The sequence below is a fragment of the Brachybacterium equifaecis genome, from assembly GCF_023509525.1.
Taxonomy (GTDB): domain Bacteria; phylum Actinomycetota; class Actinomycetes; order Actinomycetales; family Dermabacteraceae; genus Brachybacterium; species Brachybacterium equifaecis.
Map to the genome: position 1 here is coordinate 340,498 of NZ_JAKNCJ010000001.1, position 55,171 is coordinate 395,668.

The window sequence follows — 55,171 nt, forward strand, 5'->3', positions numbered from 1 at the left end:
GGCGAGGCGCTGGGCCGCGTCGAGGTCGATGCTCTCGCCGTCGGCGGAGAACGGCGTGACCATCGCGGTGCCGACGGCCCCGAAGGGTCGGGCGGGGGCGGTGCGCTCGGTGCTCATGGGGTTCTCCTGGTGCGTGGCGGGGACGATCGCGGGCGATTCTCGGCGTGGCCCTCAGGGGGCGACGCGACCGCCCTGCTCGAAGGCGTCGTAGGTGAACGGCATGGCCTCGCGGAAGAAGGCCTCCATCTGCTCGGCCACCATCTCGATCTCGCGCTGCGGGAAGGACGGGAAGGCTGACCCCTCTCGCGCGGTGCGCAGGGACAGGAAGTTCATCAGCGCCCGCGCGTTCATCGTGACGTACATCGAGGAGTACAGGTTCAGCGGGAGCACGGTGCGCGCGACCTCGCGGGCCACCCCTGCCTCGAGCATCTCGAGGTAGGAGGCGTACGCCGCCTCGGACTGCGCGCGCACGGAGCGCTCCACGAGCGCGTGCTGCTCAGGCGAGCCCGGCTCGAAGGTGTAGGCGCCGGGCTTGCCGACCTGCACCAGGCGGCGCTCGGGGCCGGGCACGTAGAAGACAGGGCGCATCTTCCGGTAGCGGCCCGACTCCTCGTTGTACGAGGCGACGCGGTGCCGCATGAACTCGCGGAACACGAAGATCGGCGCCTCCACGAAGAACGTGAACGAGGTGTGCTCGAAGGGGCTGCCGTGGCGATCGCGCATGAGGTAGCGGATCAGGCCGCGATCGCGGTCGGACGCCTCGCTCCCCGCGGTCTCGAGGGTCTTCTCGCCCTGGGTCGAGACCCGCGCGGCGAAGACGACATCGCCGTCCTGCGCGGCGGATCGGACCAGTTCGACGGTCATATCAGACCGGAAGACGATGTCGCTCATGGTTCCCCAGGGTAGTCCAGGCTTCTCAGCGGGGTCGGCTCATCGCGACCCGGCGGGCCTCGCGGGTGATGGACTCGTCGATCTCGGGGGCGCGGTAGCGGTCCTCCCCCGTGCGGTGGAGCACGGCCTTGCCGAGCAGCCAGTCCGCGAGCACCGGGTTCTTCGGCAGGAGCGCCCCGTGCAGATAGGTGCCGATCACGTTGCGGGAGATCGCGCCCTCGGTGCCGTCGGCGCCGTTGTTGCCGCCGGCGGTCGAGTCCTCCTCGCCGAAGGGCGCGACACGGCCGAGCGCCGTCGCGTCGGGACCGAGGGAGGTGAGCCCGGAGTGGTTCTCGTAGCCGACGACCTCCCCGAACTGCTCGGTGCGCACGGTGAGGTTGCCGATGAGGCGCTGCGCGCTGCCGCGCGTCTCGACGTCGAGGATCGAGATGCCCTGGAGGGGCTCGCTGCCGGCATCCTGGGCGGCGGGCACGAAGACGTGCCCGAAGAGCTGGTAGGAGCCGCAGATCATCAGCATCGGGACGTCGGCCTCGGCCCACTCGCGCAGCTGCGCGCCGTGGCGCCGGAGATCCGGGGCGATCGCGACCTGCCCGGAGTCCTGGCCGCCGCCGCCGACCACGAGGTCGACGTCGCTCGGCATCTGCCCGCCGATCTCGTGCTCTAGCAGCTCGACCTCGAAGCCGGCCCACTGGGCGCGGCGCTGCAGGGTGAGGGTGTTGCCCCAGTCGCCGTAGATGTTCATCTGCTCCGGGTACAGCTGCAGGATGCGCAGCGCCGGCCCCCGGGCCTGGCCGTTCTCGGTGCTCACAGGACTGCCTCCACGTCGGCGAACTGGGCGAGCTCGGCGCGCAGGGCGAGCATCGCGGTGTAGGTGCAGTAGATGCGCATCGGCTCGCGGTCCGCGCGGCCGCGCTCGAGGAGCAGGCGCAGCGCGGCGCCGAGATCGGGCTCGACGCTCTCGACGGGCACCTCCTCGTAGCGCAGCCGCAGCGCCATGTCGTAGGCGCGCACGCCCGTCACCGCGAGCACTCCGCTCTCGCGCAGGGCGGTGAAGTCCACGTCCCACAGCCACGACATGTCGCGGCCGTCGGCGTACTGGTCGTTGATCGCGATCACGGTGGTCGCCCTCTGCGCGGCGCTCGAGAGCAGCGCCATGCGGAACCCGGCGGGGTTCTTCACCAGGGCGAGCTCGAGGGGCACGCCGCCCACGTCGATGAGCTCGCCGCGGCCGAAGGCGGCGCGCACCTGCGAGAGCGCCGGAGCGAGCTGCGCCAGGGCGGCCCGCTCCCCCAGCACGGCGCGCACCAGGGCCAGGGCGCCTGCGGCGTTCAGCATGTTGTGGATGCCGGGCAGGGCCATCTCGACCTCGGCCTGCTCGCCCTGCAGGGTGAAGCGCGCGGTGCGGCCCTCGATCGACTCCAGCCGCGTCGAGGGCGCCCTGCCCTCGACGCCGCTGCCGGAGAGATCCATCGGGGCCTCGCGGCGCAGGTCGTCGTCCGAGAGGAACGTGCGGCGCAGGCTCTCCCCGATCCCGAAGCCCTCGACGCGGGCGCTGAGCCCCTCGGTGAAGCGCGGGGCCGACAGCCGCGGATCGTCGGCGTTCAGCACGACGACCTCGGTGGTCGCGGCGGCTACGGCGCGCAGCAGGGAGGCGGTGTGGTCGATCTCCCCGAAGCGGTCGAGCTGGTCGCGCATCACGTTCAGCAGCAGGCTCGCCCGGGGCTTCACCAGCCGCACGAAGTGGACCGCGTGCGCCTCATCGAGCTCGAGCACGGCGATGTCGGCATCGAGCCGGCCGCGCGCATCGACCTCGGTCAGCAGCGCCGCGGAGACGCCGCGCACGAAGTTCGAGCCCGTGGGATTGGTGAACACCTTCAGGCCCTGAGCGCGCAGCAGCTCGACCACGATCTTCGTGGTGGTCGTCTTGCCGTTGGTGCCGGAGACGACGACCACCCCGTGCGGAAGCGCATCGAGGGTGCGGGCGAGGAACCCGGGATCGATCCTCTCGACCACGAGGCCGGGGAAGGCGCTGCCCCCGCGGCCGCGGCCGCGGAGCCTGGCGAGCCGGCGGGCAGTGCGGCCGACGGCGACGGTGAGGGCGGAGTGCATGGGAAGCATCGTATCGGCGCGGAGATGCGCGCCGGGCGGGCGCGGACGCGGCGCGGGCTCAGGCGCCGCGGCGCGCGATCCGCACCCTGCCGTCCTGCACGCTCGCCTCGAGGTCATCCAGCGAGGTCACCAGCGCCCCGGCGAGCGGTGCGAGCTCGCCTGCAGGGGTGGTGGTGGTCACGGCGATCGCCGGGCAGCCTGCAGCGCGCGCCGACTGCAGCCCGCCGACCGCATCCTCGAGCACGAGCGCGGCCGACGGATCGACACCGAGGCGCTGCGCCCCCAGGAGATAGGGCTCCGGGTCGGGCTTGCCGCTGCTGACCTGGTCGGCCGTGACGAGGGAGTCCGGGGCGGGCAGGCCGGTGCTGGCCCAGCGCGCATCGAACAGAGGTCGGGTGCAGGAGGTCACGATCGTCCAGACGGGCCGGCCGAGCTCGGCGGAGATCGCGTCGAGCTCCTCGAGCAGCCGCGCGGTGCCGGGCAGCACGGTCACCGCGCCGGCGTCCTCGATCTCCAGCCCCTCGACGCGCGCGAAGGCGGTGTCGCGCTCGGCCTGGCTCATGGCGGGGAACTCCTCGGCGAGGATCTGCCCGGCGGGGCGGCCGTGCATGTGGCTCTCGTAGGAGCGATCCGAGCCGAGCTCGGTGAACAGCTGCTTCCAGGCCATGTGCACGGAGGAGCTGGAGTCCACGAGCGTGCCGTCCATGTCCAGCAGGAGCGCATCGACCAGGATCGGCAGCAGCTCCTCCTGCGGGGCGGAGGAGGCCTGGCCGTCGGCTGGGCGGGAGATCTGAGAGGCGGAATCCATGGCTTCACGCTCTCACGGCGGCGCTGCCGCGCGCGCGAAGGGGCCCGGCACCGATACCGTGTCGGTGCGATGACTCCCTCTCCCCGAGCCTCCTCCCCCGCTCTCGATCCCGACGCCGGTGCGGCCGACGACGTCGCCGCCGTCCGCGACGCGAAGCGCAAGGGCCTGTCCGTCGGCGCCGCGACCGGCCTCTACGGCATCTCCTACGGCGCACTCGCCACCGCCTCCGGGCTCGATCTGTGGCAGGCGATGGTGCTCTCCGCAATCCTGTTCAGCGGCGGCTCGCAGTTCGCCTTCGTGGGCGTGATCGGAGGGGGCGGCTCCGCCGTCGGCGCAGCGCTGGCCTCCATCCTGCTGGGAATCCGCAACACCCTCTACGGCCTCGCCCTCGCCCCGGTCCTCCCGCGCGGCGGCCTGAAGGGGGCGGCGCGGGCGCTGCTGACGATCGACGAGTCCGCGGCGGTCTCCGCGAGCGGCACCACCCTCGCGGCCAAGCGCGCCGGCTTCTGGGCGGCGGGCGTGTGGGTGTGGGTGTTCTGGAACCTGTTCTCGCTGGTCGGGGCGCTGGTCGGCCAGCGAGTGGGCGATCCGGGCAGCTGGGGCCTGGATGCCGCGGCGGCTGCCGCGTTCCTCGGCCTGCTGCGGCCGCGACTGGTGAAGGGCGATGTCGTCGCCGTCGCGGTGTGCGCCGCGTTCGTCGCCCTGCTCACCACGCCCGTGCTGCCCGCCGGACTGCCCGTCCTCGCCGCGGCCCTCGTCGCCGTCATCGCGGGACTGCGCACGGGAGGTGCCCGATGAGCTACCTGTGGATCGGCGTGATCGTCGCGGCGCTCGCCTCCTTCGCCCAGAAGTGGCTCGGCTACCAGGTGCCGCCGGCGGTGCTCGAGCGCCCGCGGATCGCCCGCATGACCGCGCTGCTGCCCGTCGCTCTGCTGGGCGCGCTGGTCGCCACGCAGACCCTCACGAACGGCCCTTCGCTCGCGTTCGATGCGCGCGTGCCCGCGCTGCTCGTCGCCGCGGTGCTGCTGTGGCGGCGGGCGCCGTTCATCGTGGTGGTGATCGCCGCGGCGCTGGTCGCCGCGGGCGTGCGCGCACTCGGCTGGGGCTGAGACCCGCTCGCAGGGCAGATCACCGCAGTGCGAGTGCCGGGCTCGAGCCCTGCGGCGCGCACGCCCTCAGCGGCCGGAGCGCTCGAGACTGATCGCTCTGCGCAGCGCGGCGCGGGCCTGCGCGCGGTCGCGCATGCCGTCATAGGCGAGGGCGAGCCGGTACCAGGCGCGCCAGTCCTCGCCCGCCCCCGTCTCGAGGGCGGCGCGCGCCGCCTCGAACTCCCTGCGGGCCTGCGCGGCGCGCGCATCCCGGTCCTGCGGCTGCGCGTCCTGCAGCGCAGGTTCGCCGTCCGCTGCTGGGCCGTACATCCGGGCGAGCCGCCCGGACTGCATCCCGAAGCGCACCTCGCGCCAGGTCACCCAGATCGTGAGCACCACCAGGAGCACGACCGCGACGGCGAGCCCCCACCCGACGGCGCTACCGGCGCGCGCGAAACCGGCGGCCATCCAGGCCATGCCCCAGACGAACACCCCGGTGAGCAGCACCAGGACGGCCACGCCGATCTTCGCGCGCATCTCAGCCCAGGTCCATGTAGCCGTCGAGACCGATCGTCAGCCCTGGATGGGAGGCGACCTCCCGCACGCCCAGCAGCACGCCGGGCATGAAGCTCACGCGGTCGAAGGAGTCGTGGCGCAGGATGAGCTGCTCCCCCGTGCCGCCGAACTGGACGACCTCGTGGGCGAGGAGCCCGCGCTGGCGCACGGCGTGCACGCGAACACCCTCGACCAGCGCGCCGCGGGCGCCGTCCGGGTCCTTCTCGGTGGCATCGGGGATGGGGCCGAGGCCGGCGTCGGCACGGCCGCGCGCGATGGCCGCGGCGGTGTGCTGCGCGGTGCCGGAGGGGGCGTCGAGCTTGTCGGGGTGATGCATCTCGATGATCTCGGCGCTCTCGTAGTAGCGCGCGGCGATCTCCGCGAACCGCATCGTGAGCACGGCGCCAATCGCGAAGTTCGGGGCGATCAGCACGCCGATCCCCGGGTTCTTCTCGAGCGCGCTGCGCACGGCGCCCCGGGACTCATCGTCCCAGCCCGTCGTGCCGACGACGGCATGGATGCCGTGCTCGATCGCCCACAGCACGTTGCCCTGCGTGGCAGAGGGCACGGTGAGGTCGACGATCACCTGGGCGCCTGCATCTGCGACCTGGTCCAGGGAGTCGGAGCTGCCGATGCGGGCGACGAGCTCGAGGTCGTCGGCGTCATCGACGGCGGCGCACGCGGCGCGGCCCATGCGGCCGCTGGCGCCGAGGACTGCTACGCGCAGGGGGCTGGTCATGGGGGTTCCTTTCGACGGGAGGGAGGGTTCAGGCCACCGGGCCGGAGACAGCGGGGGTTTCGGACTGCGCGGCTTCTGACTGCGGGGCTTCAGAGTGCGGAGCTTCAGACTGCCGGGCCGACGTCCACCCGGGCGGTGAACGAGGCGGCGAGGCGGGCGGCGAGCTCCTGGACCTGCTGCGGGGTGACGGCCGCGATCCGGGCGACGGTCTCGTCCACGCTCGCGTAGCGGCCCTGGACGAGCTCCTGGCTGCCGAGGCGCCCCATGCGCGAGGACGTGTCCTCCAGTCCCAGGGCGAGGCCGCCGGTGATCTGCCCGAGCGCGCGGCGCATCTCCTCGTCGGTGACGCCGTGATCGCGCATGTCCTCGACCTCGGCGCCGAGCAGCTCGACGACCTGCTCGGTGCGCGAGGGGCGGCACGCCGCGTACAGGCCGAACAGGCCGGCGTCCCGATAGGCGGAGCTGAAGGAGTACACCGAGTACACGAGCCCGCGCTCCTCGCGGATGTGCTGGAACAGGCGGGAGGACATCCCTCCCCCGAGGATCGCCATCAGCACGTTCATCGCGTGGCGGTCCTCGCTGGTGGCGCTGATCGAGGGCCCGCCGAGGTAGATGTGGGTCTGCTCGAGAGTGCGCTCGAGGAGCTGGGCGGGCACCTGCGTCGGCGCGGATCCCGCGACCCCGGCGAGGGAGCCCTCGGGGCGGCGCGGGCTCGGGAGCGCGGCCGGATCGAGGTCCCAGCCGCCGGCGGCGAGCCGCTCCTCGAGCATCCGGGCGAGCTCGTCGTGGTCGAGGTCGCCGACGGCCGTGACCACGAGGTTCTGGGGCCGGTAGTGCTCTGCATAGTGCGCGCGCACGTCGGCGGCGCTGAGGGCGCTCACAGTCTCCACCGTTCCGCCGACGGGCCTGCCGAGCGCTGTGTCCGCGCCGAGGACCGCCGCGAGGAACTCCTCGTAGCCGCAGTCGGTGGGGTCGTCCAGCGCCATCGCGAGCTCCTCGAGGATCACCTCGCGCTCGGTCTCGAGCGACTCCTCGGCGAGAGCGGAGGAGGTGAGCATGTCGGTGAGGACGTCGACTGCGAGCGGCAGGTCCGCGCTGCGCACGCGCCCGTGGTACACCGTGTGCTCCTTCGCGGTGACGGCGTTGGACTCCCCGCCGATCTCGTCGAAAGCGGTGGCGATGTCGAGCGCCGAGCGGCGCAGCGTGCCCTTGAACAGAAGGTGCTCGAGCGCGTGGGTCGACCCCGCGTGCTGCGGCTTCTCATCGCGCGAACCGACCGGCAGCCACAGCCCGATGCTGGCGCTGCGCACCGAGCGGTCGGTCTCCGTCAGCAGCCGCACCCCGCCTGGAAGGATCGAGCGCCGCACCAGGGGACCGCTGGTCCCGTCGGAGAGGAGCTGCTGGCGGGAGGACTCGTCGAGCGTCAGGTCGATAGGCACCGCTCGAGTCTGCCACAGGCGCCCTGGCACCCGATCCGCGCGGTGCCGCCGGGGCGATGTGCTCCCGGACGCACCGCAGGGCGGCCTCCCCGTCTCCGGGAAGACCGCCCTGCGGCGAATCTGCGCGAGTGCTCCGGCGATCACCGTGAGGCGATCGCCGAGGCGGTCACTCGGCGGTCGGCGCCTCGTCCGCGACCGACTCCGCGGCGGCGAGAGGAGCCTCGGCGGGCTCGTCGTCCTGCGCGACGGCGAGGCTGATCTTGCCGCGCGCGTCGATCTCGCGGATCTCGACCTCGATCTTCTGGCCGACCTTCACGAGGGACTCCACGCTCTCCACGCGCTTGCCGTCGTTCAGCGTGCGCAGCTGGGTGACGTGCAGCAGACCGTCCTTGCCCGGGGTGAGCGAGACGAAGGCGCCGAAGTCCACCACGCGCACGACGGTGCCGAGGTAGCGCTCGCCGACCTCGGGGACCATCGGGTTCGCGATGGCGTTGATCGCGGTGCGGGCCGCCTCGGCCGAGGGGCCGTCGGTCGCGCCGATGTAGATCGTGCCGTCGTCCTCGATCGAGATCTGGGCGCCCGTGTCGTCCTGGATCTGGTTGATCATGGCGCCCTTCGGGCCGATGACCGCGCCGATCTTGTCCACGGGGATCGTCACCGCGATGACGCGCGGAGCGTTGGGGCTCATCTCGTCGGGCTGGTCGATGGCCTCCTCCAGCACCGAGAGGATGTGCAGGCGCGCCTCGCGGGCCTGCGACAGCGCCGACTTCAGCACCGAGGCGGGGATGCCGTCGAGCTTGGTGTCGAGCTGGATCGCGGTGATGAACTCGGAGGTGCCTGCGACCTTGAAGTCCATATCGCCGAAGGCATCCTCGGCGCCGAGGATGTCGGTGAGGGCCGCATAGCGGGTCTCGCCGTCGACCTCGGCCGAGACCAGGCCCATCGCGATGCCGGCGACGGGGGCGCGCAGGGGCACGCCGGCGTTCAGCAGGGCCAGGGTGGAGGCGCAGACCGAGCCCATGGAGGTCGAGCCGTTGGAGCCGAGAGCCTCGGACACCTGGCGGATCGCGTAGGGGAACTCCTCGCGCGAGGGCAGCACCGGCGTGATGGCGCGCTCGGCGAGCATGCCGTGGCCGATCTCGCGGCGCTTCGGGGAGCCGACGCGACCGGTCTCGCCGGTGGAGAACGGCGGGAAGTTGTAGTGGTGCACGTAGCGCTTGTGCGTCACCGGGGAGAGCGAGTCGATCTGCTGCTCCATCTTCAGCATGTTCAGCGTGGTGACGCCCAGGATCTGGGTCTCGCCGCGCTCGAAGATCGCCGAGCCATGCACGCGCGGGAGCACGTCGACCTCGGCGGAGAGCTGACGGATGTCCTTCAGGCCGCGGCCGTCGATGCGAACCTCGTCCTGCAGGATCTTCTGGCGCACGAGCTGCTTGGTCAGCGAGCGGTACGCGCCGGTGATCTCCTTGTCGCGGCCCTCGAGAGCGGCGCCCTCGGCGCCGAGCTCGGCGACGACCTCGGCGAGCAGCTGCTCGGTGCGCTCCTCGCGCTCCTGCTTGCCCGCGATGCTCATGACCTCGGCGAGGCGGCCCGAGGCCGTCTCGGAGACGATGTCGTAGGCGTCGTCCTGGTAGTCCAGGAACAGCGGGAAGTCGCGCACCGGCTTCGCAGCCTTCTCGGCGAGCTCCTGCTGCGCCACGCACAGCGAGCGGATGAAGACCTTGGCGGCCTCGAGGCCCTCGGCCACGACCTCCTCGGTGGGGGCGATCGCGCCCTGGTTCTTCACCAGGTCCCAGGCGTTGTCGGTGGCCTCGGCCTCGACCATCATGATCGCGACGTCGGAGGCGCCGGAGATGTCCTCGACGATGCGGCCGGCGACGACCATGGAGAACACGGCCTCGTCGAGCTGCGAGAAGGTCGGGAAGGCGATCCACTGGCCGCCCTGAGCGTTCGGCATGAGCGCGATGCGGACGCCGCCGATCGGGCCCGAGAAGGGGAGGCCGGAGATGGAGGTCGACGCGGAGGCGCCGTTGATGCCGACGACGTCGTAGGCGTCATCGGGATCGATCGCCATGACGGTCAGGACGACCTGGACCTCGTTGCGCAGGCCCTTCACGAAGGCGGGGCGCAGCGGGCGGTCGGTGAGGCGGCACGCGAGGATCGCGTCGGTGCCCGGGCGGCCCTCGCGGCGGAAGAACGAGCCGGGGATGCGGCCCGCGGCGTACATGCGCTCCTCGACGTCGACCGTCAGGGGGAAGAAGTCGAACTGGTCCTTGGGCTTGTTCGAGACGGCGGTCGCGGACAGGATCATGGTGTCGTCGTCGAGGTAGACGGCGACGGCGCCGGCGGCCTGTTGCGCGAGGCGGCCGGTCTCGAAGCGCACCGTGCGGGTGCCGTAGGAGCCGTTGTCGATGACGGCGGTGGTGGCAGTGATCTCGGGGCCTTCCATGGCCATGAGGATCTCCATTCGTTCGGGTTCAGGTGGTGGTTCCCGGTCCGGACGCGGCCTTCGTCAGGAGCTGTCGGGGGGCGCTGGGCACTGGGCATTGAGCACTGGGCCTCAGCGATCCCGCCGGCCTCTGCCGAGGACCGAGTCCGCGGATCCGGGGGTGTCGGGGCGGCTGGGGCCTGGGAGGATGCTCCTCCCGGGCCTGCCGGGCGATGGGCCGCGCGCTGTCCGCGGGCCCGACGGGAACCGCCGCCCGCCCCTGAGGGGCGAGCGGCGGGGTTCGTCAGCGGCGCAGGCCGAGGCGCTGGATCAGCGAGCGGTAGCGCTCGATGTCCACTGCCTGGAGGTACTTGAGCAGTCGACGGCGCTGACCGACCAGGAGCATCAGACCACGACGCGTGTGGTGGTCGTGCTTGTGCTCCTTGAGGTGAGCGGTCAGGTAGGTGATGCGGTGCGTGAGCAGCGCGACCTGGACCTCGGGCGAGCCGGTGTCGCCCTCGGCGGTCTGGTACTCGGAAATGATCGCCTGCTTGGTGGCGGTGTCGAAGGCCATGCGGCTTCTCCCTGGTCGTTGCGCGGCGCTCCGGGGCCTGATGCTCCGGGCTCTTCGTGCGAGCCTCTCGGCGCGAGCCGGGGCAACCCCAGTGCGCGCAGCCGATTCGGGCTCTCCGCGGCCGATATGACGGCTCTTCGAGGTTATCAGAGCGGGTTGGAGGCGTCCCGGGCCAGGGCGGACAGAGTGCGGCGGGTCACGTCCTTGTCGAACTCCATCTGGGCCACGAGCTCGGCAGCGGAGTCGAAGCGGAGAGTGGGCCGCTGGCGCTCCACGAACTCGAGCCGCACGGTGTCGCCGTAGAGGTCGAGATCGTGGTCGCCGTGCACGTACGCCTCGACCATGCGGGGCGGCTCCTCCCCCGCGGCGGCGCTGCCGTCGTGGAACGTCGGGTTGGTGCCGATCGAGATCGTGGCAGGAGCGCCCAGCAGCGGCGCGGTGCCGACGTGGGCGGGGTCCTGGGCGACCACCGTCAGGAAGCCTGCGTAGACGCCGTCGGCCGGCACGAGCCCTTCCGGGCGCGGACCGAGGTTGGCGGTGGGGAAGCCGAGCTCCCGGCCGCGCTTGAAGCCGTGGCGCACGGTGTCCGTGACGGTGTGGAGCCGGCCGAGCATGGCGGTCGCCGCGGGGATGTCTCCGCGCAGGAGAGCCTCGCGCACGGCGGAGGAGGAGATCCGCCCGCTGCCCGGGCCGGCGGGGCCGAGGTCCGGCAGGACGATCACCTCGAACCCGTACCGCTCCCCCAGTGCGCGCATCTCCTCCGCGCCGCCGGTGTTGCCGCGGCCGAAGCGGGAGTCCGCGCCCATGACGATGCAGCGCATGCCGAGCCCCTCGACGAGGAAGCGGCGCACGAACTCCTCGGCGGTGTGCTGCGCGAACTCCCAGGTGAAGGGGAGGTCCAGGACCCCGGCGACGCCGTCGAGGAGCAGCAGACGGTCGCGGTCCTCACGCGCGGTGAGCAGGGGCGGCTCGCCCGGGGTGTGCATGACGTGGCGCGGGTGCGGCCAGAACGTCAGCGCCACGGGGGCCAGGGAGCGCGCGGCGGCCGCCTCGCGCAGCGTCTCCAGGACGAACCGGTGGCCCGCGTGCACCCCGTCGAAGTTCCCGATGGTGACGGCGCTGGGTCCCAGATCCGCGGGCACATCGTCCAGGCTGTGCCAGATCTGCGCACGGGTCACGGGGGCGGGTTCCTTCCGGGTGGGGACGGCGGACTCGGCAGGGCCCGGCCACGGGGAGCCACTCTAGCCCTCGCGCCCGCCGCGTGCGGCGCATCGCCGGCACTCACGGACCCTTACTCTGCGCGCGTTCTGCGCGCGCAGGGGCGGGCACGCGCGCGGAAGGGAGCGCATCAGGGCGCGAATGTGACGAGTCTGTGGCAGCCTGTCCCATTCTCGTCGGCGCCTCCTCCCTGTAGTGTGCTGAGGACGACGGTGCACCCGGGGAGAGCCCCCCTCCTGTCGCCTCCGCTCGCGGAGCGCCGACGACTGCCGGAAAGACGAGGACACATGTCACAGCTCACCGCCCCCGCCGGGCCCTCCGGGCGCGCGGACACCAGCAGCCCCGCTCGACGACGGGCTCTGCTGATCCTGATCGCCGCTCTCGCGGTCGTGGCCGTCGTCCTCACCGGCGGCGCCTTCGCCTACGCGAAGAGCTTCGAGGGCAAGGCGCTTCCCGGCACCACGGTGCTCGGGCAGGACGTCTCCGGAATGACCCCCGAGCAGGTCGCAGCACTGGTCCAGGAGCGCGCCGACGCCACCGAGGTGACTGTCGATGCCGACGGCACCGCGCATACGGCCACACTCGCCGATCTCGGCGTGAGCGTCGACGCCGCCGCCACCGCAGAGGCCGCCGCCTCCCACGACGGCAGCGTCACCGAGGTGCTCTCCTCGACCTGGTCGGGCTCTCGCGAGGTCGCGCCGGTCGTCTCGGTCGACGAGAACGCCGTCCACGAGTTCGCCAAGGGCCTGGTCCCCGCCGATCGCACCGCGCCCGTCGACGCGCAGCTGACCTACGACAAGGATGCGGGAGCCTGGACCGTCACCCCCGGTCAGGACGGCCAGGGCGTGGACGCCTCCTCCCTCGTCGATGCCGTGCGCGCACAGGCCCCCGCTCTCGAGAGCTTCACGGTGTCCCAGCCGATCACCGCGACCGCCCCGGCCATCACCACCGAATCGGCGGAGGAGACCCGGACGCAGATCCAGGGGATCCTGGATCAGCCGATGTCCATCGCCGGCCCCAAGGGCACCACCTACGAGGTCTCCCCCGAGAACCGGAGCTCCTGGATCTCCGTCGCTCCCGATGAGAGCGGCACCGCCCTCGCGATCTCGGTCGACGAGCAGGCCGTGCGCGACTGGGTCGCCGGCCGCGCCGGCAAGTCGACCGTCGAGGCCAAGGACGGCATCGAGCAGGTCGATGCGAACGGCACCGTCGTCAAGGTCGTCACCGAGAAGAAGGACGGCGTCGAGGTCACCAACACCGATGCCGTCGCCGATCAGCTGATCGCGTCGCTCTCCGGCGCGACCCCGCTCGAGGCCGCTTTCGAGACGAAGGCCGTCCCGGCGAAGGTGACGCAGGCGAAGGCCCCCGCGGCCGAGACCCCTGCCGATCCCGCGGCTCCGGCGGCCTCCGCAGCTCCGGCCGCCCCGACCGGAGAGAAGTGGATCGACGTCGATCTCACCGCCAAGACCGTCACCGCCTACGTGGGCGACACCCCGGTGTGGGGACCGCGCGCGATGGTCGACGGCAAGGCCGGCAACGAGACCGTCACCGGCACCTACAAGATCTACCTGCGCTACGAGAAGCAGGACATGACCAACGAGGGCTACTTCCCCAAGGACCACCCGAAGTACTACTACATCAAGGACGTCCCCTGGGTGCAGTACTTCTACAACGGCTACGGGTTCCACGGGGCGCCGTGGCGGTCCTCCTTCGGGTACTCGGGCTCGCACGGCTGCATCAACCTTCCGGTCTCGGATGCGAAGTGGCTGTACGACTGGGCGTCCAAGGGCACCCGGGTGGAGAGCCACCGCTGAGCCTCCGCTCCCCCGCATGATGAGAAGGGCTTCCGCCGAGCATTCGGCGGGAGCCCTTCTCACGTGGGGAGCACGGGCGCCAAGGGCGTGCCCGCCCCGGTCGCGACTGCGCTGGGCGCAGGGACCTCAGCAGCGCGCCTCGAGCGGGATCACCATCACCGGCTGCAGCGCGCGCCCGCGGGCCTGGACGATCGCGCAGAGCCGCCCCTGGGCATCGAGCGCGGCTACCGGCGCCCCGGCACCCTCGTGGGCCGCAGCGGCGGGCTTCGCGGAGCCGGACGCCGCGGGGGGCGAGGCGGGGGCGCGCACGGGCACCTGCTTGCCCTGCGCGAGCGCGGCAGCCTCCTGCGCGTCGACCGTCACCGAGGGCAGGACCTGCCGTGCGATCTCGCCGAGCCCCTGCAGAGGCAGCGCGACGTCATCTCCCTCTCCCCGGGCGGGGATGTGCAGGGCCTGCGCGACGTCGAAGGGGCCGACGGCGCTGCGCCGCAGCGCCGTGAGATGCCCGCCCACGCCGAGCGCCGCCCCGAGATCGCGGGCGAGAGCGCGGATGTAGGTCCCCGAGGAGCAGTCGACCACGACGTCCAGGTCGAGGTAGCTCCCCTCGGTGCGCTGCGCGAGGACGTCGAAGCGCCCCACGTGCACGGGGCGCGCGGCGAGGGAGACCTCCTCCCCCGCCCGGGCGCGCGCATAGGCGCGCTGGCCGTCCACCTTGATCGCGCTCACGGTGGAGGGCACCTGGGCGATCCGGCCGCGCAGCGGCGCGAGGGCGCCCTCGATCTCCTCCGCGCTCAGGCCCGAGGCATCGCGGGGCTCGCCCAGCGCCTCCCCTTCGCGATCATCCGTGATCGTCGCCTGGCCCAGGCGGATGGTCGCGCTGTACGTCTTGTCGAGGCCCACCAGATACGTGAGCAGCCGCGTGCCCTGGCCGACGCCGAGCACCAGCAGACCGGTGGCCATCGGGTCGAGGGTGCCGGCATGCCCGACCTTCTTCGTGCCCAGGAGCCAGCGCGCCCGGGCCACCACGTCATGGCTCGAGCGGTCGCTCGCCTTGTCGACCAGCAGGATCCCGTGGGGCGGGGCGGCCGGGCACGGCCGGGCGGGCGGGGTGCTCACGCGCGCGCAGCCGCCGGGCCGTCGGCGTCGTCGCTCTGCTCGTCCTCGAGGTCCTCGTCCTCGTCCTCGTCCTCGAGGTCCTCGTCCTCGAAGTCGTCGTCCTCGAGGTCCTCATCGGCGCGCGGCTGGCGGTAGGGGTCGGCCTCGCCGGCGTACTGGGCGCCCTGCTGCTGCCCCTTGAGCTCGGCGTCGCGGCTGCGGGCCTCCATGAGCAGATCCTCGATGGTCTTCGCGTTCTCGGGGATCGCGTCGGCGAAGAACTCGAGAGTGGGGGTCAGGCGCACGCCCGTCTGGCGGCCCACCTCCTTGCGCAGCACGCCCTTGGCGCTCTCGAGCGCCGCGGCCGTGCCCGCGCGCTCCTCGTCGGAGCCGAACACGGTGTAGAAGACGGAGGCGTGCTGGAGGTCTCCGGTGACGCGCACATCGGTGACGGTCACGAAGCCGAGGCGCGGATCCTTGATCCGGGTGTCCAGGGTGGTCGCGACGATCTCCTTGATGCGATCGGCGAGACGGCGCACGCGCGGGTTCTCAGACATCTGGGGTCCTTTCATCGGGTGCGGCCGCGAGCGGTGCGCTCGGGGCCGATGCGGCAGTGGTCGTCGGGGAGGGATCCCCGGGGCGGGAGGCTGCGGGCTCGAGCGGCGAGGAGGAGATGCTGTCGGCGAGCTCCTGCAGGGCGGCCATCCGGGGATGGTCGCTGCGCACCGCGAGGATCACGTCGCGGTCGATGGACTGGTCGACGCGATGGCGGAACTCGCCGTCCCGGCTGAGCACCGTGAACCCGTGCTCGGCGAGGACGGCGCGCGCGGAGGCGAACGGCGCGGTGTGCCGGTTGACCGCGAGCGCCATTCCGCCCCCTGCGCGCAGGAGAGAGCGCCACACCGGAGCGGCCGCACCGAGGAGATCCAGCGGCGAGCGGCTCCACCGCGCCTCGCTGCGGGCGCCGTGCTGCACGCCGTAGGGCAGGTCGGCCACGATCGCGTCGACGCTCCCCGAGGGCAGCACGGAGCCGAGCTCGGTCGTGTCGCAGCCCAGCAGGGTCAGGCGCTGCGCTCGGCCCGCTCGCTGCGCGGCCTTGTCCTTGGCGAGCTCGAGCTCGAAGCGGGTGCCCAGCTGTCGGCGCGAGACCGTCAGCCGCGATGCGCGGGAGCTGTGCTTGAGACGCCCCTGCTTCGCCCAGGTCAGCAGGAAGGCGCGGTAGGCGTCGACGTCCGCGGAGTCGATGTCTGCGCCGACGGGGCTCAGTCCCAGCCGCAGCGCGCGGCTGAGAGTGGTGCCGCGGCCGCAGATCGGGTCGAGCACCGCGAGGGAGCCGTCGAGGATGCCCGCTCGACGATCGCTGAGGGCGGCGGCGAGGTTCAGCAGCAGCGCGGTGAACTGCTCGTTCGTCTTGCCCGGGTAGCGCAGAGTCGTCTCGAGCGCGCTGGCGTGATGGTGGACGTCGGGGAGGCGGGCGGGCCGCAGGAGCTCCTCGCCCTCGAGATCCACCGGCGCGAAGGCGGCGAAGGCGCTCGAGAGCTGCGCTGCCAGCGCAGGAAGGGTGCTCTGAGGGCCGATCCGCTCCTCGGGGTCCCGACTCGAGATCCGCAGGTGCTCGATCCCGGCGACCTCTTCGGGTCGGACGGCCAGAGAGGGCCCGTGATGCGCGCCGAGCACCCACCGGGCCTCGGCCAGCGCGAGCGGCCCCGCCTGGGCGGCGTACACCCGGTTCGCCGAGGGCGCCCGCAGCAGGGACAGCAGGTCGGTCATCTGGGGCCAGGTCCTTCCGGGCGGTGCGCTCTCGCCGTCCGCGGAGCGCAGGGGGTGCAAGGGGTCGGGCAGGCGGCGGAACGGCAGCAGGGCCGCCGCGCGGGAGCCGCGCCGAGAGGGCCGCAGGACGGCTCCGCCCGCGCCGGATCAGAGCCCGGCGCGGGCGAGGCGGTCAGTGCGCGGCGGGCCGGTCGACGGCCCGCCGCGCACCGCGGATCACTTCGAGGTCTCGCGAGGCTTCTCGCGCATCTCGTAGGTGGTGATGAGGTCATCGAGCTGCAGGTCGTTGAAGGACCCCAGGTTGATGCCGCACTCGAAGCCCTCGCGGACCTCCGTGACATCGTCCTTGATCCGTCGCAGACCCGCGACCTCGAGCCCCTCGGTGATGACGACCCCGCCGCGCGTGATGCGCGCCTTGGCCCCGCGGCGGATGGTGCCGCTGCGGACGATCGAGCCGGCGATGTTGCCGAACTTCGAGGAGCGGAAGATCTCGCGGATCTCGGCAGAGCCCGTGTCGACCTCCTCGTACTCCGGCTTGAGCATGCCCTGGAGAGCAGCCTCCACCTCTTCGATCGCGCGGTAGATCACCGAGTAGTACTTGATCTCCACGCCCTCCTTGTCGGCGTAATCAGCGTTCAGACCCTCGGCCCGCACGTTGAAGCCGATGATGATGGCGTTGGAGGCCACGGCGAGGTTGATGTTGTTCATCGTGATCGCGCCGACGCCGCGGTCGATGATCCGCAGCTGCACCTGGTCGTCGATCTCGATCCCCAGCAGAGCCTCCTCGAGCGCCTCGACGGAGCCCGCCGCGTCGCCCTTGAGGATGAGGTTGAGGGTCTCGACCTTGCCGTCGGCCATGTGCTGGGTGATGTCCTCCAGGCTGATCCGCTTGCGCACGCGGGAGAGCGAGGCGGCGCGCTTGGCGGCCTCGCGCTTCTGCGCGATCTGGCGGGCCTGGCGCTCGTCGGCGGCGACCAGGAAGGAATCGCCGGCGCCGGGCACCGTCGTGAGGCCGAGCACCTGGACCGGACGGGACGGGCCCGCCTCCTCCACGGCGACGCCGTGCTCATCGAGCATGGCGCGCACGCGGCCGTGGCCGCTGCCGCAGACGATCGCATCGCCCACGTGCAGGGTGCCCTGCTGCACCAGGACCGTGGCCACGGGGCCGCGACCGCGGTCCAGGTTCGCCTCGATCGCGATGCCGCGCGCGTCCTTGTCCGGGTTCGTGCGCAGATCCAGCGCCGCGTCGGCCGTGAGCAGCACGGCCTCCAGCAGGTCGTCGATGTGCAGGTTCTCGCGAGCCGACACGTTGACGAACATCGTGTCGCCGCCGTACTCCTCGGCCACGAGGTTGTACTCGGTGAGCTGCTGGCGCACCTTCTCCGGGTTCGCGTCCTCCTTGTCGATCTTGTTGACCGCGACCACGATCGGCACGTTCGCCGCCTGCGCGTGGTTCAGGGCCTCGATCGTCTGGGGCATGACGCCGTCATCGGCCGCGACCACGAGGATCGCGATGTCGGTGACGTCGGCGCCGCGGGCGCGCATGGCGGTGAACGCCTCGTGGCCCGGGGTGTCGATGAAGGTGATCGGACGCTGCTCGATCTCGCCCTCGTCGTTCGTGTGGTCCACGACGACCTGGTAGGCGCCGATGTGCTGGGTGATGCCGCCGGCCTCGCCGGCCTGCACGTGCGCATCGCGGATCGTGTCGAGCAGTCGGGTCTTGCCGTGGTCGACATGGCCCATGACCGTGACGACGGGCGGGCGCGGCAGGCGGTCCTCGTCGTCCTCGCCCTCGAGCTCGGCATCGAGATCGATGTCGAACTGCTCCAGGAGCTCGCGCTCCTCGTCCTCCGGGGAGACGATCTCGATGCGGAAGCCCAGCTCCTCGCCGAGCAGCTGGAAGGTCTCCTCGTCCAGGGACTGGGTGGCCGTGGCCATCTCGCCCAGGGCGAAGAGCACCGTGATCAGCGCGGCGGGGTTGACGTCGATGCGATCGGCGAAGTCCGAGAGGGACGCGCCGCGGCGCAGGCGGATGGTCGCACCGTTGCCGCGGGGCAGCGAGACGCCGCCGGGAGCGGGAGCCTGCTGCTGCTCGAACTCCTGGCGCTTCGCGCGCTTGGACTTGCGGGAGCGGGCGGGCTTGCCGCCGCGGCCGAACGCGCCCTGCGTGCTGCCGCGACCGCCGCGACCGCGGTTCGGACCGCCGCCGACGACGGGAGCGCCGCCGCCTGCACCGGGAGCGCCGGGACGGCCGCCGCCGCCGGGACGCGCACCGCCGCGACCGCCGCGGCCCGGAGCACCGGCGCCCGGACGGGCGTCGGACAGTCCGCCCTGGGCGTGCTGGCGCATGATGCCCGGAGTGGGCATGCCGGGGCGCGGAGCGCCGCCGGGACGGGGACCGCCTGCGCGGGGAGCGCCCTCGCGAGCGGGACGACCGCCCTGCTCGCCGCCGGCGGGAGCGCCGCCGCGGCCCTGGGGACGCGGGCCGCCCGGACGGGGCATGCCCTGCGCCGGGGCGAAGGGGTTGTTGCCGGGGCGGGGACCGCCCGGACGGGGTGCGCCGGAGCCGTCGCGCTCGGAGCGCGGGCGGCCCGGTCGCGGCATGCCCTGCGCCGAGGCGAAGGGGTTGTTGCCGGGACGAGCGCCGCCGGGACGGGGCGCGGGAGCGCCGGGACGGGCCCCCTCGGAGGCGGCGGGCGCCTCCTGCTTCTTCTCGGCGGCGGGCTCTGCCTGCTGCGGGGCCGCGGGCCGCGGCGCGGGCGCGCCGGGCGTCGGGGCCTGGGATGCGCGCGGGGCGGGCGCCGGGGCGCTCGGGGCGGCGGGCTTCTCCGCGGCGGGAGCTGCCGCCGGCGTCTCGGGCTTCACCGGCGCGGTGGACTCTGCCGCCTTCGCGGGAGCCTCCGGTGCGGGGGCGCCGGGCTTCGCCGGTGCGGGCTTCTTCGGCGCGGGGCGCGCTGCGGAGTCCCCGGCATCGCCGGAGGCCGCGGGCGCTGCGGGCATGGCCTCGCGGAGCTTGCGCGCGACGGGCGCCTCGATGGTGGATGATGCGGAGCGAACGAATTCGCCCATGTCCTGCAGCTTCTGCAGAACGACCTTGCTGGGCTGTCCGAGCTCTTTCGCGAGCTCGTGGACGCGGACCTTAGCCACTGTTCTCCTGTCTCGGTCCGGCCGACAAGAGGGCGCGGACCATCAGTTAATGAGGGGTCTCATGTGTGAGCACTCATCGGATGTCCATGGTTCTTCTACCTGTTCCCTGGATTGCGGGTGGGTAAGAGGATCTCGAGCTCCTGGGAGAGGCTCCCGGTCTCGACCGCGCCGCGGAAGGACCGGGCGAAGCCGCCGCGCGTGAGCGCGAGCTCGAGGCATGCTGCGTCGGGATGGATCCAGGCTCCCCTGCCCGGGGCGGTCGCGGTCGGATCCGCGCGGAGCGGAGCCGAGGCGTCGGCCTCGGGATCGAGAGCAGGGTCCCTCACGATGCGCAGCAGCTGTGCGCGCGGGGCGGCCTTGCGGCATCCCACGCAGGTGCGCTCTGGAGCAGAGGGAGCGATGGGCATCAGGTGCTCCTCTCCTCCTCGCGCATCTGCAGAGCGCCCCCGCCCGGGGAGTCAGCCTCCCCTGCGCAGTCGCCCTGCATACAGCCTGTTCAGTGTAGCCGACCCCTCAGGGCGCCCAGCAATCCTCGAGGCGTGGGACACACGGCCCGCCGGGGCCGGGATCAGTCCTGCTCGGCCGGGGCCTTCTCCTGCTCCTCCGGTGCGGGAGCGGGCTCGCGACGGGAGTCGCCGCCGCTGCCGGCACCGCCGGCGGCGGGATCGGTGTCGGGACGGATGTCGATCTTCCAGCCGGTGAGCTTCGCCGCGAGGCGGGCGTTCTGGCCCTCCTTGCCGATGGCGAGGGAGAACTGGCTCTCGGGGACGATCGCGCGCACGGCGCGGCCGACCTCGTCGATCACCTCGACGCTGCTCACCCGCGCGGGGGACAGCGCGCTCGCGACGTAGACGGTCGGATCCTCGTCGAAGTCGACGATGTCGATCTTCTCGCCCCCGAGCTCCGTCATCACGGCGCGCACGCGTGCGCCCATCGGGCCGATGCACGCGCCCTTGGGGTTCACCCCGGCGACGTTCGCGCGCACGGCCATCTTCGTGCGGTGCCCGGCCTCGCGCGCGATGCCCATGATCTCGACGGTGCCGTCGGCGACCTCGGGAGCCTCCAGCGCGAACAGTCGGCGCACCAGGTTCGGGTGCGAGCGCGAGAGCGTGATCTGCGGGCCCTTGAGGCCGCGCTTCGTCTCCACGACGTAGGCGCGGATGCGGCGGCCGTGCGAGTAGTTCTCCCCGGGCACGCGCTCGTGCGGGGGCAGCACGCCCTCCACGCTGCCGAGATCCACCAGGACCATGCGCGGATCGCGGCCCTGCTGGATGATCCCGGAGACGATGTCATCGGCGCGATCGGCGAACTCGCCCATCACGGCGTCGTCCTCGAGCTGGCGGATGCGCTGGAAGATGACCTGGCGCGCAGTGGAGGCGGCGACCCGGCCGAAGTTCTCCGGGGTGTCGTCCCACTCGTCGAGCACTCCGCCCTCGGCGTCGAACTCGCGGGCGATGACAGCGACCTTCCCGGTCTTCTCGTCGATCTGGACCTCGGAGTCCTTCACCGGGTGGTCGGTGTGGAGGTAGGCGGCGTGGAGGGCCTGGCGGATCGCATCCACGAGGATCCGCACCGGGATCTCGCGCTCGCGCTCCAGGGCCCGCAGGGCTCCCATATCGATGTCCATCTCAGCGCTCCGAATCGTCAGGGGTGGTGGGGGTGTCGGCGTCGGCCTCGGAGGGCGGGGAGAACTCGACCTCGACGCGCGCGGAGGCGATCTCCTCCAGCGGGATCTCGCGCACGGCGGGGCTCCCCTTCGGCAGCTTCCGGGGGCGGCCGCGATCGTCCGTCCCGGGCTCGAGGCGAAGGTGCAGGATCTCGCCGTCGGTCTCCTCGAGCACGCGGCCGCGCAGGTCCTCGCCGCCCGTCGTGCGGAGGGAGACGATGCGGCGCCGCGCCCGGCGGAAGTGGTGGGGCTCGGTGAGCGTGCGCTCGGCGCCGGGGGTCGTGACCTCGAGCAGCGACGGGCCGGGGCCGACGAGGCTCTCGTCGGCATCCAGCAGCTCGGAGAGGGCGTGGGAGGCGCCCGCGACGGCGTCGAGGTCGGCGCTGCCGATCCTGTCCTCCGGGAGATCGACCACGAGGGTGATCTCGAGCTGGCCCTCGCGGCTGCGCACGGAGAGATCGTCCACGATCAGATCGAAGGGGCGGATGGTCTCGGCGGCGGCCTGCCTGAGGCGCTCGGCAGTCTGCTCGATCGTCATCTCTCACATCTCCTGGTTGTCAGCACGGGGCGACCGGCCCTGGCCCGCATCTCGCACCTCGCGGCGCGGTGCGGGGCTCGCGGCGCTCCGACCGGCCCATTCTACTGCCCGCCGCCGCCCTCCCCTCCGGGAGACCGGTGCGAGAATCGTGGGATGCGTCCCCTCGACGAGCTCCCCTCCCGCCGCCCGTCCCGGCGCGCCCTGCTGCGCGGGGCGGCCGCGGCGGGCGCGGCTCTCCCGCTGAGCGCCTGCGGCCCCGTGCGCATCGGCCAGCCCACCTCCTACACCCCGCCGCCGCCGGGGATCGATGATCTCTACCGGCAGGATCTGCTCGCGCTCCTGGACCAGGCGCTCGCCCTCGGCGCTCTCGCGGCGCCGGACTCCGTCCTCGCAGCGGATGATCTCCTGCTGCGGATCCGCGACGCGCTGAGCGCGCAGCGCGACGCCCTGCTGACGGGCGCCGAGGCGGAGGAGATCGAGTCCGCGGCGCCCTCGCCGAGCAGCGCGACCGCCGGCGCCCCAATCGACGGCGCCGCGACCCCTGCTCCGGCAGACCTCCCCGCCGGGGCCGGCGCCCAGGAGCTCTCGGATCTGCTGATCCGGATCCGAGACCTCGCCGCCCAGGCGGCACGGCAGGTCTCCGGATCCCTCGCGCGCCCCGTGCTCGCGATCGCCGCGCACGAGACCTGGGCGGCGGGCCGCCTCGCCTATCTCGGGGCCGCGGCCGCGCCGGCACCCGCCCCGGAGGCCGGGCAGATCGTCCCGGTGCGCGACGTCCCCGCGAGCGATCCGCCCTCCATCGGCGCGAGCGTCGACTACGACCAGGCGCTCGAGGCCGCGCAGGAGGACGAGTGGTACGCGGGGTACATGCACGAGGTCCTCGCGGCATCGGCCAGCGGAGCGCAGCGCCAGGCGCTGCTGGAGGAGGCCGCCGGGAACCGCGAGCGCGCGCAGCAGCTCGGCCAGTTCGCCCTCGCGGACGGCGCCCCTGAGGTGCGCCGCGCCGCGGTCTACCCGGTCCCGGGCGGCGAGCTGAGCGCGCAGACCCTCGCCGCGCTGCCCGTGCAGCTCGCGACCGCGCTGCTGCAGGACCATGCGGCCCTCGCGGGGGCGGCCCCCTTCGAGCGCCGCCCCCTGCCGATCGCCGCCGCCCTCTCCCAGGCGGAGCGCCTGGCCCCTCTGGTGACCGCCCTCCCGCCGCTGCCCTCGCTCGAGACCGGGACGGAGTGAGCGCGCGCTCTCAGGAGCGCACTGCCGCCAGGACCTGCTCGACGATCGCCTCGGGGGTGGTCTCGGTGACCTCTCCGCTCGCGCGATCGCGCAGCTCGAGGACCCCGTCGGCGAAGCTGCGGCCGATGACCACCGCCGTGGGGATGCCCAGGAGCTCGGAGTCCTTGAACTTCACGCCCGGGGATGCCTTGGGCCGATCGTCGTAGAGCACCTCGAGTCCGCGGGCCTCCAGTTCGGCGCTGATGCGCTCGGCCTCGGCGAAGACAGCGGGATCCTTGCTCGCGGCGACCACGTGGACATCCACGGGAGCCACCTGCCGCGGCCACACGAGGCCCTTGTCGTCGCAGAAGCGCTCGGCGATCGCGGCCACCGCGCGGGTGACGCCGATCCCGTAGGAGCCCATCGTGGGCGTGACGGCCTTGCCGTTCTCGTCGAGGACCTTCAGCTCCAGGGCCTCGGCGTACTTGCGGCCGAGCTGGAAGATGTGGCCCATCTCCATGCCGCGGGTCAGGCGCAACGGGCCCGAGCCGTCGGGCGCCGGATCGCCGTCGCGCACCTCGGCGGCCTCGATGGTGCCGTCCGCCGTGAAGTCGCGCCCGAAGACGAGGTCGTAGACGTGCATGTCCTTCTTCCCCGCGCCTGCGACCCAGGACGTGCCGGGCACCACGCGCGGATCCACCAGGTAGCGGATCTTCGAGAAAGACTCGAGCCCGAGGCCCTCGGGGCCGATGAAGCCCTTGGTCAGCACCGGGTGCTTCGCGAAGTCCTCCTCGGTGAAGGGGACGGCGGTCGCCGGGGCGACGGCGACCTCCAGGCGCTTCTCGTCGACCTCGCGGTCGCCGGGGATCGCGATCACGAGCGGCTCAGCGGTGCCGTCGGGATAGGTGAGCATGTAGACGAGGTGCTTGAGCATCTCGTAGCGGGTCCACTCCCCCGACTCGGCGACGGGTCCCTTGCCGGGGAACGCCTGGTTGGAGAAGTCGGTGAGCGCGGCGATGGTCGAGGCGCCGGGGGTCTCCTCGAGGTGCATCGCGGGCAGCTGCGCGATCTCCGCCTCGCTGAGCGGGGCCGGGGCGAGGGTGGTGACGGCCTCGACGTTCGCGGCGAAGCCGCCCTCGGACAGCACGAAGGTGTCCTCGCCGATGGGCGTGGGGTGGAGGAACTCCTCCGAGCGCGAGCCGCCCATCGCGCCGGCGTCGGCCTTGCAGATGACCGTCGGCAGGCCCAGGCGGTCGAAGGTGCGCTGGTAGGCGGCGCGCTGCTTCTCGTACGAGGCGTCCAGCCCGGCGTCGGCGACGTCGAAGGAGTAGGCGTCCTTCATCACGAACTCGCGCACGCGCAGGAGACCGCCGCGGGGGCGGGCCTCATCGCGGTACTTGGTCTGCACCTGGTAGAGCATGACCGGGAGGTCCTTGTAGGAGTTGAAGAGGTCCTTCACCACCAGGGTGAACATCTCCTCGTGGGTCGGCGCGAGGAGGTAGTCGTCCTGCCGGCGGTCCTGGAGGCGGAAGAGGTTCGGGCCGTACTCCTCCCACCGGCCCGTCGCCTCGTAGGGCGCGCGGGGCTGGAGCGCGGAGAAGAGGATCTCGTTGCCGCCGATCGCATCCTGCTCCTCGCGCACGATCGCCTCGACCTTGCGCAGCACCTTCAGGCCCAGCGGCAGCCAGGTGTACACCCCGGCGGCGCTGCGGCGGATGTAGCCGGCGCGCACCAGGAGCTTGTGGCTGGCGACCTCGGCGTCCGCCGGGTCCTCGCGCAGCGTGCGGATGAAGGACTGGGACATGCGGATCATGAGGGGCCTTTCGAGCGGGAGGGCGGGGACCTGCCGGGCGCGGGGCGCGCAGCCTGGACCGGCTCCATCGTACTGGGCACGAGGCCCGCGCCCCGGGCGGGTGCCGGGCGCGGGCCTCGATCGCGGCGGGAGCGGCCGACGTGATCCGCGATGCGCGCTCAGGCGGCGGTGCGCTGCAGCTCCCGTCGGCTTGTCGCGCCCGCGCCGCCCTCCGTGAGGCGGCCGTCGAGCACCCGCACGATCCGGTCCAGGGCGCCCGCGTGCACGAGGTCGTGCGTGACCAGCAGCGTCGCGGTGCCCCGCTCATGGGTGAGGGAGGCGATCAGCTCCATGATCGCGGCGCCGCGCTCCTGGTCCAGGGCGCTCGTGGGCTCATCCACGAGCAGGACGTCGGGCTCGTGGACGAGTCCCCGGGCGATCGCGACGCGCTGGCGCTGGCCGCCCGAGAGCTGGGCGGGGGTCTTGTCGGCCTGGCCGGCGAGGCCGACGGCCTCCAGCAGGTCGTCGACGCGCGAGCGGATGGCCTCGCGGCGCCGGCGGGAACCGGCTCCGCCGAGCTCCCCCATCGCCTGCAGCTGCTCGCGGGCGGTCAGGGAGGGGATGAGATTGGACTGCTGGAAGACGATCCCGATGCGCTCGCGGCGCAGAGCCGCGGCGTCCTTCGCCCGCAGCCCCGCCGCGTCGACGTCCCCGATCATCACGCGCCCGGAGTCGGGGCGGATGAGCGTGGCGCCGAGGGCCAGGAGGCTGGACTTGCCGGAGCCCGAGGGCCCGGTGATCCCGAGGACCTCTCCGGGGAGGGCCTGGAGGCTGACGTCGTCGACCGCGGTGATGCGCGAGGCGCCGTCGGGGTAGGTGAGGGTGACGTTCTCGAAGGTGATCAACGGGTGCTCCCGAGTGCGGTGAGGGGGTCGGCGGAGGTGACGGAGCGCAGCGCGAAGGCGGCTCCTGCGAGTCCGAGCACCGCCATGGCGAGGGCGGGCACGAGGGTGGTGAGGGGGCTGAGGAGGAACGGCAGGGCGGTGCCGGCGAGCGCGCCGAGGCCGACCACGGCCAGCAGCCCCGCCCCGATCCCGATCGCGAGGACCACGGCGGCCTGGCCGAGGGCGTCCCGCACCAGGGAGGCGGTGCTGGCCCCGAGGGCCTTCAGCACGGCGACGTCCCCTGCGCGCTGCATGGTCCAGACGGTGAAGAACGCGCCGACGACGAGCGCGGAGACGCCGAACAGCATCCCGATCATCAGAGCGAGGGATCCCACCTCGGAGGTGAAGGTGGACAAAGCGCGGAGGCTGGCCAGCGGGCTCGCGGCGCTGGTCGAGGTGCTGCTCGCGAGGGCGTCCCAGTCAGCCTCGCCCGTCACGGCGAGGACCGTGGGGTCGCCGGTGCCGCCGAACCGCTCATCCACGCTCGCCCACGCGGAGGGGGTCAGCGCGATCACGGCGGTGTGGCTGTACCAGACGTCCTCGCCGATGCTCGCGACGGTGAAGTCCTGGCCGACGATCGTGAGGGTATCCCCCACGTGCGCGTCGAGCTCCTCCGCGGCGCCGGCGGAGAGTCCGACCTCGCCGTCGGAGGCCGGGGCGAGCGCGGTCAGAGCGGTGCTGCGCGGTGCGCGGCCCGCGGAGTCCTCGCGGGGAAGGCCCACGACCGCGACACCGGCGGCGCCCGCGCTCTGGGCACCGGCGCTCGGGGCACCCGCGCTCTGGGCACCGGCGGGGGCGGTGATCTCGGCGCGGCCCTGCACGACGCCGATGGGCAGCACGCCGGTGACGCCGTCGGCCTCCGTCCAGGCCTTCTGGGTCTCGGCGGTGATGTCGGAGGCCGCGAAATCGGGCTTCTCGCCATCGGGGGCGGCGAGGACGAGGCGGTCGCCGGGCATCGCGAGCACCGCGGAGATGTTCTGGTGCGCGAGCCCGCCCGTGAGCCCCGCGAGGAAGCCGACGAGCAGCATGATGAGCGCCACGACCGTGGCGATGAGGGCGAAGCGACCGCGGGCGAACCGCAGATCGCGCCAGGCGACGAACACGTGAGTTCCCTTCCGCGCTGCGGTCCCTCCGCAGCACTCCTCCAGGCTCCCGCGGCGTCCCGCCCCGCGGCATCGCGCACTCGGAGGGTTCTGCGATCGAACTTTCGATGGATCCGCGCAAGAGGCCGGGTCACTAGGCTGGGCGCACCATGCCGCACAGCTCCCTGCCCCCCGTCTTCCTCGGGCTCCGCGCCGGGCTGCACGTGCTGACCGCCGCGCTGCTCGTGCTGGTCGCGGTGCGCGTGCTGATCACCGGGGACTCCATTGCGACGCTGGCCCTGGTCCTCGTGCTCGCGTTCGCTGCGCTCTATGCGGGCGGGCGCGCGCTGTCCCTCGCTCCCCCGGCGCGCCGGCAGGCGCTGGGGCGGCTGTGGCTGGGCGGGCTGTGCGCGGTGTGGACCGGACTGATGCTGCTGGTGCCCGAGGCCGCCTACCTGGTCTTCCCGCTGTTCTTCCTGCTCCTGCACCTCCTGCCGCGCCCGTGGGGCGAGATCGGTGTGCTCGCTGCGACGGCCCTTGCGATCCTCGCGCTCGGCCTGCACCACGGATTCAGCCTCGGCGGGGTGGTCGGTCCGCTCGTGGGGGCCGGGGTCGCCCTGCTGATCGGCCTGGGGTACCAGGCGCTCGCGCGAGAGGCCCGCGAGCGCGAGGAGCTGCTGGCCGAGCTGCTCGCCACGCGCAGCGTCCTCGCCGCCGCCGAGCGCGAGCAGGGGGTGCTGACCGAGAGATCGCGGCTCGCCCGCGAGATCCACGACACCGTCGCCCAGGACCTCTCGAGCATCCAGATGCTCCTGCACGCCGCCGAGCAGTCGAGCCCGGACGGCGCAGGCATGGAGCATGTGCGCCTCGCCCGCGAGACCGCGGCGCACGGCCTGGCCGATGCGCGCCGCTTCATCCGCGAGCTCGCCCCCGAGGATCTCGAGCGGGGCCTGGGACCCGCTCTCGACCGTCTCGCGCGCGGCATCGCCCAGCGCACCGGCCTCGAGGTCGAGGTCGAGGCCCCCGCCGATCTCGACCTGCCGGTCGCCGCGCAGGTGGCGCTGCTGCGCATCAGCCAGGGGGCGCTGGCGAACGTCGCCCAGCACGCGCGGGCCGATCGCGCACGGGTGCAGATCGCGCTGGAGGACGGCGGCGTCCAGCTGAGCATCGCCGACGACGGCGCGGGCTTCGACTCCTCCGGCCTCGCCGAGGGTACGACCGGAGTGCTCGCGGCGGCCGGCGCCGCCTCTCGCCCGGACTCCTTCGGGCTGCGCGCGATCGCGCAGCGCGCCGCGGATCTCGGTGGGACCCTCCAGATCGACTCCGCCCCCGGCCGCGGCACCCGTCTCGTGGTCCGGGCCCCGCTTCCCGATTCCGAGGTGCCGCGCCCGTGATCCGCCTGCTCATCGCCGATGACCATCCCGTGGTGCGCGCGGGGCTGCGAGCGCTCCTGAGCGCCGCGGAAGACCTCGAGGTGCTCGCCGAGGCGTCGTCCCCCGTCGAGGTCGTCGCTCTCGCCCGGCAGCACTCCCCCGATCTCGTGCTGATGGATCTGCAGTTCGCAGGGCCCGCCACGGGGGCCGACGCCACCCGGGAGATCCGCGCGCTCCGTCCCGCTCCGCAGGTCCTCGTGCTGACGAACTACGACACCGAAGGGGACATCCTGGCGGCGGTGGAGGCCGGCGCCAGCGGATACCTGCTGAAGGACGCCCCGCCCGAAGAGCTGCTGGCGGCGATCCGGGCGGCCGCGGCCGGCCGCAGCGCCCTCGCCCCGGCCATCGCAGGGCGGCTGATGGAGCGGATGCGCGCGCCGCAGGAGAGCCTGTCCGCACGCGAGATCGAGGTGCTGCGCCTCGTCGCCCAGGGCGCCTCGAACAGCGCGATCGCCCAGTCGCTGCACATCAGCGAGGCGACCGTGAAGTCCCACCTGGTGCACGTGTTCACCAAGCTCGACGTCTCCTCGCGCACCGCGGCCGTCTCCGCCGCGCGAGAGCTGGGAATCCTGCGCTGATCGCGCCGAGCGGCGGGACCGCCGGTGCCCGCCTGCCCCTCAGAACAGGATCGTCGAGAGCTCGCCCGCCTGCACGAAGCCGGCCGCGGCGTAGGCCCGCCGCGCGGGCTCGTTGAAATCGTTGACGTAGAGGCTCACCTGGGGTGCATGGTCCCGTGCGACCTGCCGGGCGAGATCGGCCATCGCCGCCCGACCGATCCCCTCGCCGCGATGCGCCGGATCCACCCATACGCCGTGGATCTGCGCCACCGGGCCCAGCACCGCGCCGACGTCGGCCTTGAACAGCACGCGCCCCTCCCGCATCACCACATAGGTGCGGCCCTGGGCGATGAGGTGCGCGATCCGGCTGCGGTAGCCGCGGCCGCCGTCGTGCGCCAGCGGGTCGGCGCCGACCTCCTCGCGGAACATCGCGACGGCGGCGGGCAGCACGAGGCCCTCCTCGCCGCGCACCGCCTGCCGCAGGGCGAGGCGCGCCCCTCCTGGCCCCGGCGCAGCGGCGCCGTCCTCCGTCGCGCTGGGGGCAGGGCCTCCCGCGCTCGCTCCGCGGTGCACCAGCAGCGGCTGGGACCAGCGGGCCTCGCGCACTCCAGGGCCCCAGGAGGGCTCGAGGTGCCGCCACAGCGCCTCGATCGCCGGGCGCTCGCCGACGATGGAGCTGCAGCGGCGCGAGCGCTGGGACCATTCCTGCCCGAACGCCTCGAGCGCCGCGGGGCTCGCCGAGATCGGCGAGAGGTTCACTCCGTGCCACATCACGCCGAGCGGGCGGCGGTCCTGGCCGAAGATCGAGAACTCCTGTCCGATGCCGGGGCTGCGGGAGAGGTCTGCGAGGCGCGCCCCGCCCAGGGCGTTCGGCAGCGGATCGCTCAGCGCGAGCTCCAGGGCGGCGCCGGCTCCGGTGAGCCGCAGGGGGCGCAGACGATCGCCGCGGGAGAACATGGGCTCAGCCTCTCGGAGGGGTCGGTGCGGGGGCGCTCACGGGAACAGCGTCACAGGCTTGACGATGTCGGCGTACAGCAGCAGGACCGTCATCACGAGGAACCCGATCGCGACGACGTTCGTCAGCGGCAGCAGCCGCGACATGTCCACCGGACCCGGATCCGGGCGGCCGCGCAGCCGGGCGATCATCCGCCGCGCCCCCTCGAGCAGCGCGCCGGCCACGTGCCCGCCGTCCAGAGGCATCAGCGGGATCAGGTTGAACACGAACAGGGCCATGTTCAGCGAGGCCAGCATCGACAGGAGCGTCGCGATCTTCGCCGTGAGATCGAACCCGGGCTGGTCGGCGGAGGCGATCTCGCCGGCGAGCCGGCTCACCCCCACCACGCCGATGGGACCGTTCGGGTCCCGCTCCCCGCTGCCGAACGCCGCCTGCGCGACCTCCACGAGCCGCACGGGGAGCCCGATCACCACGTGCGCGGTGCCGGTGAAGGTCTGCCAGACCATCTGGGGGACTGCGAGCGGCGAGGCCCGGCGCAGCTCCTGCCCGGGGGCGATGCCCAGGAAGCCCACCTGATCGGTGGCGAAGGTGCCGTCGGCCTGCGTCACCGCGGCGCCGTCGGGTCCGATGACGGGCCGCGCATCGACGATCGGCGTGGCATGCAGGGTGGTCTCGGCGCCGTCCCTGCGCACCACGACCTCGACGCTGCGGCCCCCGGCCCCGCGCACGGCGGTCGTGACGTCGGACCACTGGGCGATGGGCGTCCCGTCGATGGAGACCAGCTCATCGCCCGGGCGGATCCCTGCGGCGAGGGCGGGAGCCTCGGGCCGCCCCTCGCAGGAGGTGCCGACGGGCGCATCGGCGGGGACCACGCACTCGGAGACCGATTCGATCGTGGTCGAGGGCGCGGGCAGTCCGATCCCGCACGCGAGCACGGCGAGCAGCACAGCGCTGATCAGCAGGTTCATCGCGGGGCCGCCGAGCATCACCACGAGCTTGCGCCGCACGGGCAGCGCCGCGAAGGTGCGGTGGGCCTCGGAGGGGTCGTACTGGGCGGCCTCCCACTCCTTCGCGTCGTCGGCCATCTGCTGGAACAGGCCCGTGGAGTCCTCGCGGATCGTGCCGGGCGGATCGGCCGCGCGCGGCGGGTACATGCCGATCATGCGGATGTAGCCGCCCAGCGGCACGGCCTTGATCCCGTACTCGGTCTCGCCGCGGCGGCGCGAGTAGAGAGTCGGCCCGAAGCCGACCATGTACTGGGTGACGCGCACGCCGAAGGCCTTGGCGGGCACCAGGTGCCCGATCTCGTGCAGGGCGATCGAGAGGCCGATGCCCAGGGCGACGAGCACGACGCCCGCCGCGTACAGCAGAGCCGTCACGGGCGTGCCGGCTTCTCCTGGGACCGGGCGCTGCAGCGCCCGCGGGAGAGGATCACGGGACGGAGGCCATCAGATCGGCGACATGGTCGAGGTACACGTCCACTACGGCCTCCTGGTACCCCTCGGCACCCTTGCGCCGACGGAAGGCCGCCCGGCGCACATCGTCCACGCTCATCGGAAGGCCCTCGGTGAAGTAGCCGACGAGCTGGTCGCACAGGGCGTCCACGTCCGTGCGGTCGTAGGAGAGAACCCCTTCGGCGCCCGGGGCGAAGCGCTGCCCGGCCGGGCGCTCGAGGCGCTCCTTGAGGGTCTCCGCGCGCTCGGTGAGCTGGGCGATCCACGCGCTCTCCCCGTGGCGGGCGATCTCCGCGTCTCGCTGCTGGAGGGCGAAGGCGTCGGCGAGGCGGTCCAGCGCCTCGTCCACCGCACGCATGTCGTAGCCCCCGCGCTCATCGCCGAAGCTCGCCGAGGCCACCTCCGTCGTCCCGAAGGAGGAGTCGCCGCTCTCGTAGGCGGAGCGCGCCCGGGCGAGGAACTCATCGACCTCGCGCGGCGAGTAGCCGACGCTGACGCGCGAGACGCGCTCGAAGGACGTGGTCACGAGGATCTCCTCCAGGTGGGACGGATGCGGCGGTGCAGGGATGCTCCCCCACTGTAGCGAGCGGGAGCGCGGCGGCTGGGAAGGCGCGAGAGCGGGGACTCAGCCGTCCGCGCCCTCCGCGCTCTCGGTCCCCGTACGGGCCGCGACCGCCTCGACGCGTGCCATCCGCGCCTCGCGGTCCTCGCGGTGCGTCTCGGTCTCGATGACGGTGGCCGCGAGCTGGCCGCAGGCGCCGTCGATGTCGGATCCGCGGGTGTCCCGCACGGTGGTGTGGATGCCGCTGTCGCGCAAGGTCTCCACGAAGCGCTTCTCGACCAGGGGATCCGAGGCCGTCCACTTCGAGCCCTTGACGGGGTTCAGCGGGATCGGGTTGACGTGGATCCAGTGGGCGCCGCCCTGGGCGATCAGGCGGTCGGCGAGGAGCTGCGCGCGGTGCTCCTGGTCGTTGATGTCGCGGATGAGTGCGTACTCGATGGAGACGCGCCGCCCCGTGGCCTCGAAGTACTCGTAGGCCGCGCCGAGGATCTCGTCGATGTCGAACCGCGTGTTGATGGGCACGAGCTCGTTGCGCAGGGCGTCGTCGGGCGCATGGAGGGACACGGCCAGGGTCACCGGGATCTCCTCCTTGATCAGCTTGCGCACCGCCGGCGCGAGGCCGACGGTCGAGACGGTGATGTTGCGCGCGCTCATCCCGAAGCCCTCCGGCGCGGGCGCGTTCAGCCGCTTGCACGTGGTCGCCACCGGCCGGTAGTTCGCCAGCGGCTCCCCCATCCCCATGAACACGATGTTCGAGACGCGGCCCGGCCCGCCGGGCACCTCGCCGTCCATGAGCTTCCGGTTCGCGATGCGCACCTGCTCGAGGATCTCGGCCGTGGAGAGGTTGCGCGTGAGCCCCATCTGGCCGGTCGCGCAGAACGGGCAGTTCATCCCGCAGCCCGCCTCGGAGGAGATGCACAGCGTGATGCGCCCGGTGTACCGCATGAGCACGGACTCCACGAGCGAGCCGTCGAACAGCCGCCACAGCATCTTCTGCGTCGCGCCGTTGTCGGCGCTCTGCATCGAGACCAGGGTCAGCAGCTGGGGGAAGAAGCGCTCTGCGAGGCGCTCGCGCTGGTCCTTGGGCAGATCGGTCATCTGCTCGGGATCGACCTGGGCGTGCTCGAAGTAGTGCACCGAGAGCTGCTTCGCGCGGAACGCGGGCAGGCCCATCTCGACCACGGCCTCCTTGCGCTCCTCAAGGGAGAGATCGGCGAGGTGGGCCGGGGGCTTGCCGCGGCGCGTCGGCCGCAGCTGCAGCTGCCCGGGTGCGAGTGCGACCTTCTCGCCCGGGATCGCCTCGCGGGACAGGTCCGGCAGCGGGCGCACGGAGGGATCGGGCAGGGAGGTGGTCATGGTGCGAGGATCTCCAGGAGGATGTAGGTGGCGGGCGCGGCGAGCAGGATCGAGTCGATGCGGTCCATCACGCCCCCGTGGCCGGGCAGCAGGTGGCCCATGTCCTTGATGCCGAGGTCGCGCTTGAGCAGCGATTCGGCGAGGTCGCCGCCGGTGGCGATGACCACCAGCACGACACCGAGGATGACGCCCATCCACCAGGGCGGGCCGTCGACGAGGGTCGTCAGGCCGACGGCCACGGCGGTGCCGAGCACGAGGGAGCCGCCGAAGCCCTCCCAGCTCTTCTTGGGGCTGATCGAGGGGGCCATCGCATGCGAGCCCAGCAGCACCCCGGCGATGTACCCGCCGATATCGCTCGCGACCGGCACCAGGATTGCGATCAGCACGAGGATCGCGCCGTCCGGGCGGTCGAACAGCAGCAGGGCGAAGCAGCCGAGGAACGGGACCCACGCGATCGTGAACACGCCCGCGGCGACGTCCCGCATCGCCAGCAGGCCCATCGACTCCGCGACCCGCCAGAGGATTACCACGCACACGGCGACGGCGGTGGCGAGCACGAGCCCGTCGAGCTGGAACACCACCGTGGAGACGACCATCCCGATCACGCCCACCAGCACGGGGAGCGCGGGGACGTGGAGGCCGCCGCTGGCCAGGGCGCGCGTGAGCTCGAGAACCGCCAGCAGCATCCCCACCGCGATGAGCACGGGGAACGCCTGGGGGAGCACGAAGATGCACGCGAGCAGGACGAGGACCAGCCCGACGCCCACGCCGATCGCCGCCGGCAGGTTGCGACCGGCGCCGCGGTGCTTCTCCGTCGGAACAGGGAGGACCGGCGCCGCCTCGTCAGGGGACGAGGCGGCGCGGTCGGGTGCCTGGGTGGAGAGCGTCACAGGGGCGTCGGAGCGCGGGTCGGAGCGCAGGGCTCAGACGGTCGCGAGCTCCGTCTCCTTGGCGGCGAGGGCCTGGTCGATCTGCTCGATGTACTTCTTGGTGAGCGCCTCGAGGTCCTTCTCGGCGCGCGTGCCCTCGTCCTCGCCGATCTCCTTGTCCTTCACGAGCTTCTCGATGGCCTTCTTCGCGTTGCCGCGGGTGCCGCGCACGGCGATGCGGCCGTCCTCGGCCTTGTTCTTCGCCTGCTTCACGTAGTCGCGGCGGCGCTCCTCCGTGAGGGCGGGGAGCACCAGGCGCAGGTTGTCGCCGTTGTTCGTGGGGTTCACGCCCAGGTCGCTCTCGCGCAGGGCAGTCTCCACCGCGGTGGTTGCGGACTTGTCGTACGGGGTCACGATGACCGTGCGCGCCTCGGGGAACTGCAGCGAGGCGAGCTGGTTCAGGGGGGTGGGGGCGCCGTAGTACTCCACGGTGATGTTCTGGAACATCGCGGCGTTCGCGCGACCCGTGCGGATCGTCGTGAACTCCTCCTTGGTGACGTCGATGGTCTTGGCCATCTTCGACTCGGCGTCCTGCATGATGCCCGAGATGTCCTCGCTCATGGGGTGCTCCTCATTCTGATCCGGTAGGGGGACGGGGCCGAATGGGGCCCCGTGTTCCGTTCCATTGTCCCTCACCGCGCCGCCGGGCTCGCTGAGGGGGCCGCTCAGCCGCCGGTGACGATGGTGCCGATGCGCTCGCCGACCATGGCGCGGGTGATGCTGCCCGGCTCGTCGAGCCCGAAGACGACCATCGGCTGGCTGTTGTCCATGCACAGGCTGAACGCCGTGGCATCCACCACGCGCAGGCCCCGCTGGAGGGCGTCGGCGTAGGTGACCTGGTCGAGCTTGGTGGCGGTGGGATCGAGCCGCGGATCGGCCGTGTAGACGCCGTCCACGCCGTTCTTGCCCATCAGCACCTCCTGGCAGCCGATCTCCAGGGCGCGCTGCACGGCCACGGTGTCGGTGGAGAAGTACGGCATCCCCGCTCCCGCGCCGAAGATGACCACGCGGCCCTTCTCGAGGTGCCGCACGGCGCGCAGCGGGAGGTACGGCTCGGCGACCTGGCCCATGGAGATGGCGGTCTGGACGCGAGTGGAGACGCCCTTCTGCTCGAGGAAGTCCTGCATCGCGAGGGAGTTCATGACCGTGCCGAGCATGCCCATGTAGTCGGCGCGACGGCGATCCATGCCGCGCTGGGACAGCTCCGCCCCGCGGAAGAAGTTCCCTCCGCCGACGACGATCGCGCACTCGACACCCTGGGCGACGCCCTCGGCGATCTCTCCGGCGATGCGGGAGATGACGTCGGGATTCACACCGACCGCCCCTCCCCCGAACGCCTCACCGGAGAGCTTCAGGAGCACGCGGCGCCCGTCAGCCTTCTTGGGGAGCACGGGAATCTGCGAGGTGATGGTCGCCTGGGCCATGGTGGTCCTTCCGCTCGAAGTCTTCGCAGAGCTTACCGGGCCGGATGGGCGGACCTCCTGCCGAGCTGGTCGAAGGTGACCACCCCCGCATCCTCGGGGGCCGGACGCACGGCGGCCCCGCACCAGGAGGTGCGGGGCCGCTGCGTCGGGACCGGAATGGCCCCGGGGAGATCAGTTGCCGACGCGGAAGCGCACGAAGCCGGTGAGCGTGCCGCCCACGGACTCGAGCACCTTGCCGACGGTCTGCTTGGGATCCTTGGCGAACGCCTGGTCCAGCAGCACGTTCTCCTTGAAGAAGCCGGTCAGGCGGCCCTCGACGATCTTGGGCAGCGCGGCTTCCGGCTTGCCCTCGTTCTTCGCGGTCTCCTCGGCGATGCGACGCTCGTTCTCGACCGTCTCCGCGGGGACGTCCTCGCGGGTCAGGTAGAGCGGCGAGTAGGCGGCGATGTGCATCGCGATGTCGCGAGCGACCTCGGCGCCCTTCTCGTCGGTCGCCACCAGCACGCCGACCTGCGGGGGCAGGTCCTTGTTGGTGCGGTGCATGTACTCGGTGACCTTGTCGCCGAGGACGCGGCCGATGCGGCGCACGACGATCTTCTCGCCCATGGTCGCGCCGGCGGTGGTCAGCGCCTCGCCGAACGCGGTCTCCGCGAGATCCTCGGGGTTCTGCGCACCGGACTCGACGGCGGCGGCGACGGCCTCGTCGCCCAGGGCGACGAACTTCGCGTTCTTGGCGACGAAGTCGGTCTCGGAGTTCAGCTCGATGAGCGTGCCCTCCTGCTGGTCGTCCAGATCGCGGATCGAGAACGCGATCAGGCCCTCGGAGGCGCTGCGGCCCTCGCGCTTGGCGATGCCCTTCAGCCCCTTGACGCGGATCAGCTCGACAGCCTTCGCCTTGTCGCCGTCGGCCTCGTCCAGAGCCTTCTTGACGTCGAGCATGCCGGCGCCGGTGGACTCGCGGATCTCCTTGATGTCAGCAGCCGTGTAGTTGGCCATGGTGACTTCCTTCTGTGGTGGAGGTGATGGTCAGTGCCGGAGGGCGCGAGCAGGCGCCCGCGCCCTCCGGTGCGACGGTCAGGACTCGGTGGTCTCGGTCTTCTCGGCGACCTCGGCCGCGGGGGCCTCGGTGCCGTTCTCGACGACCGCAGCGGTCTCGGAGACCTCGGCCTCCAGGGGCGCCTCGGCGGTCTCGCCCGCAGCGACGGACTCCTCCGCAGGGGCGTCGGACTGCTGGACCTCGGACTGCTTCAGCAGCTCCTGCTCCCACTCCGCCAGCGGCTCGGCGTCGACGGCCGAGACGTTGCGCTCGCGGCGCTCGTCCTTCGCGTGGCGGGCCTGGAGGCCAGCGGCGACGGCATCGGCGATGACGCGGGTGAGCAGCTCGACCGAGCGGATCGCGTCATCGTTGCCCGGGATCGGGTAGGCGATGTCGTCGGGGTCGCAGTTGGTGTCGAGGATCGCGACGACCGGGATGTTGAGCTTGTGCGCCTCGTCGATGGCGAGGTGCTCCTTGTTGGTGTCCACGATCCACACGGCGCTGGGGGTGCGCGCCATGTCGCGGATGCCGCCGAGGGTCTTCGACAGCTTGTCCTTCTCGCGGCGCATCATGAGCAGCTCCTTCTTCGTGCGGCCGGAGGAGGCCACATCGTCGAAGTCCACGAGCTCGAGCTCCTTGAGGCGGGTCACGCGAGCGGACACCGTCTGCAGGTTGGTCAGCATGCCGCCGAGCCAGCGCTGGTTCACGTAGGGCATGCCCACGCGGGTCGCCTGCTCGCGGATCGGCTCCTGCGCCTGGCGCTTGGTGCCGACGAAGAGGACCGTGCCGCCGTGGGCGACGGTCTCGCGCACGAACTCGTACGCCTTGTCGATGTAGGTGAGGGTCTGCAGCAGATCGACGATGTAGATGCCGTTGCGCTCGGCGAAGATGAAGCGCTTGACCTTCGGGTTCCAGCGACGGGTCTGGTGACCGAAGTGGACGCCGCTCTCGAGGAGCTGGCGCAGGGTAACGACTGCCATGATGTCTCTTTCCTGGTCCTGGGCTCGCACGGCGCACCTCGTGGGCGTCCGCGGTCATCGCGCAGGACCTGCATTCTGGGTTGTCCCTCCCACCGGATGGCGGAGGCCTGGTGCCCGGCTCTCCGGCCGCCCCGCCTCCTGCCGCTGCGCGCAGGTATCCGGGGACGCCTTGCTGCGGGGAATGGCGAGGACCGCTGGACGGAGGAACCGTGCGGGCACGCGAAGTCACCCGGACGAGCCGGGTGCTGGGGTCACTCTATCCGACGCAGGTGCGCCCGCGCAGTCGGGGGCGGGGCGCCGTGCGTCACTACTGCGTGAGTCGCTCCTGCGTGCGTCACCGCGGCAGGCCCCCGCTGCGCTTCCGCGCGCTGACGCGCGCGAGTCCTCCCCAGCGCCGGGTTCTCCCCCGCACGGGCCGCGACCGCACGGGACGGGCCCGCAGGCAGGAGGCTCGGCCCATGCCGCTCGCCTCTGCCTCTGCGCCTCTTCCTCTTCCTCTTCCTCTTCTCACTGCAATCGCGCTCGCGATCGCCCTCGTGCTGGGCGCTCCGCTCGCCCCGGCGGCTCCCCCGCCGGCGCCCACTCCCCCGGCCGACGCCCGCGCGCTGGCAGCGACTGCCGCGACCGCGGCGCGAGAGACGGGAGCCTCCCCCATGCCCGGTGCCGCAGGAGCGGGCGGCGCAGGAGCAGACGGCCCTCCCGGCGCCCGACCCGCTGCTCCTGCCGCCGGCGCGCGCTGGACCTGGCCGCTGCCCGACCCCCATCCGGTCGTGGAGCCTTTCGACGCCCCCGCGCATCAGTACGCATCGGGGCATCGCGGCCTCGACATCGGCGGCAGCGGGGAGGTGCGCGCGGTCGAGAGCGGGACCGTGCGCTTCTCGGGGATGGTCGCCGGTCGCCCCGTGGTCTCGATCCTGCACTCGGACGGCCTGATCTCCACGTACGAGCCCGTCGTCTCGGACCTGCAGGCCGGGCGGAGCGTGGCCGCCGGGGAGGTGATCGGGATGCTCGGGGCGCAGACGGAGCACTGCGCGCAGGCGTGCCTGCACCTGGGCGCTCGGCGCGGCGAGGACTATCTCGATCCGCTGCCGCTGCTGGAGGGGCCCCGGCCGAGCGTGCTGCTGCCAGTGGCCGGCACCCTGCGGCCGGCCGGGAGCGTGCTCACGCCCGCGGGTGGGCCTGCTCCACGGTCGCCCGCAGGCGCTCTGCGCTGACGTGGGTGTAGATCTGGGTCGTGCCGAGGGATGCGTGCCCGAGGAGATCCTGGACGCTGCGCAGGTCGGCGCCGCCCTCGACGAGGTGGGTCGCAGCAGTATGGCGCAGCGTGTGCGGGGTGATGTGCCGCGCGATGCCCGCCTCGCGGCCGTGCCGGTCCACCAGCTCGCGCACCGCCCGGTCGCCGAGGCGTCCGCCGCGCGCGCCGAGGAACACCGACGCGCTCTCCCGGCCCGCGAGGAGGACGGGCCGGCCTCGATCGAGCCACTCCTCGATCGCGGCCAGCGCCGGGATCCCGACGGGCACGATCCGCTCCTTGGCGCCCTTGCCGAGCACCCGCACGGTGCGCTGAGCGTGGTCGATCCGGGTGAGATCCAGCGCGGTCAGCTCCGAGACCCGCAGTCCCGAGGAGTACAGAAGCTCGAGCACGGCGGCATCGCGCAGGCGGATCGCCTCCGCTCGGGGGTCCTCGGCCGGGCTGCCGGCAACTGTGTCCGTCCCGGAGTCCGCACCCGTGCCTGCGCTCCTGGCGGGCGAGGGCGCCGGGGTGCCGGGTTCGACCGGCCGGGCGCCCGGGGCTTCCTGCACGGTGCGGATCAGCTCCTCCGCCTGGTCCTGCGTGAGCACCGTCGGCAGGTGACGGCCTCTGCGCGGCGCCCGCAGCCGGCCCCCGACGTCGTGGGGGATCCGCTCCGTCGCCGCGAGCCAGGAGGTGAAGGTGCGCGCCGCCGCGGCCGCACGAGCGAGCGAGGCGGCGGAGAGCCCGGCTCCGGAGCGCTCCGCGAGCCAGGAGCGCAGCGCCGCGACATCGAGCTCAGCGATCTCGATCCGCTCGCGCTCGCGCAGGTGCGCCAGCAGGTCTCGCGCCTCGCGCTGGTAGGCGCGCACCGTATGCGCGGAGCGGCCGCGCTCGAGGTGCAGGTGCGCCGCGAAGGCGGCGATCAGCTCTGCGTCCTGGTGCTCTCTCGCGGCGGTCATCCCCCGAGTGTTCCACGGCCGCACCCACGCGCGGATTCTGGCGCTGGCGCCGGCGCCGAAGGCTCCCCGATGCGCGGACTCAGGGGGCGCGCCGCACCCGCTCCTCCTTCTGCGCGAGGAGCCCGAGCAGCGCGAGCCGGCCGAGCGCGCCCTGCACCTCGGGCAGAGGCAGCCCGGTCTCTCCCGCGATCCGCTCCGCAGTCGTCCAGGAGCGGGCGGGGACCGCGGCGCAGATTCGGTGATCCGCGGGGCTGAGCAGATCGAGCTCATCGCTGCGCGCGAATCGGGAGTCCCCGGCCGGAGCCGCTCCGGGGAGCAGCTCGCGGATGTCCTGCATCTCCGTGACGAGCGTCGCCTGGCCCTCGCGGATCAGGCGATGGCATCCGGCTGACGCCGCCGAGGTCACCGGTCCCGGCACCGCCGCGACGCTGCGCCCGATCTCGGCGGCGCGGTTCGCGGTGGCCAGCGCACCGGAGCGCCAGGACGCCTCCACCACGACCGTCACCGCGCCGAGCGCCGCGATCAGCCGGTTCCGCGAGAGGAACCGCCAGCGCGTCGGCGACGTGCCCGGCGGCGCCTCGGAGACCAGCAGGCAGCGCTCCCGGATCAGCTCGAGCATGCGGGCGTTGCCCCGCGGGTAGAGCCGGTCGAGCCCGCCTGCGAGGACCGCGACCGTCTCCCCGCCGCGAGCGGCGAGGGCCCCACGGTGCGCCGCGGCATCGATGCCGTAGGCGCCGCCGGAGATGACCGCGCAGCCGTCGGCGGCGAGCTGCGAGGCGAGAGCGGCGGCGCAGTCCTCCCCGTACGTGGTGGCCGCCCTCGAGCCCACGACGGAGACTGCCCGTGCACCGCTCAGCGCGGGCAGCGAACCCGGCCCGTGGACCCACAGGCAGTGCGGAGCGCCTGGCCCGAGATCGTCCAGCGCCTGCGGCCATTCCTCGTCCCCCGGCACCAGCACGCGCATTCCGGTGCCGTTCGCCTGCTCGAGCACCTCCTCGGGGCGCACCTGCGCGAGGCGGGCCGACCAGCGGGCCATCCCCTCGGCGATGCGGCGCCCCGCGGTGCCCCCGCAACTGTCGACGAGAGCGCCCGCATCCCCTGCGCGCACGGCATCGAGCGCGGCGACGGGGCCCAGCTGGGTGCACACGGCGTGCGCGAGGGCGTCGTCGGGCTCGGCCAGGAGGGACCAGGTGATGCGCGCCCAGCGCTCGCCGTCGGCGTCCTCGTGCTGCGCTGGAAGCACGTGATGCGCTGTGTGCACTGCGTGCTCGACGGAATCGGTGTGCTGGAGGTGCTCCGCACGTGCGGCGTGCTCGGAATTCTCGATGCTCATCGCTGGTCCTCTCCTCGGAGTGTCAGGGCGCGGCCGACGTGATCGGCTGTGGGGCGGGGCGAACCGCTGAGATCCGCCAGGGTCCAGGCCAGGCGCATCACGCGGTCGTGGCCGCGCAAGGTGAGCCGCCCGCGTCCGAGCGCGTGCTCGAGCAGTCGCGCCGCCTGGGGCTCGGGAGCGAAGCGGCCCCGCAGCTGCGGGCCGGGGATCTGGCTGTTGAGGGACCAGGGATGCGCCGCGAAGCGCTCCTGCTGGCGGGCGCGGGCGGTGCGCACGCGCTCGGCGATGCTCGCGGAGCATTCGGCCCCCTCGGCACTGCCTGACTGCACCGCGGAGGGAGGGACCTGCAGGCGCATGTCGATCCGGTCGAGCACGGGCCCGGAGAGCCGCGAGACGTACCGGCGGCGCTGCATGGGCGTGCACGAGCAGTCCTTCCCGCTGCCCCATCCCTTCCCGCAGGGGCACGGGTTGGCCGCGAGCACGAGCTGGAAGCGCGCAGGGTAGCGAGCCACGCCCTTGGCGCGATGGAGCGTGACGTCTCCCGTCTCCAGGGGCTCCCGCAGCGCTTCGAGGACGGCGCGGTCGAACTCCGGCGCCTCGTCGAGGAACAGGACGCCGGCATGGGCGCGGGAGATCGCGCCGGGCCGGGCGATCCCGCTGCCGCCGCCGACCATGGCCGAGGCGGTGGCGGTGTGGTGGGGGCTCTCGAAAGGAGGGGTCCGGATCAGTCCGCCGCGGGCGTCGAATCTGCCGGACAGCGAGCGGATCGCGCTGACCGCGAGGGCGTCCTCGGCCTCGAGCTGCGGCAGGATCCCGGGCAGCCGCGAGGCGATCATCGTCTTCCCGGCGCCGGGCGGTCCCTGGAGCAGGAGGTGATGCCCGCCCGCTGCGGCGACCTCGGCCGCGAAGCGCGCCTGGTGCTGGCCGATCACATCGCGGAAGTCCGGCGGGGAGGGGGGTTCGGCAGCGGGGGTGGGAGCGTCCGCGGCCGGGGCCTGCGCGGGCCGCGGCGGCGTAAGGGGGATGCGTGCTCCATGCGCACGGAGCACAGCAGCGAGGTCGGGAGCGGCGATGACCCTGATGCCGTCGACGAGCTGCGCCTCGGCGGCGTTGGAGTCGGGCACGACGACCGTGCGCACCCCGGCGGCGCGCGCGGCGAGCAGCGCGGGCAGGATTCCCGGGACCGGGCGCAGCAGCCCGTCGAGGCTGAGCTCCCCGAGGTGCAGCACGGGCGCGATGGCCGCGGCGGGGATGACGCCCTGCGCCGCGAGCACGGCGACCGCGATCCCGAGGTCGAAGCCGGAGCCGCTCTTGGCGATCCAGGCGGGGCTCATGTTCACGGTGATGCGGCGCTGGGCGAGCGAGGCGCCGATCTGGGCGGCTGCGGCGCGCACGCGGTCGCGGGACTGCAGGGTGGAGCTGTCGGGGAGGCCTACGAGGGAGAAGACCGGCAGGCCCGGCGAGACGTCCGCCTCGATCTCCACGAGCGTCCCCTCGAGACCGGCCAGGGCGATCGAGAGCGTGCGGGCGACCTCCATCAGAACACCCCGGGCAGATGCTCGATCACGCAGGTGCCGTCGGCCCGCACCTCGACGGCGACGACGTCGATCCGCAGGTCGCGGTGGCGCGGGGAATGCGTCAGCAGGTACTCCCCCGCGAGCTGGCGCAGTCGCCGGAGCTTCTGCGGGGTGACCGACGCCTGCGGGAGGCCCGTGACGAGGGTGCGGCGCGTCTTCACCTCGAGGAAGACGAGGGTCCAGCCGTCGATCGCGACGATGTCGATCTCCCCCGTGCGGAAGCGCACGTTGCGATCCACGACGGTCCATCCGGCCGCGGCGAGCAGCTCGGCGATGAGGTCCTCACCGGCCTGCCCGAGCTGGCGGGTGGTGAGCTGGGAGACGGGGAGCGGGACGGGAAGGCGGATCGCCGGAGCCTGGGTGGTCATGCCCCCAGCATCGTGCGGGCGCCCGCGGTCCCGTCAGCGCAACGAGTCCGCTGTGGAGAACGCTCGCGTGGGGAGGATTCGCGGCCCGCTCAGGGCAGGGAGATGTCGGGCTTCGCGAGCTCTTCGATGTTGACGTCCTTGAACGTCACCACGCGCACGGAGCGCACGAAGCGGCTCGCGCGGTAGATGTCCCAGACCCAGACGTCGGCCAGGGTGAGCTCGTAGAACACCTCGCCGCCGGCGGAGCGGACCTGCATGTCGACCTGGTTGCACAGGTAGAAGCGGCGATCGGTCTCCACCACGTAGGTGAACAGGCTGGCAACGTCCCGGTACTCCCGGATCAGCTGCAGCTCCATGTCGGACTCGTAGTTCTCGAGATCCTGCGTGCTCATCGCTGCGCCTCCTCCTCACCCGGGCGAGGGTCGCCGTCCCGGGCCTCCCACAGTACGCCAGTGCCGCTGGTGGGGATCTGCAGGAGAGCCGCCTGCGCGCTCGGCAGGAGATTCCAGGAGCGCCGATGGGCGGCATGCGGGCCGAGACGCGCGATCGCCGCGCGGTGCGCCGCGGCCCCGTAGCCCTTGTTCTGCCCCCAGCCGTAGTCCGGGGCGCTCTCGGCGAGAGCGACCATGCCCGCGTCTCGGTCGACCTTCGCCAGGATGCTCGCCGCAGCCACGCTCGCGCAGTCGCGATCGGCCTTCACCTGGACGTGCACGCGCGGCGGCGGGCCCTCGAGGAGAGCGGAGCCGCTCTCCCCCGAGCGGCGGAGGTCTGCGAGGGCGGGGGTGATGACGTCGACGCTGCCGTCCATGATGATCGCGTCGACCGCGCAGGGAAGGGCGGCGATGGCTCGGGCGGTCGCGAGTGCGAGCACCGCCATGATCCCCCGCTCGTCGATCTCCTCCGGGCTCGCGGAGCCGAGCGCCCAGGCGTGCGCGCTCTCGCGGATCGCAGGGGCGAGGAGCTCGCGGCGGCGGGCCGTCAGCGCCTTGGAATCCCGGATCCCCTCCGGCAGGGGCGTCACGCAGCGGCCGTCCTGCACGAGCACGGCGCAGGCGCCGATCACGACGGGCCCGGCGAGGGCGCCGCGGCCGACCTCATCGACGCCGACGATCACGGCTCCTCCCCGCGGGGCGGCGCTCCGGCCGACGGCTTCGCGCGCGAGCGCGAGCTCGACGTCGTACGTCGGGACGATCCGGGGAGCCATCGCTCAGGACGCCGGCGGGACGTCCGCGAAGGTCTCCTCGCCGTCGTCCAGTCCCGACCAGTGGCTGACCGGCCAGAAGACCGCGACGGCCTTGCCGGTGACGTCGTCCAGCGGGATGAACGCCGGCTGGCCGTTGGCGCTGTGATAGGCGGAATCCGCCGAGGCGTAGCGGTTGTCCCCCATCACCCAGACGTCGCCCGAGGGGACGGTGATGTCGAATGCGACCTGGCAGGCGGGCGTTGCGGGATTGATGTAGGGCTCATCGAGGGTGACGCCGTTGACCTGCAGCGCACTGCCCCGCTCTGCGCAGACCACGTGGTCGCCGGGCAGGCCGATGAGGCGCTTCACGAGGTGGTTCTGCGCGGGATCAGGCGCCAGGCCCACCCAGCTCAGCACCTGCTGCAGCTGGTAGCGAGGGCCGTGAGGGCCGTTCGCGGTCGATCCGACCCAGTGCTGGGTGTCCTCGAAGACGATGACGTCCCCGCGCTGGAGATCGAACACGCCGGGCGTCAGCTTGGAGACGACGATCTTGTCATCCGTGATGAGAGCCGGGTTCATCGACTCCGAGGGGATGTAGAACGGCTGGATCAAAAAGGTCTTCACCAGGACCGCGATCACCAGCGCGACCACCATCGTGACCAGGTAGTCGAGCCAGCTGCCGCGGTAGGTGAACCCTCTCCGCTCGGCGGCGTGGGCGCCCTCGGCGGGGCCGTCGGCCTCTCCCGCGCTGCTCGCGGTCGCGGTGCCGGTGGCGCCGCGCAAATCCTCCGTGCCGTCGGCAGGGAGATCCGCGGCGGGGGTGCCGGCCGCGCGGGGCGCCTTCTCAGTCATCGCGCCGATTCTACCGGCGCGAGCGGTCCGGACCTCTCCAGCGGCCAGACGATGCGACTGGCCTCACCCGTCACGCGCTCCACCGGGATCATGCCGCCGCCCGGCGCGCCGAGGAGGTGGCGAGAATCCGTGGAGTCCGCGCGGTTGTCCCCCATCACGAACATGCGCCCGCGCGGCACCTCGAGGTCGAAGGCGATCGTGCTCGGGGCCGTGCCCGGGGCGAGGTAGGGCTCGGAGAGCGGGACGCCGTTGAGCACGAGCGCACCCGATTCGTCGCAGCAGCGGATGGTGTCCCCGCCCACGGCGATCACCCGCTTCACGAAGAACGGGGAGTCCTCGGTGCCGGGGAGGTAGCCCGACCCGTCGAACACCACGATCTCTCCGCGCTCCGCGCGCCCCCCGGCAGTGCGATCCGCCAGGAGCACGTCCCCCACCTGGAGGGTCGGCTCCATGGACGCGCTCGGCACGCGGAACGGCGCAGTGACGAAGGTGCGCACGCCGAGCGCCGCGACCAGGAGCAGGACGGTCGCGAGCGCGGCCAGGGCGAGCAGGCGCCTGCCCCGGGCGCGCTCCGGGGACAGCGCAGCGCCCGCAGTCTCGCTGGTCACGGGGTCCGTGCTCATGCGATCACTGCGGGCGCTGCGTGATGCTCAGGGATGCGGGCGATCAGGAGTGATCGCGCTTCTCCTTGATGCGGGCCTTCTTGCCGGTCAGGCCGCGCAGGTAGTACAGCTTCGCGCGGCGCACGTCGCCGCGGGTGACGACCTCGATGCGATCGATGGTCGGGGCGTGCACGGGGAACACGCGCTCCACGCCGACGCCGAAGGAGATCTTGCGGACGCGGAAGGTCTCGCGGATGCCGTCGCCCTGGCGGGCGATGACGTAGCCCTGGAAGACCTGGATGCGGGAGCGGTTGCCCTCGACGACCTTCACGTGGACCTTGACGTTGTCGCCGGGGCGGAACGTCGGGATGTTGTCGCGCAGCTGCGCCTTGTCGAGCTCGTCGAGCTTCTGCATGTCATTCTCCTGCCACTGGCCTCAGGTCCTGCGGCGTGTTCGCCGAGGCCGCGAGCGGCCCCGGAATGAACCTCCTGGATCCGGCGAGCCGAGGCTCGTGCCGGTGTGCTGGGCCTCTGGCCACGACTCCCATCGCGACGGACCTGCCCGGCCGCTTCGTGCGCTCCTCCCCTGAGGCAGAGGTGCGCGCGGCGTGCACAAGGAGCCATTATGCCGCGCGGGGGGCGTGATTGCCACGGGCGGCAGCGGCTCCGGCCCAGATCACACTGCGGGCCGGCCGCCAGCGGCGCCTCGCGCGGCTCAGAGCGCGCGAGGCTCCACCGCCGCGCCGTCAGCGCCCAGCAGATCCGGTCGGCGCTCAGCCGTGCGCTGCACGGACTGCTCGGCGCGCCAGGCGGCGATCACCGCGTGGTTGCCCGAGAGCAGCACCTCCGGCGCCTCCCGGACGACGCCGAGCGGATCCTCCCAGCTCGCGGGGCGCGTGTAGAGCGGGTACTCGAGCAGCCCCGAGGAGTGCGACTCCTCCACGAGCGATTCGGCATTGCCGACGACCCCCGGGATCAGCCGCACGACGGCCTCGGTGATCGCGAGGACCGCGACCTCGCCGCCGTTGAGCACGTAGTCGCCGAGCGAGGCCAGGGCGACCTCGGCACCGCTGTCGGCCAGGAACTCGTAGACGCGCTCGTCGATCCCCTCGTAGCGGCCGCACGCGAACACGATCCAGTCCCTTCCCGACCATTCGCGGGCGGTGGCCTGCGCGAACACGGCGCCCGCCGGGTTCGGGAAGACGATCAGCGGCTGCGCGTCAGGGCCGAGCTCCTCGCGCCCCGCAGCGATCACCGCGGCGAAGGCCTCCGCCCAGACGCCGGGCTTCATCACCATGCCGGCGCCCCCGCCGAGCGGGGAGTCGTCGACCGTGCGATGCCGGTCATGGGCCCAGGTGCGCAGGTCGTGGCGGTGCACCCCGATCAGCCCCTCGCGGGCGGCCTTCCCGATGAGGGAGAGCTCGAGAGGTGCGAGGTACTCGGGGAAGATCGTGATGACGTCGATGCGCATCTCAGACGCCCTCGGCCGGGCTCTCGGTCGCGTCCACGTCCTCGTCGTCGTCCTCGGGGAGGTCCTCGAACAGGCCTCCGGGCGGATCGGCGAGCACGATTCCGCCCTCGACATCCACCTCGGGGACGAGCGCCTCGACGAACGGGAGCATGACGCGGCGGCCGTCGAGGCCGCGCACGATGAGGAGGTCCTGGGCGGGATGGAGCTCGAGGTCGAGCACCGTGCCGAGCTCGCGGCCGTCGACGTGGCGCACGGCGAGGCCCTTCAGATCCGAGGGGTACCAGGCGTCCGGGTCCTCCTCAGCCTCCTCCTCGAGGTCGATCTCGAGGGAGAGGACGGCCCCGCGCAGCGCCTCGGCGTCGGTCCGCGAGGAGACCTCGGCGAACTTCGCGTACCAGCGACCCTGCTGCAGGCGGGTGGAGACGATGGTGAGGGTGCGCGCTCCCTCGTCGGCCGCGATCTCGAAGACGGTGCCGTCCTGGAGGCGCTCCTCCGGCTGATCGGTGCGCAGGATGAGGCTCACCTCTCCGCGCAGGCCGTGGGCCTTGCCGATGGTCGCGATCGTGACGTCTCTGGTGGTCATCGGAGCTCTCCGGGATCCTCGCCCGCGGGCGACAGGGTGGGGACATGCCGAAGGCGGCACCGAGAGCCGGTGCCGCCTTCGTCGGTCATGCGGGGCGATTCGCCTCAGCGGCGATCGACGTCGACGATGTCCACGCGCACGTCGTCATCCGACAGTGCGGCGGTCACCGTGCGCAGAGCACGGGCGGTGCGGCCGGAGCGGCCGATCACGCGACCCAGGTCGGCCGGAGCCACACGAACCTCCAGGAGCGGCCCGCGGCGGGTCGACTTCTCGGTGACGCGGACGTCATCAGGAGAGTCGACGATGCCGCGCACCAGGTGGTCCAGGGCTTCAGCGCGAGCGTTCATGCTCAGGCCTCGTCCGCAGCGGACTCGGTCTCGGCGGGAGCCTCAGCGGCCTCCTCGGCGGGAGCCTCGGACTCGGAAGCCTCGGACTCAGCGGCCTTGTCGGCCTCAGCCTTCTCCGCGGCAGCCTTCTCGGCCTCTGCAGCCTTCTCGGCCTCGGCCTCGGCCTTGGCCTTCTTGAGGTCCTCGCGCTTCGCGCCGGCGGCCTTGTCGGCCTCGGCGATGAGCTCCTCGGCGGTGGCCTTCTCGGCCTTCGTCTTCAGGGTGCCCTCAGCGCCGGGCTCGCCCTTGAACTTCTGCCAGTCACCGGTGATCTTGAGGAGCACAGCGACCTGCTCGGTGGGCTGCGCGCCCACGCCGAGCCAGTACTGCGCACGGTCGGACTTGATCTCGATGAACGAGGGCTCCTCGGTCGGGTGGTACTTGCCGATCTCCTCGATGACGGCGCCATCGCGCTTGGTGCGCGAATCGGCGACGACGACGCGGTAGAACGGTGCACGGATCTTGCCCATGCGCTTCAGACGGATCTTGACGGCCACGTATGGCGCTCCTTCGGAGATGTTCGGGTGAGGATCGCCGCTGCCTGTGGGGTGATGCGGGCGCAGGCGAGCCTCGGGTTGGACGCGAGCTGGCGGGTAGAGGGCCGGTCAGCACGCATACAAGGGCCCAGTATGCCAGGTCCCCGGCCGGGCTCGCCAGGCGGGAGGCTGTGGGCCGGGGCACGTCCGTCGGCGTGCGATCGCCCGATGGCCGGGGGGCCGACGGAAGCGCTCAGCGCAGGCGCAGCAGAGCGAGCACCCGCGCGAAGCGCTGCTCGACGTCCCGCTGCACGTACCCCTGGGCGAGACCGCGGTGCGGCACGAGGTGCGCCGACTCCAGGATGCCGATGCCAGCACGGCGCCGGAATCCCTCGTCGCCGCCACCCGTGAGCGCGCGCACCGCATCAGCGGTGGTCGCGTCCACGCTCTCCCGCGTGAAGAGCGGGGTGAGCAGGCCGAAGCGGGCGAGGGCGGGAGTCGTCCGTGTGAGCAGATCAGCCGCCACTGCGCAGTCGATGGGGCCGGAGCCGGAGTCCGGGACCAGCTCCGCCAGGGCCGGCGCGAGCACGTCGTCCAGGAAGTCGTCGACCTCCTGCATGTCGTACCCCTCGGACATGCGCACGGGGGCGAAATGGATGGACGGGAGCTCCGCGCGGAGGACCGCGGCGTCCCGGGGGTCCGGGGAGGCCGCGGCACTGGCAGCCCGGTCGAGGAAGGCGTCGACCTCCCCCACGTCGTAGCCCTCGCTGAAGCGGACCGGCGTGAAGCGCTGGTCTGCGATGATGCGGGCGAGATCCATCGGGACTCCTCTCGGGGCGGGAGGACTGAGACTACCGGCGCTCCGGTTTCAGTCCCGGCCCGCTCGCACCCCGCCGACGAGCACCAGCTCCGGGTCGCGCAGCGCCCGGTGGTCCGTGCGCGGATCCTCTCGCACGACCACGAGGTCGGCTGGGGCGCCGTCCTCGAGCGCGGGCGCTCCGAGGAATGCGCGCGGGGCCCAGGAGGAGGCTTCGAGGATGGCGGAGGCGCCGAGCCCGCAGCGGGAGAGCTCGTCGAGCTCGTCGTGGATGATGCCGTGCCCGAGGACTCCCCCGGCGTCGGTGCCGACGAGCAGGCTCACTCCCGCATCGAAGGCGTCGCGCGTGCGAGCGTAGCGTCCCGCTCGCAGAGCGCGCATGTGGGCCGCGTAGGCGGGGAACTTCTTCTCCCCCGCGCTCGCGTACTGCTCGAATTCGCCGACGTTCACCAGGGTGGTCACCACCGGCACGTCCGCCGCGGCGGCCTGGGCGATGGTGTCGTCGGTCAGCCCGGTGGCGTGCTCGAGGCAGTCGAAGCCGGCCTCCAGCGCGAGCGGGAGCGTCTCCTCGTCGAAGGTATGGGTGGTGATGCGGGCACCCTCGACGTGCGCGGCGTCAGCCGCGGCGCGGAAGTCCGCGGCGTTCCAGGTGGGTGTGAGGTCCCCGGCGTCCCGGTCGATCCAGTCGCCCACGAGCTTCACCCAGCCGTCGCCGCGACGCGCCTGCTCGGCGACGGCTCCGGGGAGCGCCTCGGGCTCGACCTCCTCGGCATAGCCGATCAGGTAGCGCCGGGTGCGGGCGATGTGCCGGCCGCAGCGGATCAGCCGCGGCATCCTCGCCTCTGCCTGGAGCGGGGCGGTGTCGATGATGGAGCCGGCGTCGCGGATCAGCGTGACGCCGGTGGCGAGGTCGGTGCGCGCCTGCGCGCGGGCCTCCGCCAGGCTCGTACCGGTCCCCTCGCCGCTGATGCCGATGTGGCAGTGGAGGTCGGCCAGCCCCGGCACGACGAAGCCGTCGATGCGCTGGATCTCGGTGCCGCGGGGCAGGTCGGGTCGCTCGTGGCGGATCGCGCCGCCGACGACCCATGCCTCGCTCAGCTCCTCGTCCGGACCCAGCAGGATCGGGCCGCGCAGGTGGAGGACGGGCGCAACCTGTCCCGGCCGCGGGGCGTAGGCAGGCGAGGCGCTCGCGGGGCGGAAGGACGGGGCGGTGCTCGAGTGAGGGGCGGTGCTTGCGTGCGAGGCGGTGCTCATGCGCGGGTCTCCTTCGAGGTCGCAGGAAGGCGGGAGCTGCCGGAGGCAGCGCTGTCGGCAGCGCCGTCGGCAGCGATGGCGGCGGGATCGATGCCGGCATAGTCGGCATCGTCGGCGTCGGAGCCGGCCCCGTCGGGCGTGAAGCGCAGGCGGGTCACGCGGTGCCCGTCCATCTCGCGCACCTCGAGGCGGCCGCCGTCGATATCGACGCTGTCCCCGATCGCGGGAACCCGCCGCAGCTGCGCCATCACGAACCCGGCGACGGTCTCGTAACCGCGGCCGTCGGGCAGCTCCACTCCAGTGCGGTCGCCGAACTCCTGGACGATCAGTCCGCCGTCGAGGTCGAGCGGGGCCCCCGCCGTGTGCGCGGCGCCCGGGCTGCGGACCTCCGCGTCGTACTCGTCGTAGATCTCGCCGACGAGCTCCTCCAGCAGGTCCTCGAGCGTGACGAGGCCGTCGGTGCCGCCGTACTCGTCGACCACGACCGCGATGTGGTCGCGCTCGGCGCGCATCCGGTTCAGCGCGTCGAGCGCGCCGACCGTGCCGGGAAGCTGCAGGATCGGCCGCGCGATCGCCGACAGCGGCATCGAGGGATCCTCCACATGCAGCAGGTCGCGCACATGGACGAAGCCGGTGACGTCGTCGATGTCCATGCCGGTCACCGGGTAGCGGGAGAACGTCGTCCCGCGCAGCGCCTCGCGGGCTTCGGCGGCGCTCGCGGTCGCGGGGAGCACGTGCATGTCCCGGCGCGGGCGCATGACCTCCACGACGGTGCGCTCGGCCGCGTCGAACACGTCCGTCAGCACGCGGCTCTCGAACCCCGCGATCGCATCGGAATCGCGCACCATCGAGCGGATCTCCTCGGCGGAGACCTCCTCGCGGTTCGCGTGCGGGTCCCCGCCGAGCAGCCGCACGACGATGTCCGTCGACGTCGACAGGAGCCAGATGACCGGGCGCATCAGCACGCTGAACACCCCGAGGATGGGGCCGAGGATCCGGGTCATCGCCTTCGCGTTCTGCATGGCGAGGCGCTTGGGCACCAGCTCGCCGAACACGAGGGAGAGATAGGCGATCACCAGGGTCATGCCGATAAGGGCGATCGTGGACGCGGCGCCGGCGCTGACACCGAGGCGCTGGACCGCAGGGGCGAGGGCAGGGGCGATCGTGGAGGCGCCGTAGGCGGAGGAGAAGAATCCCGCGACGGTGACGCCGATCTGCACGGCCGAGAGGAACTGGTTGGGGTCGCGCGCGAGGGCCGCCGTGCGCCTGCCCCGCTCCCCCGACTCCTCGATCTCGCGGATCTGCGAGTCCCGCAGCGACACGATCGCCATCTCGGTCCCTGCGAACACACCCCCGATGAGGACGAACAGGAACACGAGGCCGAACGCGAGAAGGGCTGAGGAGTCCATGCCTCCACGCTATCGGGAGCGGCTGGGGAGGAGGCGAGCGGGGCGGGGCGGGACGCGCGGGAGTGGGCTGAGCGGGGCGCCACCCAGCTCAACTGCCGCGAGATCGCGACCTCATGCCACTTCTTGGCATAGAACCGCGATCTCGCTCCCGTCGAGAGGCGGACGACGGGCGTCGGGCCTCGGGCCTCGGGCCTCGAAACAGGCACTCCCCGCCGCCTCACACCGCCAGCACCGCCTGAGCGCGCTCGATCGCGGCGCTCAGGCGGTGCAGGAACCGCTGGGGCGAGACGACGTCCGCGATCGAGATCCGCAGCACGACCCAGCCCAACTGATGCAGCACCTCATCCTTGTGGAGGTCGCGCTGCCACTGGCGACGGTTCGTGCGGTGCTCTTCGCTGTCGTACTCGATGGCGATCTTCAGGAAGGGATACCCGAGATCGATGTAGAACAGCTGCCCGGTCACCGGGTCGCGCACCTCGAAATTGGCGACCGCCGCACCGAATCCGCTCCGGATCAGCAGGAGCCGCACTCGCGTCTCCATCGGGGACCACACGTTCTCTGCGGCATCGGCGAAAGCCTTCCTCAATGCAGCGGCACCCCGGCCGCGCAGATTCTCCACGATCTGCTGGACTGCCTTTCGCGGCACCGCCGGCACACGCATGCCCTTCCCGCTGATGACCGCATCGAGTCCCACAACCAGGTCGTCGTGACGCAGACCCGGACTGAGCTCCTGGAGCACGAGCACCGGGTGAGACATGAGCACGCCCGCGATGCGGCACCGCTGAGCGGGCTCCCCTCCGCGATGTACGACATAGCAGGAGTTCGCTCGCCCTGCCCACGATGGCTCCGACGACCGGCAATGCAGCAGTGCACCACCCTGGCGAGAGAACGTCCGGGGCAGCGGGATTCCCAGCAGCTCCCCCGCCGTGGCATGACTGACCGTGGCGTTCGGGACGATGCCGGTCTGCAGCGTCCCGGGGATGGCGAGCAGGGGGGCGGGAGCGTCCGTGCGCATGTAATAGCCGGGCAGCACTCGGGTGAAGGCGGATGACGCCAGCAGGCGCTCATGGGCTCCGCGGCGCAGGAGCTCTGCGCGTGCGAACAGCACGCCAGGCGGGAGATCCGTGGGACGCAGAGGCATGCCGCTGACGCTATGGAGGATCGAGAGCGACGCATGCGGGGAGCGCGCGCATTGTGGAAGCCCCACTGGTGGGGAGGACTGGTGGGCGCTCAGTCGTGCGCGCCGCACTGCGTCCTTCGCGAGATCGCGATCCCATGCCAAGAAGTGGCATAGGACCGCGATCTCGCGCCGGCAATGCCGCTGCCGCGGCGCCCAACACATGCCCTCTCGCACCGAGATCGTGGTCCTATGCCAAAAGTTGGCATAGGACCACGATCTCGCGGCGGCAAGGGAGCGCTCCGGTGGGGCGGGCTCGGGGCTGGCGTGGGGCGGGCGGGCGCAGGGCTGGCGGCGACCCCGCCCGGCGCCCGGCGCGCCCCGGCGCGCCCGCGGCTCAGCGGCCGCCGAGGAGCTTGCGCATCTCCGGGGGCAGCTGCGAGGGGTCGATGTCGCTGAGGTCGGGCATCGCGCCGAAGCCGTTCTTCGCCCCGCCCTTCGCCCCGCCGCCGAACGCCGAACCCGCACCGGCGGGCGCCTCGCCGCGCTCGGCCGCTTCGCGCGCCCGCTTCTCCGCCTCGGCGGCCTCGCGCGCGGCCTTCGCGGGGTTCTTCGACTTCTTGCCGCCGGAGACGGGGCGCGGGGACTGCATCCGGCCGCGGGACTTCTTGCCCATGCCCATGCCGGGGCCGCCGGGCATCGCGCCGCCGCCCATGGCCGAGCCCATGCTGCGCATCATCTGCTGGGCCTTCTTGAAGTTCTCCAGGATCTGGTTGACCTGCTGGACCGATGTGCCCGAGCCCTTGGCGATGCGGGCGCGGCGCGAGCCGTTGAGGAGCTTGGGATCCTTGCGCTCGGCGGGCGTCATGGATCGCACGATCGCCTCGACGCGATCGATCTCGCGCTCGTCGAAGGCCTCGAGAGCCTCGCGATGCTGGCGCATGTTCGGAAGCATGCCCAGCATCTTCTTCATGCTGCCCATCTTCTTGAGCTGCTGCATCTGGTTCAGGAAGTCGTCGAGGGTGAAGTCCTCGCCGGATGCCAGCTTCTGCGCGGCCTTCTCGGCCTCCGCGGCGTCGAAGGTGCGCTCGGCCTGCTCGATGAGCGACATGACGTCGCCCATGTCGAGGATGCGCGAGGCCATGCGGTCGGGGTGGAAGCGCTCGAAGTCGCCGAGCTGCTCGCCGGTCGAGGCGAACAGGATGGGGCGCTGGGTGACGCCGGTGATCGACAGGGCCGCGCCGCCGCGGGCATCGCCGTCGAGCTTCGAGAGCACCACGCCCGTGAAGCCGACGCCGTCGCGGAACGCCTCGGCGACGCGCGCGGCGTCCTGGCCGATCATGGCGTCGACGACGAACAGGGTCTCGTGCGGGTTCACGGCATCGCGGATGTCCCGCGCCTGCTGCATCATCTCCTCGTCGATGCCGAGGCGGCCCGCGGTGTCGACGATGACCACGTCGCGCTGCTGGAACTGCGCGGTGGAGACGCCGTTCATGGCGACCAGCACCGGGTTGCCGACGCCGTTGCCGGGCTCCGGCGCGAAGACGGGCACGCCGGCGCGCTCGCCGACGATCTGCAGCTGGTTGACGGCGTTGGGGCGCTGGAGATCGGCGGCCACCAGCATCGGGGTGTGGCCCTGGTCCTTCATCCACTTCGCGAGCTTGCCGGCGAGGGTGGTCTTGCCCGCGCCCTGCAGTCCCGCGAGCATGATGACCGTCGGAGGGTTCTTCGCCCAGGTCAGCTCGCCGGTCGCGCCGCCGAGGATCTCGACCAGCTCGTCGTTGACGATCTTCACGACCTGCTGAGCGGGGTTCAGCGCCTTGGAGACCTCCTCGCCCAGCGCCCGCTCGCGCACGCGCCCGGTGAAGTCGCGCACCACGGGCACGGCGACGTCGGCGTCGAGCAGCGCGCGGCGGATCTCGCGGATCGTCTTGTCGACGTCCGCCTCGGTCAGACGG

55 protein-coding genes (2 of these 55 running past the window's edge) are annotated in these 55,171 nt (G+C 72.5%); 7 read left to right on the forward strand and 48 right to left on the reverse strand.

Annotated features, from left to right (window positions below; translation table 11 throughout):
• The 5 genes in view from dapA to Bequi_RS01550 are tightly spaced (at most 58 nt apart) and all read right to left on the reverse strand, a layout consistent with a single transcriptional unit that may run on beyond the window.
• Nucleotides 1-117, reverse strand: partial view of a 4-hydroxy-tetrahydrodipicolinate synthase gene (dapA, locus tag Bequi_RS01530; protein WP_249736240.1) — the 5' portion only. It extends 804 nt beyond the left edge of the window; only the first 117 of its 921 coding nucleotides appear in the window; it begins with the start codon at nucleotides 115-117; the stop codon falls past the left edge of the window.
• Between the two features lie 54 nt (nucleotides 118-171).
• Nucleotides 172-891, reverse strand: a complete 720-nt coding sequence (thyX, locus tag Bequi_RS01535) for an FAD-dependent thymidylate synthase (RefSeq protein WP_249736241.1) — start codon at nucleotides 889-891, stop codon at nucleotides 172-174.
• Between the two features lie 25 nt (nucleotides 892-916).
• Complete coding sequence (locus Bequi_RS01540) at nucleotides 917-1,699, reverse strand: type 1 glutamine amidotransferase (RefSeq protein ID WP_249736242.1); 783 nt, start codon at nucleotides 1,697-1,699, stop codon at nucleotides 917-919.
• A complete protein-coding gene (locus Bequi_RS01545; protein ID WP_249736243.1) occupies nucleotides 1,696-3,000 on the reverse strand; it encodes a Mur ligase family protein in 1,305 nt (434 codons plus the stop codon). Before Bequi_RS01545 ends, Bequi_RS01540 begins: the two co-directional genes overlap by 4 nt.
• A gap of 58 nt (nucleotides 3,001-3,058) precedes the next feature.
• Nucleotides 3,059-3,808, reverse strand: a complete 750-nt coding sequence (locus Bequi_RS01550; protein WP_249736244.1) for an HAD family hydrolase — start codon at nucleotides 3,806-3,808, stop codon at nucleotides 3,059-3,061.
• Nucleotides 3,809-3,877: 69 nt separating this feature from the next.
• On the opposite strand from Bequi_RS01550, the gene Bequi_RS01555 reads away from it, so the two are divergent.
• Both Bequi_RS01555 and Bequi_RS01560 read left to right on the forward strand, forming a co-directional pair.
• Nucleotides 3,878-4,606: an AzlC family ABC transporter permease gene (locus Bequi_RS01555; protein ID WP_249736245.1), complete on the forward strand. Its 729-nt coding sequence runs from the start codon at nucleotides 3,878-3,880 to the stop codon at nucleotides 4,604-4,606.
• On the forward strand, nucleotides 4,603-4,917 hold the full coding sequence (locus Bequi_RS01560; protein ID WP_249736246.1) for an AzlD domain-containing protein: 315 nt from the start codon (nucleotides 4,603-4,605) through the stop codon (nucleotides 4,915-4,917). Before Bequi_RS01555 ends, Bequi_RS01560 begins: the two co-directional genes overlap by 4 nt.
• A gap of 66 nt (nucleotides 4,918-4,983) precedes the next feature.
• Here the strand turns inward: Bequi_RS01560 and Bequi_RS01565 are convergent, their stop codons facing one another.
• The 6 genes from Bequi_RS01565 to Bequi_RS01590 form a co-directional block, all read right to left on the reverse strand.
• On the reverse strand, nucleotides 4,984-5,433 hold the full coding sequence (locus Bequi_RS01565) for a hypothetical protein (protein ID WP_249736247.1): 450 nt from the start codon (nucleotides 5,431-5,433) through the stop codon (nucleotides 4,984-4,986).
• Between the two features lies 1 nt (nucleotide 5,434).
• The gene (dapB, locus tag Bequi_RS01570) at nucleotides 5,435-6,190 is read right to left on the reverse strand and encodes a 4-hydroxy-tetrahydrodipicolinate reductase (protein ID WP_249736248.1); all 756 of its coding nucleotides are present in this window, start codon (nucleotides 6,188-6,190) and stop codon (nucleotides 5,435-5,437) included.
• A 104-nt stretch (nucleotides 6,191-6,294) separates the two neighbouring features.
• The gene (locus tag Bequi_RS01575; RefSeq protein WP_249736249.1) at nucleotides 6,295-7,629 is read right to left on the reverse strand and encodes a M16 family metallopeptidase; all 1,335 of its coding nucleotides are present in this window, start codon (nucleotides 7,627-7,629) and stop codon (nucleotides 6,295-6,297) included.
• Between the two features lie 166 nt (nucleotides 7,630-7,795).
• Nucleotides 7,796-10,084, reverse strand: coding sequence for a polyribonucleotide nucleotidyltransferase (locus Bequi_RS01580; protein WP_430623082.1), 2,289 nt, complete (start codon nucleotides 10,082-10,084; stop codon nucleotides 7,796-7,798).
• A gap of 277 nt (nucleotides 10,085-10,361) precedes the next feature.
• Nucleotides 10,362-10,631, reverse strand: a complete 270-nt coding sequence (gene rpsO / locus Bequi_RS01585) for a 30S ribosomal protein S15 (RefSeq protein ID WP_249736250.1) — start codon at nucleotides 10,629-10,631, stop codon at nucleotides 10,362-10,364.
• 146 nt (nucleotides 10,632-10,777) lie between these two features.
• Nucleotides 10,778-11,809 (reverse strand): bifunctional riboflavin kinase/FAD synthetase, encoded by a 1,032-nt coding sequence (locus Bequi_RS01590; protein ID WP_249736251.1) that lies wholly within the window; start codon nucleotides 11,807-11,809, stop codon nucleotides 10,778-10,780.
• Between the two features lie 327 nt (nucleotides 11,810-12,136).
• On the opposite strand from Bequi_RS01590, the gene Bequi_RS01595 reads away from it, so the two are divergent.
• Nucleotides 12,137-13,663 (forward strand): L,D-transpeptidase family protein, encoded by a 1,527-nt coding sequence (locus Bequi_RS01595; RefSeq protein WP_249736252.1) that lies wholly within the window; start codon nucleotides 12,137-12,139, stop codon nucleotides 13,661-13,663.
• A gap of 126 nt (nucleotides 13,664-13,789) precedes the next feature.
• Here Bequi_RS01595 and truB read toward each other — a convergent pair whose 3' ends face one another.
• The 7 genes from truB to Bequi_RS01630 form a co-directional block, all read right to left on the reverse strand.
• The gene (truB, locus tag Bequi_RS01600) at nucleotides 13,790-14,779 is read right to left on the reverse strand and encodes a tRNA pseudouridine(55) synthase TruB (RefSeq protein WP_249736253.1); all 990 of its coding nucleotides are present in this window, start codon (nucleotides 14,777-14,779) and stop codon (nucleotides 13,790-13,792) included.
• Entirely contained in the window at nucleotides 14,776-15,315 is a 540-nt protein-coding gene (rbfA, locus tag Bequi_RS01605) for a 30S ribosome-binding factor RbfA (RefSeq protein ID WP_249736254.1), read from the reverse strand. Before rbfA ends, truB begins: the two co-directional genes overlap by 4 nt.
• Nucleotides 15,308-16,528 carry a TRM11 family SAM-dependent methyltransferase gene (locus Bequi_RS01610; protein ID WP_249736255.1) on the reverse strand — a complete coding sequence of 407 codons (1,221 nt, stop codon included), beginning with the start codon at nucleotides 16,526-16,528 and terminating at the stop codon, nucleotides 15,308-15,310. Before Bequi_RS01610 ends, rbfA begins: the two co-directional genes overlap by 8 nt.
• A gap of 216 nt (nucleotides 16,529-16,744) precedes the next feature.
• Nucleotides 16,745-19,675: a translation initiation factor IF-2 gene (gene infB, locus Bequi_RS01615; RefSeq protein WP_249736256.1), complete on the reverse strand. Its 2,931-nt coding sequence runs from the start codon at nucleotides 19,673-19,675 to the stop codon at nucleotides 16,745-16,747.
• 95 nt (nucleotides 19,676-19,770) lie between these two features.
• Nucleotides 19,771-20,082, reverse strand: coding sequence for a YlxR family protein (locus tag Bequi_RS01620; protein WP_249736257.1), 312 nt, complete (start codon nucleotides 20,080-20,082; stop codon nucleotides 19,771-19,773).
• Between the two features lie 161 nt (nucleotides 20,083-20,243).
• A complete protein-coding gene (gene nusA / locus Bequi_RS01625) occupies nucleotides 20,244-21,302 on the reverse strand; it encodes a transcription termination factor NusA (RefSeq protein WP_249736258.1) in 1,059 nt (352 codons plus the stop codon).
• A 1-nt stretch (nucleotide 21,303) separates the two neighbouring features.
• On the reverse strand, nucleotides 21,304-21,879 hold the full coding sequence (locus Bequi_RS01630) for a ribosome maturation factor RimP (RefSeq protein ID WP_249736259.1): 576 nt from the start codon (nucleotides 21,877-21,879) through the stop codon (nucleotides 21,304-21,306).
• 153 nt (nucleotides 21,880-22,032) lie between these two features.
• On the opposite strand from Bequi_RS01630, the gene Bequi_RS01635 reads away from it, so the two are divergent.
• Nucleotides 22,033-23,109, forward strand: coding sequence for a DUF4439 domain-containing protein (locus tag Bequi_RS01635; RefSeq protein ID WP_249736260.1), 1,077 nt, complete (start codon nucleotides 22,033-22,035; stop codon nucleotides 23,107-23,109).
• Between the two features lie 10 nt (nucleotides 23,110-23,119).
• Here Bequi_RS01635 and Bequi_RS01640 read toward each other — a convergent pair whose 3' ends face one another.
• The 3 genes from Bequi_RS01640 to Bequi_RS01650 form a co-directional block, all read right to left on the reverse strand.
• Nucleotides 23,120-24,901, reverse strand: coding sequence for a proline--tRNA ligase (locus Bequi_RS01640; RefSeq protein ID WP_249736261.1), 1,782 nt, complete (start codon nucleotides 24,899-24,901; stop codon nucleotides 23,120-23,122).
• A gap of 158 nt (nucleotides 24,902-25,059) precedes the next feature.
• Nucleotides 25,060-25,785, reverse strand: a complete 726-nt coding sequence (locus Bequi_RS01645; protein WP_249736262.1) for an ABC transporter ATP-binding protein — start codon at nucleotides 25,783-25,785, stop codon at nucleotides 25,060-25,062.
• On the reverse strand, nucleotides 25,782-26,927 hold the full coding sequence (locus Bequi_RS01650; protein WP_249736263.1) for an ABC transporter permease: 1,146 nt from the start codon (nucleotides 26,925-26,927) through the stop codon (nucleotides 25,782-25,784). The genes Bequi_RS01645 and Bequi_RS01650 overlap by 4 nt, the downstream gene beginning before the upstream one ends.
• Before the next feature lie 149 nt (nucleotides 26,928-27,076).
• Between Bequi_RS01650 and Bequi_RS01655 the strand changes: the two genes are divergently transcribed.
• Together Bequi_RS01655 and Bequi_RS01660 are read left to right on the forward strand one after the other, a co-directional pair.
• Nucleotides 27,077-28,300, forward strand: a complete 1,224-nt coding sequence (locus Bequi_RS01655) for a sensor histidine kinase (RefSeq protein WP_249736264.1) — start codon at nucleotides 27,077-27,079, stop codon at nucleotides 28,298-28,300.
• A complete protein-coding gene (locus Bequi_RS01660) occupies nucleotides 28,297-28,917 on the forward strand; it encodes a response regulator (RefSeq protein ID WP_249736265.1) in 621 nt (206 codons plus the stop codon). The genes Bequi_RS01655 and Bequi_RS01660 overlap by 4 nt, the downstream gene beginning before the upstream one ends.
• 39 nt (nucleotides 28,918-28,956) lie before the next feature.
• Here the strand turns inward: Bequi_RS01660 and Bequi_RS01665 are convergent, their stop codons facing one another.
• From Bequi_RS01665 to rpsB, 9 genes are all read right to left on the reverse strand, one after another.
• Nucleotides 28,957-29,853 (reverse strand): GNAT family N-acetyltransferase, encoded by an 897-nt coding sequence (locus Bequi_RS01665; RefSeq protein ID WP_249736266.1) that lies wholly within the window; start codon nucleotides 29,851-29,853, stop codon nucleotides 28,957-28,959.
• Nucleotides 29,854-29,889: 36 nt separating this feature from the next.
• Nucleotides 29,890-31,230: a M50 family metallopeptidase gene (locus Bequi_RS01670; protein WP_249736267.1), complete on the reverse strand. Its 1,341-nt coding sequence runs from the start codon at nucleotides 31,228-31,230 to the stop codon at nucleotides 29,890-29,892.
• 52 nt (nucleotides 31,231-31,282) lie between these two features.
• Nucleotides 31,283-31,831, reverse strand: a complete 549-nt coding sequence (locus Bequi_RS01675; protein ID WP_249736268.1) for a DivIVA domain-containing protein — start codon at nucleotides 31,829-31,831, stop codon at nucleotides 31,283-31,285.
• Nucleotides 31,832-31,930: 99 nt separating this feature from the next.
• Complete coding sequence (gene rlmN / locus Bequi_RS01680) at nucleotides 31,931-33,223, reverse strand: dual-specificity RNA methyltransferase RlmN (RefSeq protein WP_249736269.1); 1,293 nt, start codon at nucleotides 33,221-33,223, stop codon at nucleotides 31,931-31,933.
• Entirely contained in the window at nucleotides 33,220-34,113 is an 894-nt protein-coding gene (locus tag Bequi_RS01685) for a phosphatidate cytidylyltransferase (RefSeq protein ID WP_249736270.1), read from the reverse strand. The genes rlmN and Bequi_RS01685 overlap by 4 nt, the downstream gene beginning before the upstream one ends.
• 33 nt (nucleotides 34,114-34,146) lie before the next feature.
• Nucleotides 34,147-34,713, reverse strand: a complete 567-nt coding sequence (gene frr / locus Bequi_RS01690; RefSeq protein ID WP_249736271.1) for a ribosome recycling factor — start codon at nucleotides 34,711-34,713, stop codon at nucleotides 34,147-34,149.
• A gap of 104 nt (nucleotides 34,714-34,817) precedes the next feature.
• Nucleotides 34,818-35,576, reverse strand: a complete 759-nt coding sequence (pyrH, locus tag Bequi_RS01695) for a UMP kinase (protein WP_249736272.1) — start codon at nucleotides 35,574-35,576, stop codon at nucleotides 34,818-34,820.
• Nucleotides 35,577-35,747: 171 nt separating this feature from the next.
• Nucleotides 35,748-36,572: a translation elongation factor Ts gene (gene tsf, locus Bequi_RS01700; protein ID WP_249736273.1), complete on the reverse strand. Its 825-nt coding sequence runs from the start codon at nucleotides 36,570-36,572 to the stop codon at nucleotides 35,748-35,750.
• Nucleotides 36,573-36,650: 78 nt separating this feature from the next.
• Entirely contained in the window at nucleotides 36,651-37,592 is a 942-nt protein-coding gene (rpsB, locus tag Bequi_RS01705; RefSeq protein WP_249736274.1) for a 30S ribosomal protein S2, read from the reverse strand.
• Between the two features lie 458 nt (nucleotides 37,593-38,050).
• On the opposite strand from rpsB, the gene Bequi_RS01710 reads away from it, so the two are divergent.
• Nucleotides 38,051-38,806, forward strand: a complete 756-nt coding sequence (locus Bequi_RS01710) for a M23 family metallopeptidase (protein ID WP_249736275.1) — start codon at nucleotides 38,051-38,053, stop codon at nucleotides 38,804-38,806.
• Here the strand turns inward: Bequi_RS01710 and Bequi_RS01715 are convergent.
• The 18 genes from Bequi_RS01715 to ffh form a co-directional block, all read right to left on the reverse strand.
• The gene (locus tag Bequi_RS01715) at nucleotides 38,754-39,785 is read right to left on the reverse strand and encodes a tyrosine recombinase XerC (protein ID WP_249736276.1); all 1,032 of its coding nucleotides are present in this window, start codon (nucleotides 39,783-39,785) and stop codon (nucleotides 38,754-38,756) included. The two genes, Bequi_RS01710 and Bequi_RS01715, sit on opposite strands and share 53 nt — an antisense overlap.
• A gap of 79 nt (nucleotides 39,786-39,864) precedes the next feature.
• Complete coding sequence (gene dprA, locus Bequi_RS01720) at nucleotides 39,865-41,118, reverse strand: DNA-processing protein DprA (RefSeq protein ID WP_249736277.1); 1,254 nt, start codon at nucleotides 41,116-41,118, stop codon at nucleotides 39,865-39,867.
• On the reverse strand, nucleotides 41,115-42,656 hold the full coding sequence (locus tag Bequi_RS01725) for a YifB family Mg chelatase-like AAA ATPase (RefSeq protein ID WP_249736278.1): 1,542 nt from the start codon (nucleotides 42,654-42,656) through the stop codon (nucleotides 41,115-41,117). The genes dprA and Bequi_RS01725 overlap by 4 nt, the downstream gene beginning before the upstream one ends.
• A complete protein-coding gene (locus Bequi_RS01730; protein WP_249736279.1) occupies nucleotides 42,656-43,063 on the reverse strand; it encodes a YraN family protein in 408 nt (135 codons plus the stop codon). The genes Bequi_RS01725 and Bequi_RS01730 overlap by 1 nt, the downstream gene beginning before the upstream one ends.
• Nucleotides 43,064-43,152: 89 nt before the next feature.
• Nucleotides 43,153-43,455 (reverse strand): DUF2469 domain-containing protein, encoded by a 303-nt coding sequence (locus Bequi_RS01735; RefSeq protein WP_249736280.1) that lies wholly within the window; start codon nucleotides 43,453-43,455, stop codon nucleotides 43,153-43,155.
• A complete protein-coding gene (gene rnhB, locus Bequi_RS01740) occupies nucleotides 43,452-44,267 on the reverse strand; it encodes a ribonuclease HII (protein WP_249736281.1) in 816 nt (271 codons plus the stop codon). Before rnhB ends, Bequi_RS01735 begins: the two co-directional genes overlap by 4 nt.
• A 3-nt stretch (nucleotides 44,268-44,270) precedes the next feature.
• Entirely contained in the window at nucleotides 44,271-45,098 is an 828-nt protein-coding gene (lepB, locus tag Bequi_RS01745; protein WP_249736282.1) for a signal peptidase I, read from the reverse strand.
• A complete protein-coding gene (lepB, locus tag Bequi_RS01750; protein ID WP_249736283.1) occupies nucleotides 45,095-45,721 on the reverse strand; it encodes a signal peptidase I in 627 nt (208 codons plus the stop codon). Before lepB (Bequi_RS01750) ends, lepB (Bequi_RS01745) begins: the two co-directional genes overlap by 4 nt.
• 43 nt (nucleotides 45,722-45,764) lie before the next feature.
• Entirely contained in the window at nucleotides 45,765-46,115 is a 351-nt protein-coding gene (rplS, locus tag Bequi_RS01755) for a 50S ribosomal protein L19 (protein ID WP_249736284.1), read from the reverse strand.
• Between the two features lie 300 nt (nucleotides 46,116-46,415).
• Nucleotides 46,416-47,171, reverse strand: a complete 756-nt coding sequence (gene trmD / locus Bequi_RS01760) for a tRNA (guanosine(37)-N1)-methyltransferase TrmD (RefSeq protein ID WP_249736285.1) — start codon at nucleotides 47,169-47,171, stop codon at nucleotides 46,416-46,418.
• 1 nt (nucleotide 47,172) lies between these two features.
• On the reverse strand, nucleotides 47,173-47,754 hold the full coding sequence (rimM, locus tag Bequi_RS01765; protein WP_249736286.1) for a ribosome maturation factor RimM: 582 nt from the start codon (nucleotides 47,752-47,754) through the stop codon (nucleotides 47,173-47,175).
• Between the two features lie 104 nt (nucleotides 47,755-47,858).
• Nucleotides 47,859-48,101, reverse strand: a complete 243-nt coding sequence (locus Bequi_RS01770) for an RNA-binding protein (protein ID WP_249736287.1) — start codon at nucleotides 48,099-48,101, stop codon at nucleotides 47,859-47,861.
• Nucleotides 48,102-48,103: 2 nt separating this feature from the next.
• Nucleotides 48,104-48,637, reverse strand: coding sequence for a 30S ribosomal protein S16 (gene rpsP / locus Bequi_RS01775; RefSeq protein ID WP_249736288.1), 534 nt, complete (start codon nucleotides 48,635-48,637; stop codon nucleotides 48,104-48,106).
• 232 nt (nucleotides 48,638-48,869) lie between these two features.
• Nucleotides 48,870-49,436 (reverse strand): DivIVA domain-containing protein, encoded by a 567-nt coding sequence (locus Bequi_RS01780; protein ID WP_249736289.1) that lies wholly within the window; start codon nucleotides 49,434-49,436, stop codon nucleotides 48,870-48,872.
• Between the two features lie 48 nt (nucleotides 49,437-49,484).
• A complete protein-coding gene (locus tag Bequi_RS01785) occupies nucleotides 49,485-50,687 on the reverse strand; it encodes an amidohydrolase family protein (RefSeq protein ID WP_249736290.1) in 1,203 nt (400 codons plus the stop codon).
• Nucleotides 50,684-52,096 (reverse strand): hemolysin family protein, encoded by a 1,413-nt coding sequence (locus tag Bequi_RS01790; protein ID WP_249736291.1) that lies wholly within the window; start codon nucleotides 52,094-52,096, stop codon nucleotides 50,684-50,686. Before Bequi_RS01790 ends, Bequi_RS01785 begins: the two co-directional genes overlap by 4 nt.
• Before the next feature lie 217 nt (nucleotides 52,097-52,313).
• Nucleotides 52,314-53,237, reverse strand: coding sequence for an endonuclease domain-containing protein (locus Bequi_RS01795; RefSeq protein WP_249736292.1), 924 nt, complete (start codon nucleotides 53,235-53,237; stop codon nucleotides 52,314-52,316).
• 373 nt (nucleotides 53,238-53,610) lie between these two features.
• Nucleotides 53,611-55,171 carry the 3' portion of a signal recognition particle protein gene (gene ffh, locus Bequi_RS01800; protein ID WP_249736293.1) on the reverse strand. The gene runs 59 nt beyond the window's last position, so the window shows 1,561 of its 1,620 coding nt (coding positions 60-1,620); its start codon lies off the right edge, out of view — the gene reads right to left on this strand; the stop codon is at nucleotides 53,611-53,613.

Excerpts from the sequence above, each read along its gene's own strand:
- thyX (WP_249736241.1), bottom strand. The coding sequence starts at position 891 with ATGAGCGACATCGTCTTCCGGTCTGATATGACCGTCGAACTGGTCCGA.
- Bequi_RS01545 (WP_249736243.1), bottom strand. The coding sequence starts at position 3,000 with ATGCACTCCGCCCTCACCGTCGCCGTCGGCCGCACTGCCCGCCGGCTC.
- Bequi_RS01550 (WP_249736244.1), bottom strand. The coding sequence starts at position 3,808 with ATGGATTCCGCCTCTCAGATCTCCCGCCCAGCCGACGGCCAGGCCTCC.
- Bequi_RS01555 (WP_249736245.1), top strand. The coding sequence starts at position 3,878 with ATGACTCCCTCTCCCCGAGCCTCCTCCCCCGCTCTCGATCCCGACGCC.
- Bequi_RS01560 (WP_249736246.1), top strand. The coding sequence starts at position 4,603 with ATGAGCTACCTGTGGATCGGCGTGATCGTCGCGGCGCTCGCCTCCTTC.
- Bequi_RS01565 (WP_249736247.1), bottom strand. The coding sequence starts at position 5,433 with ATGCGCGCGAAGATCGGCGTGGCCGTCCTGGTGCTGCTCACCGGGGTG.
- dapB (WP_249736248.1), bottom strand. The coding sequence starts at position 6,190 with ATGACCAGCCCCCTGCGCGTAGCAGTCCTCGGCGCCAGCGGCCGCATG.
- Bequi_RS01580 (WP_430623082.1), bottom strand. The coding sequence starts at position 10,084 with ATGGCCATGGAAGGCCCCGAGATCACTGCCACCACCGCCGTCATCGAC.
- rpsO (WP_249736250.1), bottom strand. The coding sequence starts at position 10,631 with ATGGCCTTCGACACCGCCACCAAGCAGGCGATCATTTCCGAGTACCAG.
- Bequi_RS01595 (WP_249736252.1), top strand. The coding sequence starts at position 12,137 with ATGTCACAGCTCACCGCCCCCGCCGGGCCCTCCGGGCGCGCGGACACC.
- rbfA (WP_249736254.1), bottom strand. The coding sequence starts at position 15,315 with ATGTCTGAGAACCCGCGCGTGCGCCGTCTCGCCGATCGCATCAAGGAG.
- Bequi_RS01610 (WP_249736255.1), bottom strand. The coding sequence starts at position 16,528 with ATGACCGACCTGCTGTCCCTGCTGCGGGCGCCCTCGGCGAACCGGGTG.
- Bequi_RS01620 (WP_249736257.1), bottom strand. The coding sequence starts at position 20,082 with ATGCCCATCGCTCCCTCTGCTCCAGAGCGCACCTGCGTGGGATGCCGC.
- nusA (WP_249736258.1), bottom strand. The coding sequence starts at position 21,302 with ATGGACATCGATATGGGAGCCCTGCGGGCCCTGGAGCGCGAGCGCGAG.
- Bequi_RS01630 (WP_249736259.1), bottom strand. The coding sequence starts at position 21,879 with ATGACGATCGAGCAGACTGCCGAGCGCCTCAGGCAGGCCGCCGCCGAG.
- Bequi_RS01635 (WP_249736260.1), top strand. The coding sequence starts at position 22,033 with ATGCGTCCCCTCGACGAGCTCCCCTCCCGCCGCCCGTCCCGGCGCGCC.
- Bequi_RS01640 (WP_249736261.1), bottom strand. The coding sequence starts at position 24,901 with ATGATCCGCATGTCCCAGTCCTTCATCCGCACGCTGCGCGAGGACCCG.
- Bequi_RS01655 (WP_249736264.1), top strand. The coding sequence starts at position 27,077 with ATGCCGCACAGCTCCCTGCCCCCCGTCTTCCTCGGGCTCCGCGCCGGG.
- Bequi_RS01665 (WP_249736266.1), bottom strand. The coding sequence starts at position 29,853 with ATGTTCTCCCGCGGCGATCGTCTGCGCCCCCTGCGGCTCACCGGAGCC.
- rlmN (WP_249736269.1), bottom strand. The coding sequence starts at position 33,223 with ATGACCACCTCCCTGCCCGATCCCTCCGTGCGCCCGCTGCCGGACCTG.
- frr (WP_249736271.1), bottom strand. The coding sequence starts at position 34,713 with ATGAGCGAGGACATCTCGGGCATCATGCAGGACGCCGAGTCGAAGATG.
- pyrH (WP_249736272.1), bottom strand. The coding sequence starts at position 35,576 with ATGGCCCAGGCGACCATCACCTCGCAGATTCCCGTGCTCCCCAAGAAG.
- tsf (WP_249736273.1), bottom strand. The coding sequence starts at position 36,572 with ATGGCCAACTACACGGCTGCTGACATCAAGGAGATCCGCGAGTCCACC.
- rpsB (WP_249736274.1), bottom strand. The coding sequence starts at position 37,592 with ATGGCAGTCGTTACCCTGCGCCAGCTCCTCGAGAGCGGCGTCCACTTC.
- Bequi_RS01710 (WP_249736275.1), top strand. The coding sequence starts at position 38,051 with ATGCCGCTCGCCTCTGCCTCTGCGCCTCTTCCTCTTCCTCTTCCTCTT.
- Bequi_RS01715 (WP_249736276.1), bottom strand. The coding sequence starts at position 39,785 with ATGACCGCCGCGAGAGAGCACCAGGACGCAGAGCTGATCGCCGCCTTC.
- dprA (WP_249736277.1), bottom strand. The coding sequence starts at position 41,118 with ATGAGCATCGAGAATTCCGAGCACGCCGCACGTGCGGAGCACCTCCAG.
- Bequi_RS01725 (WP_249736278.1), bottom strand. The coding sequence starts at position 42,656 with ATGGAGGTCGCCCGCACGCTCTCGATCGCCCTGGCCGGTCTCGAGGGG.
- Bequi_RS01730 (WP_249736279.1), bottom strand. The coding sequence starts at position 43,063 with ATGACCACCCAGGCTCCGGCGATCCGCCTTCCCGTCCCGCTCCCCGTC.
- Bequi_RS01735 (WP_249736280.1), bottom strand. The coding sequence starts at position 43,455 with ATGAGCACGCAGGATCTCGAGAACTACGAGTCCGACATGGAGCTGCAG.
- rnhB (WP_249736281.1), bottom strand. The coding sequence starts at position 44,267 with ATGGCTCCCCGGATCGTCCCGACGTACGACGTCGAGCTCGCGCTCGCG.
- lepB (WP_249736282.1), bottom strand. The coding sequence starts at position 45,098 with ATGACTGAGAAGGCGCCCCGCGCGGCCGGCACCCCCGCCGCGGATCTC.
- lepB (WP_249736283.1), bottom strand. The coding sequence starts at position 45,721 with ATGAGCACGGACCCCGTGACCAGCGAGACTGCGGGCGCTGCGCTGTCC.
- rplS (WP_249736284.1), bottom strand. The coding sequence starts at position 46,115 with ATGCAGAAGCTCGACGAGCTCGACAAGGCGCAGCTGCGCGACAACATC.
- trmD (WP_249736285.1), bottom strand. The coding sequence starts at position 47,171 with ATGCGCATCGACGTCATCACGATCTTCCCCGAGTACCTCGCACCTCTC.
- rimM (WP_249736286.1), bottom strand. The coding sequence starts at position 47,754 with ATGACCACCAGAGACGTCACGATCGCGACCATCGGCAAGGCCCACGGC.
- Bequi_RS01770 (WP_249736287.1), bottom strand. The coding sequence starts at position 48,101 with ATGAACGCTCGCGCTGAAGCCCTGGACCACCTGGTGCGCGGCATCGTC.
- Bequi_RS01780 (WP_249736289.1), bottom strand. The coding sequence starts at position 49,436 with ATGGATCTCGCCCGCATCATCGCAGACCAGCGCTTCACGCCGGTCCGC.
- Bequi_RS01785 (WP_249736290.1), bottom strand. The coding sequence starts at position 50,687 with ATGAGCACCGCCTCGCACGCAAGCACCGCCCCTCACTCGAGCACCGCC.
- Bequi_RS01790 (WP_249736291.1), bottom strand. The coding sequence starts at position 52,096 with ATGGACTCCTCAGCCCTTCTCGCGTTCGGCCTCGTGTTCCTGTTCGTC.
- Bequi_RS01795 (WP_249736292.1), bottom strand. The coding sequence starts at position 53,237 with ATGCCTCTGCGTCCCACGGATCTCCCGCCTGGCGTGCTGTTCGCACGC.